The organism is Pseudomonas lopnurensis (assembly GCF_015070855.1).
GTDB lineage: Bacteria > Pseudomonadota > Gammaproteobacteria > Pseudomonadales > Pseudomonadaceae > Stutzerimonas > Stutzerimonas lopnurensis.
In genome coordinates, this window is the sequence record NZ_JADDIX010000007.1 from 39,593 (window position 1) to 95,690 (window position 56,098).

The following is a 56,098-nucleotide window of genomic DNA, read 5'->3' on the forward strand; positions in this document are numbered from 1 at the left end:
CGCTCAGCACCAACCTACCCAAGCCCCCTGCAACACCTAACGGAGGCAGCGTGGGTTGGGTCAGGGCGCACAGCCTGAGGAGCGTAGGTTGGGTTAAGGAGCGAAGCGACGAAGCCCAACACGTTCGTGCCGATCCCCGTTGGGCTTCACTGCGCTCAGCACCAACCTACCCAAGCCCCCTGCAACACCTAACGGAGGCATAGCTGTAAGTCTCCAGGGCGTAGGGTGGGCATCAGCCCACCAACAGGGCCGGGCTTGCCCACAGGGTTTCGCGGGGGTCAGCCGCTCTTGTGGGAGGTCCGCCCCCCGGGGCGATGCTCCTGGGCTTCAGGCTTCCAGCGCCTAGGCGGTTTCGACGCCCTCGCCCGCGCTCATGACCAGCGGCCGGATCTTCTGCAGCTGGGTCTCCAGCGAGTAGGTCAGGCTCGATGCCATGGAAAAGAAGGTGAGGAAGGCCTTGAGGTTGGAGTCGCCGTGGCAGGTGTCATGGATGCGCTGCCAGAACGCCTGGTTGACCAGTTGCAACTGCTGGAAGGAACGCACCAGGCCGCGGAGTTCCCAGTCGGCATGCCGGCCTTCGCGCAGGTTGAAATACTGCCGGGCCAGGTACAGCGAGACCGCGCGCAGGACGAATTCGTGGTTGCTGGCGAAGGGCAGGTGCTGTTGCGCCATGGGCTTCAGCCGGGCCAGGATGGGACAGGCGCTGGTGGCCATGATCACCCCCAGCAGTGCGCGCAGCCCTTCGTCCAGCCCGACCAGCTTGGTGTATTCGCGTTCGGGCGTGCGCACCCAGACCAGCGCCTTCTGGATCGCCGGCAGTCCCTGGAAATCCTCGATGACCCGATGCAGGTCCACCGCGGCCGGACAGTGACTGAATTCGTCCTTGCTCAAGGGGCAGTTGGTGCAGCGCTGGTGCTCGAGCCGGGTCCATTTCGGCGCCTGCGCGGCCACCTCTCGATCGTATCCGCGGTCCAGCTCGATCCGGTAGCTGAAGTCATGTTCATCGTCCAGGGTGATGCGATATTCAATAGCCATTAACGCTCCATCATGACTTCAGATCCGATGTCGGTACTTAACTACGCGCCACCCCGCATGGCATTGATCCAGCTCATAAGGCTTCGCCGTGCGCCTTCTCATCGACTGCAGCGCCGACCTCGTACGACATCGGGGTCAGTTCGTTCATTGTGCTCGCATCTGCCCGGCGGCGGCCGGAGTGCCGCCTATTCCTCCAATTCCGCCCAGCGCTCCAACAGCCCGTCCAGCTCCTGCTGCAAGGCCTCCAGGCGTGCCAGGGTCGCGCCGGTGAGCTCGGCCGGCTGCTGGTAGAACGCCGGCTGCGAGATTTCCGCCTGCAGCGCCTCGATGCGCTTTTCCGCCTCATCGATCCTGCCCGGCAGCGCTTCCAGTTCACGCTGCAGCTTGTAGCTGAGCTTCTTCTTCGCCGGCGCGGCCTCGACTGCTGCCGGCGCCACGGGCGCCGCCTGCGCGCTGGCCTTGGCCCCCTTGGCCTCGGCCACGGTTTCGGCCACGCCCAGCAACCGCGGCGAACCGCCCTGACGCAGCCAGTCCTGATAACCGCCGACGTACTCGCGCACCACGCCGTTGCCCTGGAACACCAGCGTGCTGGTGACCACGTTGTCGAGGAAGGCCCGGTCGTGGCTCACCATCAGCACCGTGCCCTGGAAGCCGAGCAGCACTTCCTCCAGCAGCTCCAGCGTCTCCACATCGAGATCGTTGGTCGGTTCGTCGAGCACCAGCAGGTTGGCCGGCTTGCTGAACAGCTTGGCGAGCAAGAGCCGTGCCCGCTCGCCCCCGGATAGCGCCTTGACCGGTGTGCGCGCCCGTTGCGGGCTGAACAGGAAGTCGCCGAGATAGCTCAGCACGTGGCGGTTCTGGCCATCGATGGTGATGAATTCGCGACCCTCGGCGAGGTTGTCGACCACGGTCTTCTCCAGCTCCAGCTGGTGACGCAATTGGTCGAAATACGCCACTTCGAGTTTGGTCCCGGCCTCGATGACGCCGCTGCTGGGCTGCAGCTCGCCCAGCAGCAGCTTGAGCAGCGTGGTCTTGCCGGTACCGTTGGCGCCCAGCAGGCCGATACGATCGCCACGCTGGATCACCATGGAGAAGTCGCGGATCAGCGGCTCGCCACCGGGATGGGCGAAGCTCACGTGCTCGGCGACGATGACCTGCTTGCCGGACTTCTCCGCCACCTCCACCTGGAAGCTGGCCTTGCCCTGCCGCTCACGGCGCTCGCTGCGCTCGGCGCGCAGCGCCTTCAGCGCGCGCACGCGGCCTTCGTTGCGGGTACGCCGGGCCTTGATGCCCTGGCGGATCCACACTTCTTCCTGGGCCAGCTTCTTGTCGAACAGCGCGTTGGCGGTTTCTTCCGCGGCCAGTTGCTGCTCCTTGTGCACCAGGAAGCTCGCGTAGTCGCCGTTCCAGTCGATCAGATGGCCGCGATCCAGTTCGAGAATGCGCGTCGCCAGGTTCTGCAGGAAGGCCCGGTCGTGGGTGATGAACAGCACGGCGCCGTTGAAGCCGGTCAGCGCCTCTTCCAGCCAGGCGATGGCGCCGATGTCCAGATGGTTGGTGGGCTCGTCGAGCAGCAGCAGATCGGGCTCGGACACCAGCGCCTGGGCCAGCAGCACGCGCCGGCGCCAGCCGCCGGACAGTTCGGCCAGGGTGCGATCGGCGGGAAGCTGCAGGCGGCTCAGGGTGCTGTCCACCAGTTGCTGCAGGCGCCAGCCGTCCTTCGCTTCGAGGGCCTGCTGCACGTGCATCAGCTTGTCCAGATCGGCTTCGTCCTGGATGTTCTGGCTCAGGTGGTGGTACTCGGCGAGCAGCTCGCCAACCCCGGCCAGCCCCTCGGCCACCACGTCGAACACGGTGCGATCGTCGGCACGCGGCAGTTCCTGCGGCAGCTCGCCGATCTTCAGCCCCGGCGCGCGCCAGATCTCGCCGTCATCGGCGGCCCGGTCGCCCTTGACCAGCCGCAGCATGCTGGACTTGCCGGTGCCGTTGCGGCCGATGATGCAGACCCGCTCGCCCCGCGCGATCTGCCAGGACACTCCATCCAGCAACGGCGTGGTGCCGTAGGCGAGGGACACATCGGTGAACTTGAGCAGGGTCATGGCTACCTCCGGAAAACAGGGCGCGCATTCTAGCAGAAGACGCCCGGCAACCCGGCCGCCATCGACGCTCACCGAGCACGTGCGATGACGCTCGGCCATGCTCGCACCAGAGCGGACCTCGGGCACCCGCGCCATAACCGGCACCGCAAGGCTATGCTCTTCCGGCAAGACGGCGCCCCCAAGGTTCGGTGAGAGAGGCGTCGCGGGCTCCAGGCGAATGCCCGTGACCGCTCGACGCTCATTGAAACAATTGAGCGGGCCGGGATGACAGGGGCGCGTTGCAGGCTACGCCGATCGGCACTAGGTTCTTTACGGCAGTCGCCGACACACGAACCGAACCGGCCGAAGCTGGCGTGATCAGCCCCTGGCGCCCGCTTCGCAAAGAGATGGTCCCGGGGCAGGCGCAGCAAAGGACGGGAGTGCCATGCTCGGCGCCGACAGCAACCCGCGTCTACCCCTGGGAAGCCCGACGATGCACAGACTCATTGGTTTCATGCTCCTGAACGCCTTGCCCGCCATCGCCTTCGCCCAACCGTCGACCTCCGCGAGCGATGCCCAGGCCATCACCGCCCTGGTGGATCGTTACCAGCAGGCACGCACGGCGCAGGACGCCACGGCCATTCGCGCACTGCTCACCGATGACGTCGACCAGCTGGTGTCCTCCGGCGAATGGCGCCATGGCATCGAAGGCGCTCTCGGCGGCATGCAGCGCAGTTCCACGCAAAACCCGGGCGAGCGCACCCTCACCGTGGAAACCGTCCGGCTGATCGACACCGACAGCGCCATTGCCGACGCTCGCTACGAATTGCCCAACGCCGACGGCACGCTGCGCCGTATGTGGAGCACTTTCGTGGTGGTGCGCGAGGATGGCCAGTGGAAGATCACGGCGATTCGCAACATGCAGCCCAGCGGCTATCGATAGCCTGTTCACAGCGGCGCCGGTTGACCGTGCATGCGCCGATCACGGCCCGCGCCGCATCGAGGCGGCTGTCAGCGCTGTTTCTTCCTGGGATAGTCGACGATCACCGCCGTTGGCTCGCGCGAACCGACTTCCCTTGCCAGCAAGGCTGGGTCATCCGGCCGCCATCGGAACGCTCTCCGGCTCGGGCAGTCATTAGAACATCGCTTTTGTAGCGTGCGTCCCACGCAGCGAATGCTGCGCGAAGAAGGATGTGCACAGCGCACCCGGAACGCCCCTGCCCCCACCGAGGATGACTATCCATGAATCGACTTTTCGACAAGACGGCCCCACAGAACGTCCATGGCTGGGAGCGCGCCGCCTCGCTGGCGGGTGGCCTGGTAATGATCGGCAAGGGGTTGCGCCGTGGCGGTCTGTTCGGCCTGGCGGAACTGGCGATGGGCGGCATGGCGCTCGCGCGCGGCATCAGCGGGCGCTGCGAGGCCAAGCGCATGCTGACCGAGATGGAGACCAAGCCGGCGCCGCCGAGCCAGCGCTACAGCCATATGCCGCTGGATTCGGAGGTGCACAGCCCGGACTTCGCCGACGCCGGCGTAGAGCTGCCCGACACCACGCCGATGGGCCATGAAACCCACCCGACACCGCGCGGCAGCCTGAAGCCTGAAGCCTGAAGCCTGAAGCCTGAAGCCTGAAGCTTGGAGCTTGGAGCTTGGAGCTTGAAGCTCAAAAGCATCGCCCCGGGGTCGGGCCTCCCACGAAAAGCAGCGAGCCCTGCCGGAACCCGTAGGAGGCGCGCCCTCGCGGCGATGCAGGCCGAAAGGCCTGCCCAATCAACCCTGCCCCATCAGCCGCCCCTGGTTCTGCTGCGCCATCTCCTTGAGAAAGTCCCAGGTGGTGCGCATGCGCGCCAGGTCCTTGAACTCGATGGGCATCAGCATCCAGAAGGTGCGGGTGAAGCTGACTTCGTCGGGCAACAGCAATTGCAGGCGCGGGTCGGCATCGGCCGAGAAGGCCGGAAGAATCGCGATGCCTGCCCCCATCGCCACCGCCTCCTGCTGGGCCAGCAGACTGGTGCTGCGCAGGCCGATGGCGCGCGCATCGGCGATGCCGTCGAGAAACAGCAGCTCCTTGCTGAACAGCAGGTCGTCGACGTAACTGACGAAGCGATGCGCGGCGAGGTCTTCGCGATTGCGGATCGGCGCGTGCTCGGCCAGGTAGGCCGGCGCCGCATACAGGCGCAACACGTAGTCGGTGAGCCGGGTGATGATGAACGGCCCGCGTTCCGGACGTTCCAGGGTGATGACGATATCCGCCTCGTGGCGCGACAGGCGCACCGCGCGCGGCAGCGCCAGCAGGTCGATGTTCAGGTGCGGGTAGCGCCGGCTGAGCCCGGTGAGCTGACCGGCCAGCATCACCGTGCCGTAGCCTTCGGTGGCGCCGATGCGCACTTGCCCGGACAGGCTGTCGCCCATGCTCGGCAGGGAATGCTCGATCGCCACGCTGGCGCTTTCCATTGCCTCCACTCGCGGCAGCAGGTTGCGCCCGGCCTCGGTGAGCTTGTAGCCGCCCGGCTCGCGCAGGAACAGCTGCATGCCCATGCTCTTTTCCAGCGCCTGCAGCCGCCGCGACACCGTGGTGTGGTCGACCGCCAGACGGCGCGCCGCGGTGGTCAGGCGCCCCGCCCTTGCCACCTCGAGGAAGTAACGCAGATTGTCCCAGTCCATGGTTCGGTCCTTTGGCTGTGCGTTTTTGCAGATCGCTTCTGCCGTCGACCGCATTGTAATGTGATTTTTTGCATTGCTACGATCAATCCACACCGTCCGCGAGCCAATAACAACAAGTGACCCGGAGAGCGACATGACCACTTCCCCTTCCATCCCCACTGTCAAGCTGCTGATCGGCGGCGAATTCGTCGAATCCACCACCGAACAATGGCGCGACATCGTCAACCCGGCAACCCAGGAAGTCCTGGCGCGGGTGCCGTTCGCCACCGCCGATGAAATCGACCGCGCCGTGGCCAATGCCAAGGACGCCTTCAGGACCTGGCGCAAGACGCCGATCGGTGCCCGCTCACGCGTCTTCCTCAAGTACCAGCAGTTGATCCGCGAGAACATGAAGGAGCTGGCGGCGATCCTCACCGCCGAGCAGGGCAAGACCCTGGCCGACGCCGAAGGCGACGTGTTCCGCGGCCTGGAGGTGGTCGAGCATGCCGCCGGCATCGGCAACCTGCAGCTCGGCGAGCTGGCCAACAACGTCGCCAGCGGCGTCGATACCTATACCCTGCTGCAGCCGCTGGGCGTCTGTGCCGGCATCACCCCGTTCAACTTCCCGGCGATGATCCCGCTGTGGATGTTCCCGATGGCCATCGCCACCGGCAACACCTTCGTGCTCAAGCCGTCCGAGCAGGACCCGATGGTCACCATGCGCCTGGCCGAACTGGCGCTGGAAGCCGGCGTGCCGCCGGGCGTGCTCAACGTGGTGCACGGCGGCGCCGATGCGGTGAACGCCATCTGCGACCATCCGGACATCAAGGCGGTGTCCTTCGTCGGCTCGACCCGGGTCGGCACCCACGTCTACAACCGCGCCTCCCAGGCCGGCAAGCGTGTGCAGTGCATGATGGGCGCGAAGAACCACGCCATCGTGCTGCCCGATGCGCACAAGGAGCAGACCCTCAACAACCTCGCCGGCGCCGCTTTCGGCGCGGCCGGCCAGCGCTGCATGGCGCTGTCGGTGGTGATCCTGGTGGGCGAGGCGCAGGCCTGGATTCCGGACCTGGTGGCCAAGGCCCAGACGCTCAAGGTCAACGCCGGCGTCGAGGCCGGCACCGATGTCGGCCCGCTGGTCTCCTGCGCCGCGCTGGACCGCGTCAGCGGCCTGATCGAACGCGGCGTGCAGGAAGGCGCCAGGCTGGAGCTGGACGGTCGCAATCCGAGCGTCGCCGGCTACGAGAACGGCAACTTCGTCGGCCCGACCCTGTTCTCCGGCGTCACCCCCGAGATGAGCATCTACCGCGAGGAAATCTTCGGCCCGGTGCTCTGCATCATGACGGCCGCGACCCTGGACGACGCCATCGCCCTGATCAATGCCAACCCCAACGGCAACGGCACCGCCCTCTTCACCCGCTCCGGCGCGGCGGCGCGGCATTTCCAGGAAGAAATCGACGTCGGCCAGGTGGGCATCAACGTGCCGATCCCGGTGCCGGTGCCGATGTTCTCCTTCACCGGCTCGCGCGCCTCCAAGCTCGGCGACCTCGGCCCCTACGGCAAGCAGGTGGTGCAGTTCTATACCCAGACCAAGACCATCACCGAACGCTGGTTCGACGAGAACGAAGTGGGCGGCCCGGTCAACACCACCATCAATCTGAAATGACGATCAGGCCGGCCCTGAAAGGACCGGCCTGCCTGATGCAGACGACCTGCAAGCTGGATTGCAGGGGCAAATGTAGGAGCGGGCCGTGCCCGCGATTCGCGCGCATGGCGCGCTCCTACGATGCTCCACGCTTATCTGACTGGCATTATCGGACTGCCTGCTTTGCGAGGAAACCCAATGCAATTCGAAACCCTGCTCGTCGACATCCAGGAGCGCGTCGCACTGATCACCCTCAACCGCCCGCAGGCGTTGAATGCGCTCAATGCCCAGCTGATCAGCGAGCTGAACCAGGCGCTGGGCCAGCTCGAGGCCGATCCGCGGATCGGCTGCGTGGTCCTGACCGGTTCGGCCAAGGCCTTCGCCGCCGGTGCCGACATCAAGGAAATGGCCGAGCTGAGCTACCCGCAGATCTACCTCGACGACTTCTTCGCCGAAGCCGATCGCATCGCCGCGCGCCGCAAGCCACTGATCGCCGCGGTGGCCGGCTATGCACTGGGCGGCGGCTGCGAACTGGCGCTGCTGTGCGACATGATCTTCGCCGCCGACAACGCCCGCTTCGGCCAGCCGGAGGTCAACCTCGGCGTGCTGCCGGGCATCGGCGGCACCCAGCGCCTGACCCGCGCCGTAGGCAAGGCCAAGGCCATGGACCTGTGCCTGACCGGCCGCCAGATGGATGCCGAGGAAGCCGAGCGCGCCGGCCTGGTGGCGCGCATCTTCCCGCAGGAGAGCCTGCTGGAGGAAACCCTCAAGGCCGCCCGGACGATCGCCGAGAAATCCCTGCCGGCGACCATGATGATCAAGGAAAGCGTCAACCGCGCCTTCGAAACCACGCTGGCCGAAGGCATCCGCTTCGAACGCCGGGTGTTCCACGCCGTGTTCGCCACCGCCGACCAGAAGGAAGGCATGGCGGCGTTCAGCGAGAAGCGCAAGCCTGAGTTCACCAATCGCTAGCCGCGTCTGGCCATAACAACAAGAGGAAAACGCCATGCATATCGGTTTTATCGGCCTCGGCAACATGGGTGCACCCATGGCCCACAACCTGCTCAAGGCAGGCCACCCGCTCAGCGTCTTCGACCTCAACGCCACGGCTGTCGATGGCCTGGTCGCAGCCGGCGCGCTGCCGGTCGACTCGCCCACCGCCATTGCCCAGGGCAACGCCGAACTGATCATCACCATGCTGCCGGCCGCCGCTCATGTGAAGAGCGTGTATCTAGGCGAGAACGGTTTGGTCGCCAGCAGCCGCGCAGGTGTGATGCTGATCGACTGCTCCACCATCGACCCGCACAGCGCCCGCGAAGTCGCCACGGCCGCCGCCGCGCACGGCAACCCGATGCTCGATGCGCCGGTTTCCGGCGGCACCGGCGGCGCCGCGGCCGGCACGCTGACCTTCATGGTCGGCGGCAGCGCAGCCGACTTCGACCGTGCGCAGCCGATCCTCGCCGCCATGGGCAAGAACATCATCCACTGCGGCGACGCCGGCAACGGCCAGGTGGCGAAGGTCGCCAACAACATGCTGCTGGGCATCTCCATGATCGGCGTCGCCGAAGCCATGGCCCTGGGCGTCGCGCTGGGCATGGACGCCAAGACGCTGGCCGGCGTGATCAACACCTCCAGCGGCCGCTGCTGGAGTTCGGACACCTACAACCCCTTCCCCGGCGTGCTGGACAACGCACCCGCCTCGCGCGGCTATTCGGGCGGTTTCGGCAGCGACCTGATGCTCAAGGACCTGGGCCTGGCCACCGAGGCGGCGAAACAGGTGCGCCAGCCGGTGATCCTCGGCGCCCTCGCCCAGCAGCTTTACCAGGCCTTCAGTGCCCAGGGTAACGGCGGCCTGGATTTCTCCGCGATCATCAATCAGTACCGCAAGGACACCTGACCATGACTGCAACCGAACGCCCCGTGCTGGCGGCCGTGCGCAACCACGTCGGCCACCTCACGCTCAATCGCCCGGCCGGGCTCAATGCCGTCACCCTGGAAATGGTCCGCCTGCTGCAGCAGCAACTGAGTGCCTGGGCGGCCGACCCGCAGATCCACGCCGTGGTGCTGCGCGCCAATGGCGAGAAGGCCTTCTGCGCCGGCGGTGACATCCGTTCGCTGTACGACAGCTTCAAGCGCGGCGACAGCGAGCACGAAAGCTTCTTCGAGGAGGAATACGCCCTCGACCAGTACATCCACGCCTACCCCAAGCCATTGCTGGCGCTGATGGACGGCTTCGTCCTCGGCGGCGGCATGGGCCTGGTCCAGGGCGCGTCGCTGCGGGTAGTGACCGAACGCGTGCGCATGGGCATGCCGGAGGTCGGCATCGGCTATTTCCCGGATGTCGGCGGCAGTTATTTCCTCTCGCGCCTGCCGGGCGAACTGGGCACCTGGATGGGCGTGACGGGCCAGCAGATCCGCGCGGCCGATGCGCTCTTCACCGGCCTGGCCGACTGGTGCGTCGCCCATGACCAGATCGCCGAACTGGACCGCTGCCTCGACCATATGAGCTGGACGATCCACCCACAGGAGGCGTTGCGCACGCTGGTGGCGACCCTGGGCACCAACAAACTGCCCGGCTCGGAGCTCAAGGCGTTGCACCAGGCCATCGACGCGCATTTCGCCAAGCCCGACGTACCGGCCATCCGCGCCTCGCTGGCGGCCGAGACCCGCGCCGAGTTCGTCGACTGGGCCGAGGAAACCCTCAAGGTACTGGACAGCCGCTCGCCGCTGGCGATGTGCGTGACCCTGGAGATGCTGCGCCGCGGGCGCGAGTTGCCGCTGGCCGAGTGTTTCGCGCTGGAGCTGCACCTGGACCGGCAGTGGTTCGCCAGGGGCGACATCATGGAAGGCGTGCGCGCGCTGATCATCGACAAGGACAAGTCGCCACGCTGGGACCCGCCGACGCTGGCGGAAGTCAGCTCGGAACGCGTGCAGGCGTTCTTCGCCGGCTTCAAGGCGGCTGCCGGCAAAGCCCGACGCAGTGCCACGGCCTGAATCCCGTTTGCAGCAGAACAACAAGAAGAGACCGCGCAATGCATGACCTCGAACTCAGCGAAGAACAACGCATGATCCGCGACATGGCGCGCGACTTCGCCCGCCGCGAGATCGCGCCCCACGCCCAGGCTTGGGAAAAGGCCGGCTGGATCGACGACGCCCTGGTGGCGCAGATGGGCGAGCTCGGCCTGCTCGGCATGGTCGTTCCGGAACGCTGGGGCGGCAGCTATATCGACTACGTCGCCTACGCCCTCGCGGTGGAGGAGATCTCCGCCGGCGACGGCGCCACCGGCGCGCTGATGAGCATCCACAACTCGGTCGGCTGCGGCCCGGTGCTGAACTACGGCTCGCAGGCGCAGCAGGACGAATGGCTGGCGGAACTGGCCAGCGGCCGCGCCATCGGCTGCTTCGCCCTCACCGAACCACAGGCCGGCTCCGAGGCGCACAATCTGCGCACCCGCGCCGAACTCGTGGACGGCCACTGGGTGCTCAACGGCAGCAAGCAGTTCTGCAGCAATGCCCGGCGCGCGAAGCTGGCCATCGTCTTCGCGGTGACCGATCCGGAGCTGGGCAAGAAGGGCCTTTCCGCCTTCCTGGTGCCGACCGATACCCCCGGTTTCGCGGTGGAGCGCAGCGAGCACAAGATGGGCATCCGCGCCTCGGATACCTGCGCGGTCACGCTCAGCGATTGCCGCGTGCCGCACGCCAACCTCCTCGGCGAGCGCGGCAAGGGGTTGGCCATCGCGCTATCCAACCTGGAAGGTGGGCGTATCGGCATCGGCGCCCAGGCGCTGGGCATCGCCCGCGCGGCGTTCGAGGCGGCGCTGCTGTATGCCCGCGAGCGCGTGCAGTTCGGCAAGCCGATCGCCGAACACCAGAGCATCGCCAACATGCTCGCCGACATGCAGACCCAGCTCAACGCCGCGCGGCTGCTGATCCTGCATGCCGCGCGCCTGAAGAGCGCCGGCCTGCCCTGCCTCTCGGAAGCCTCCCAGGCCAAGCTGTTCGCCTCGGAGATGGCCGAGAAGGTCTGCTCGCAGGCGGTGCAGATCCACGGTGGCTACGGCTACCTGGAGGACTACCCGGTGGAGCGCTACTACCGCGACGCGCGGATCACGCAGATCTACGAAGGCTCCAGCGAGATCCAGCGGCTGCTCATCGCGCGCGAGCTGGCGAATTATTCCTTGTAGCCGGGAGCGGGCGGGCCGGACTGCCGGAAAGCTTGAAGCTTGAAGCTTGAAGCTTGAAGCTTGAAGCTTGAAGCTTGAAAAGCATCGCCCCGAGGGCGGGCCTCCCACAAAAGCGGACGGTGCACACCGAACCAGTGGGAGGCGCGCCCTCGCGGCGATTGCAGGCCGCAGGGCTGCCAAAAGCCTGAAGCCTGAAGCCTGAAAAGGCTGCACCACAAATAAGAAGGCTATGTCCTTGTTAGCTGTTACCAGGCGGTCCGGGGAAAGCTCGACGCCTTGTAGGGTGGGCCGGCTGGCGATCCGCTTCAGCACGTAGGTTGGGTTGAGGAGCGTAGCGACGAAGCCCAACACGCCCCTGGAGCCGGGAGCCAGCCAGCCCAACGGACGGTCTCCACAGCGGCATGGCCTGATGCTACGCCTGTTGGGCTTCGCTGCGCTCAACCCAACCTACGCACTACCCCGTGGAGCGCTGCTACCGCAATGCGCGGATCACCCAGATCTACGAAGGCTCCAGCGAGATCCAGCGGCTGCTCATCGCGCGCGAATTGGCGAACTATCCACTTTAGGGGTATCGGTGCCATGAGCGGGAGACGCCGCCTGGTCAGCGGTCAGCCGTAGTGCTGTCTTGTTGGTAGCAGGCGGGGCGCATCCTCGCGGCCACGTTGGTGGGCTAAAGCCCACCCTACATGCTCTGAGATGGGCTTTCTATCGCAGGGCTCCCGGGTCTCGGTGGGCTGAAGCCCACCAATCAACCTCAGTCTCGTCGGTTATTCGACGGAACCGGATGACCGCAGCCAATAAAAAGGGGAGCCATCGAGGCTCCCCTTCAGGGCGTGTTGCTTTGTTCTTTTTCTGCTGACGGGCTTGTTGTTCTTGTTCGCAACCCGGCCGGGCTTGAGGCCCGCAAGCCGTCCCATACGGGACTCGAAGAACAAACGGATTATTTTGGTCGCTGATGTTGCCACTGCCCTTGCGGGCTCAACCGGTTCTGGCGCTGCCTTTAGGCAGTTTTGTCGTTCTCGGTCCGGTCGACAGGAGACCTGTCGGGCAATCTTCTCCAAAAGAATCAGTTTGCTACGCCTCCACGCGATTATTTTTATTATGTCGGAGTCGTTACGTGTTGTTTTTGTTATGAGTTCAGCTTTCTTGTTTTTGTTGTGCGCATGACAAAGCAGGCGGCGTGCCAACTTTTCAAAATCCTTAAATATCAATAGGTTATGATTTTCAGCCAGCGCCAGCGCAGCAAGAAGAGGCCGCGCCACGTTACCGCGCGCCCCAGCTGCCGTTACAGGGTTCACATGAGGTAACACCTGCGGGGATCACGGTGCTGTTACCCGCTCAGCTGCAGCGAGGAGGGATGGTGGTAATGGGCAGGAACGCGGCGCAATGGACGAAGGCAGGATTTCGGACGGCGAGAACGCGAAGCGGCTTGGCATGCCTCAAGCTGCCAAGCCGCCGGTTGCGTGGTTACCAAACCATTCACTGCGTCGAGGCGATTTGCTCGATCGCCGGTAGGTCAGGCATCCACTGTTTGCGCAGGATTTTCCTTCCGTCGAGCGATGAGGTCGCAGGCCGCAATAGCGAGCAGGGGTACGACACCAACCTCAAGGGCCACGATCCACGACCCGATGAGTCCTATGAACAACATTCCAACGACAACAAACGCAGCGACACAGTGAGCAAGAAAGCGGCACAGTTCGAGCGCTACTACATCTTCGGCATAATTATTCATGACGTTTGACTCCCCGTTTTTGTTGTAATAAGCAGCCACTGCTTTCATGTTAGTCAGCTCGCGTGAACACGCAATGCAAGCCGACGTGCGGCTCGTCTAGATCGCCTGTTACAGCGCCCCTCACAGGGGCACGACATCGATTTCACTTGCCTTACCGCACACGGCCAAAGGCGATTGCTACATAGGTGGAGCATATTCTGGAATGCTCGTTCGAGCCCATGTCCAAATGGATACGAATATCCGGCATGAAGAACAAACCGCCCGCACGACGGGTTCTTGCCGCTGCCGTATCAGAATAAGCTGACCGCTCGTTTAATAATTCTTTTTATACGATCAAGTGCGGCGATTGGCTTTCAGGTCGTAGGTTGGGTGGGGGCGCCCAGTGGGCTGTCTTGGAAGTTCGTTTGTCCATGCATTGCCGCGATCCCGGCCACCATTGCCGATGATTGCCAGCAAGGACTCGGCGTCCCCCGGGCTCCTACACAGGCAGTTCGCCCGCCCCAGCCTGCGCATGCTGCGCCGAGCCCTCCGGTTCATTGCAGGGAATTCAATCCCAGCCGACGTCCGGTTGGGCGCGCAAGGTTCGTCGTGCCTTGCCGGGGGTTCGCGAGAAGCGCGGCGCAGGCGCCACCTGCAACAGGCCGTCGAGCTCCTGGTAGACGCCGCGCTGGCGCAGATGCGGATGCGCCGCCGCCTCCTCCAGCGGCACCACCGGGGCGAAACAGGCATCGCTGCCTTCCAGCAAGGCACACCACTCGGCCTGGGTGCGGCTGGCGAAGAGCTGCGCCAGCACCCTGCCCTGCTCTTGCCACCCGGCCGAATCGGCACAGCCGCGCCAGAGTATTTCCGGTGCATCGATGCGTTCGAGCAGCTCGCGCCAGAACTGCGGTTCGAGCGGGCCGATGGCGATCTCGCGGCCATCGGCACAGCGATAGCAGCGGTAATTGGGCGCGGCGCCGCCCAGCAGGTTGCGCTCGCGCTGCAGGTCGATACGGCCGTCAGGCAGCAGGCCGGCGAAGAAGCTCATCAGCGACGATACGCCATCGACGATCGCCGCATCGATCACCTGGCCGCAGCCGGAGCGTTCGCGCTCCCACAGCGCCGCGAGAATGCCGACGGTCAGGTATAGCGAGCCGCCACCGAAATCCCCGACCAGGTTCAGCGGCGGCACCGCCGGCCCGCTCTCGCCGCGTATCGCCGCCAGCGCGCCGGTCAGCGCGATGTAGTTGATGTCGTGCCCGGCCGCCTTCGCCAGCGGCCCGCTCTGGCCCCAGCCGGTCATGCGCCCGTAGACCAGCCGGGGGTTGCGCGCCAGCAGTTCGTCCGGCCCCAGCCCCAGCCGTTCCATGACCCCGGGGCGGAAGCCTTCGATCAGCACATCGGCATCCTGCGCCAGCTCCAGGCAGCGCGCGCGACCGGCCGCGCTGCGGATGTCCAGCGTCAGCGTCTTGCGTCCGCGATCGACCACCGGGTTCGGCCAGCCGGTGCCGCCTTCGCGCTCGATACGCAGCACCTCGGCGCCCATGTCCGCCAGCAGCATCGCGCAATGCGGCCCCGGCCCAATTCCGGCGAATTCCAGCACCCGCAGGCCCAGCAGGGGACCCTGCCGGGATTCACAACGCTCCGTCATCGATTTCCCCCCAGGCCTGCTCGCAGCCGTAATGCTGTTCAGTTATCTGCCAGTTGAGCACATGAGCCCCTCTCCCCTTGCGGGAGAGGGGAGATGCAATGTCTGACGCTTTATTCGAACGGCATTACTCGCAGCCAGGCCTTACTGGTTAACTGCGTTCGCCTGGCTCTCGACCAGGTGGTTGCGGTAGCGCTCGCGCAGCACCTTCTTGTCGATCTTGCCGGTGGCGGTCAGCGGCACCGCGTCGAAGATCACCGCATCGGGCATCCACCACTTGACGATGTTCGGCTCCAGGTGGGCGAGGATCTTCTCCACGCTGACCTCGGCATCGCCGTGCGGCTCGATCACCAGCACCGGGCGCTCTTCCCATTTCGGATGGAACACACCGACCACCGCCGCCACTTTCACTCCCGGACAGGCGGCGGCGACGTTCTCGATGTCGATGGAGCTGACCCACTCGCCGCCGGATTTGATCACGTCCTTGCTGCGGTCGGTGATGCGCATGAAACCGTCGGCATCCAGGGTGGCGATGTCGCCGGTGTCGAACCAGCCGTCCTCGTCCAGCGCACTGGCTTCGCTGCGGTAGTAGCGCTCGACCGTCCAGGGCCCGCGCACCTTGAGGCGGCCGGAACTCATGCCATCGCACGGCAGCTCGCGACCCTGCTCGTCGACCACCTTCAGCTCGATGCCGAATTGCAGGCGCCCCTGGCGCGTCCAGATGGTGTCGTTGGTGGCTTGCTGGCCGCGCTCGGCGAGCTTCGGCGTCGGCGTCGCCACCACGCCCAGCGGGCTGGTCTCGGTCATGCCCCAGAGCTGGCAGACCGCGACGCCGTATTGGGTCTGGAAGGTCTCGGCCATCGCGCGCGGCACGGCGGAACCGCCGATCACCAGCCGCTGCAGGGTGCCGGAATCCTCGCCACTGCGCTCCAGATGGGCGAGGTACAGGGTCCAGATGGTCGGCACGCCGCCGGAAAGCGTCACGCCCTCGGTCTGGATGAGTTGCTGCAGGCTCGGCCCGTCCATCTTGTCGCACGGCAGGACGAACTTGCAGCCGTTGATCGCCGCGGCGAACGGCAGGCCCCAGGCGGTGCCGTGGTAGAGCGACGAGCACGGCATGATGCAGTCGAAGGCGGACAGCCCGAAGGCGCTGGAAAGCCCCGCCGCCATGGCGTGCAGCACCACCGAACGGTGGCTGTAGAGCACGCCTTTCGGATCGCCCGTGGTGCCGGAGGTATAACAGAGCACGGCGCCAGCGTTCTCGTCGAATTGCGGCCAGTCCAGCGGCTGCTCGGCGGCGATCAGGCCTTCATAGCCCTGCACGTCGGCGAGCGAGGAAGTCGGCTGAACGGCGAGTTCGATGAAATGACGGATATTGCCCAGCCGCGGCCGCAGCCTTGCGACGCAGTCGGCGAAGCTGCTGTCGAACAGCAGCACCTGGCTGCCGGCATGGTTGAGGGTGTAGACGATCTGCTCGTCGGACAGCCGCGGGTTGGCGGTGTGCAGCACGGCGCCGATGCCCGGTACGGCGAAGAACAGTTCGTAGTGGCGATGGGTATTCCAGGCCAGCGACGACACGCAGTCGCCGGGACCGATGCCGAGCTTTCGCAGCATCGAGGCGGCCTGCGCCGCGCGCGTGGCGAGGCCCGAATAGTCGTAGCGCCACATCGGCTCGTCGACGAGCCGCGAGACGATTTCGCGGTCGCCATGGGCGCGCACCGCATGTACGAGAATGCTGCTGATCAACAGGGGGGCATTCTGCATCAGACCTGGTTGCATGTTTCCTACCTCGTCTTGTTTTTATTTTCGAAGCGCCGGTCGAGGAAACGCGTTCTACCGGCATCGTTTCACTGGTTACGGTTGTCGCTCCCCTCGCTACGGCACGCATGCGGTGGGGTCAGTCCGGCTAATACGAGCCGGTTAAGCGTTTGTTGCCGTGAAATGTCGGCCTGTGTCGGGGCGATGCGGATGAACCGCCGATCGCCAGCAAGCTGGCTCCTGCAAAAGCGCCCTGTGCCATAGCCACCGAGTGGCTAAAAAGCTTTATCGGATCGGCATCAGTCAGTGCGGCCCTCCGAGATTGCGCGCGATCACCAGGCGCTGGATGTCGCTGGTGCCTTCGTAGATCTGGCAGACCCGCACGTCGCGGTAGATGCGCTCCACCGGGAAATCGGCCAGATAACCATAGCCGCCGAGGGTCTGGATCGCCGCCGAGCAGACCTGCTCGGCCATCTCCGAAGCGAACAGCTTGGCCATCGAGGCCTCCACCAGCGCCGGCCGGCCGGCTTCGCGCAGGGCGGCGGCGTGGTGCACCATCTGCCGCGCCACGGCGATCCGGGTCGCCATGTCGGCCAGGCGGAAGGCCACCGCCTGGTGCTCGATGATCGGCTTGCCGAAGGTTTCGCGTTCGTTGGCATAGTCGCGCGCCGCCTCGAACGCGGCACGGGCCATGCCGACCGCCTGCGCGGCGATGCCGATGCGCCCGCCCTCGAGGTTGGCCAGGGCGATCCGGTAGCCCTCGCCCTCCTCGCCGAGGCGGTTGGCGAGCGGTACGCGCAGGCCTTCGAAGGCGATCTGGCAGGTATCGGAGGCATGCTGGCCGAGCTTGTCCTCGACCCGCACCACCTGGTAGCCGGGGCTGTCGGTGGGCACGATGAAGGCGCTGATGCCGCGCTTGCCGGCATCCGGATCGGTCACCGCGAAGACGATCACCGTGCCGGCGTGCTTGCCGGAGGTGATGAACTGCTTGGCACCGTCGAGGATGTAATGGTCGCCCTCGCGCCGGGCGCGGGTGCGCAGGCTGCTGGCATCCGAGCCGGCCTGCGGCTCGGTCAGGGCGAAGGCGCCGATCTGCTCGCCGCGCGCCAGCGGGGTGAGGAAGTCGCGCTTCTGCTGGTCGTTGCCGAAGCGCAGGATCGGCACGCAGCCCACCGAGTTGTGCACGCTCATGATGGTCGAGCAGGCGCCATCGCCCGCGGCGATCTCCTCCAGCGCCATGGCATAGGCCAGGTAGCCGGTGTCGCTGCCGCCCCACTGCTCCGGCACCAGCATGCCGAAGAAGCCGAGCGCGGCCATCTCGCCGATCGCCTCGGCCGGATAGCGGTGCTCGCGGTCCCACCGCTCGGCGAAGGGCTTGAGCCGCTCGCGGGCGAACTGCCGCGCCATCTCGGCGATCGCGCGTTGATCTTCATTGGGCAGCATGGGCGCCTCCTCAGAGCAGTTCGACGGCCATGGCGGTGGCTTCCCCGCCGCCGATGCAGATGGCCGCCACCCCGCGTCGCAGCCCGCGGGCACGCAACGCCGAGAGCAGGGTCACCAGGATGCGCGCACCGGAAGCGCCGATCGGATGGCCCAGCGCACAGGCGCCGCCGTTGACGTTGACCCTGGCATGGTCCAGCCCGAGCTCACGCATGCTGGCCATGGCGACCACGGCGAAAGCCTCGTTGATCTCGAACAGGTCGACCTCGCCGATGCCCCAGCCGGTGCGCTCCAGCAGTTTGCGGATCGCGCCGATGGGGGCGGTCGGGAACAGGTTCGGCGCGTCGGCGAAGGCCGCATGGCCACGGATCAGCGCCTGCGGCTGCAGGCCCCAGCGCTCGGCTTCGGAGCGGCGCATCAGCAGCAGCGCCGCGGCGCCATCGGAAATCGAGCTGGAGTTGGCGGCGGTGACGCTGCCGCCCTCGCGGAACGCCGGCTTGAGGCTGGGGATTTTCTCCGGCAGCGCCTTGGGCGGCTGTTCATCGTCACGGATCAGACGCTGCTGTTTGCCCTGGGGGGTTTGCAGCACGACGATTTCCTCGGCGAAGGCACCGCTGGCGATGGCCGATCGGGCACGATGCAGGGATTCCAGCGCGTAGGCGTCCTGCTCTTCGCGGCTGAAACCGTGGCTCTGGGCGCAATCCTCGGCGAAGGTGCCCATCAGCCGACCCTTGTCGAAGGCATCCTCGAGGCCGTCGAGGAACATGTGATCCAGCACGCGGCCATGGCCCATGCGGTAACCGGCCCGCGCCCTGTCCAGCAGATAGGGTGCATTGGACATGCTTTCCATGCCGCCGGCGACGACGATGTCGGCGCTGCCGGCGCGCAGCAGGTCGTGGGCGAGGATCGCCGCCTGCATGCCGGAGCCGCACATCTTGTTCAGCGTGGTGCAGGTGGTGGCCCGGGTCAGCCCCGCGCCCAGCGCCGCCTGGCGTGCAGGCGCCTGGCCGAGGCCGGCGGGCAGCACGCAGCCCATCAGCACCTCCTGGACGTTTTCCGGCGGCAAACCACTGCGCTCGACCGCTGCGCGGATCGCGGCGGCGCCCAGTTCGGGCGCGCTCAGGCCTTTGAGATCGCCCTGGAATCCGCCCATGGGCGTGCGGGCGCTGCTGACGATTACGATGGGATCATCTTTCATCTTCGCTTCCTTCACTTGGCGGCCATGCGCAAGGCGCCGTCGAGGCGGATCACCTCGCCGTTGAGCATGCCGTTCTCGAAAATGTGGCGGACCATCGCGGCATATTCGGCCGGGTGCCCCAGGCGTGGCGGGAACGGCACGTCGGCGGCGAGCGAAGCGCGGATCTCCTCGGTCATGCCGGCCATCATCGGGGTCTCGAACACGCCGGGCGCGATGGTCATCACCCGAATGCCGAAGCGCGCCAGTTCGCGCGCGGCGGGCAGCGTCATGCTGACCACGCCGCCCTTGGAGGCGGCATAGGCGGCCTGGCCGATCTGCCCGTCGAAAGCGGCGATCGAAGCGGTATTGACGATCACGCCACGTTCGCCGTTCTCGCCCGGGGTGTTCTCGGCCATGGCCTCGGCGGCCAGGCGCAGCATGTTGAAGCTGCCGATCAGGTTGATGCCGACGATGCGGCTGAAGCTGTCCAGCCCGTGCGGCCCGTGGCGACCGAGAATCTTCTCGCCACCGGCGACGCCGGCGCAGTTGACCAGCCCGTGCAGGGCGCCGAAGCGCTCGCGGGCCACCGTCACGGCACGGCGCGCAGCTTCTTCATCGCGGATATCGGCCTGCACGCCGAAGGCATTGGCGCCGAGCGCTTCGGCCCGGGCGATGGCGGCGGCTTCGTCGAGATCGACGAGCAACACCTTGCCACCCGCCTCCACCAGCGCTTCGGCGGCCGCGGCTCCAAGCCCGGAGGCGCCGCCGGTGATGAGGAACACGTTGTCGCGAATCTGCATGGCTCTCTCCCGTGCTTGTTGTTATTCGGTGCGAAGCCGGGACCATCTTTAGACAGCGACACGGGTGCGGCAATGGTCGATCTATTCAACCTGCCTGACCGTTTTGGCCAATGGCAAAAGGCAATTACATCGATGTGGAGACGTACGCGCGGCCCCATGCCGGTGGGCTGAAGCCCACCCTACGAGTGTTCGGCGAAAGAACGCGTAGGGTGGGCTTCAGCCCACCAATGTGCTGTCGAGAAATCAGCCGCGCGCCGGCGCGAGAATCAGGTTGCGGTAGTGGCCCGGGTTGATCCCGGTCCACTTGCGGAATGCCTTGTAGAACGAGCTGACATCGGCGAAGCCCAGTCGCTCGGCGATCTCGCCGTAGCTGACCGAGGCATCGGCCAGCCATTCGGTGGCCATTTCCTGGCGCAACGCATCCTTGATGGTCTGGTACGGCTGCGCCGCCTCCGCCAGCCGACGGCGCAGGGTCGAGGCGGACATGCAGAGTTCCTGCGCCAGCGTCTCGCTGTCCGGCCAGCGCTCGGCCGGCAGGCTGCGCAGGTGCTGCTTGATGCGGCTGGCCAGGCTGCTGGTATCGCGATAGCGCACCAGGATGTTGGCCGGCGCCTCGGCGAGAAAGCTGCGCAGCTCGCTCTCGCTGCGGCGGATCGGCAGGTCGAGCACCTCGGCGGCGAAGATGATCCGTGTCGAGGGCCGGGCGAAGCGCAGGTTGTCGGAGAACATCACGCGGTAGTCGTCGGTGTACGCCGGTTCGGCGCAGCGCAGCTCGACGGCGAGCAGCGGAATGCGCCGCCCGACCAGCCAGCAGGCCAGGCCGTGCAGCAGCATCCAGAAGGTGAAGTAGCAGAAGGCGCGGCCGGGTTCGGCGGTACGCTCGCGCAGCACCACCTCGGCCAGGCTCTGGCTGCGGATCAGCTTGCCGCGAAAATTCTCCAGCGCCAGGCCGAGGAAGCTCAGCGCCTGCACCAGCGCCTTTTCCAGCGTCGGCTGCTGGATGCAGCTGCGGCTGAGGAAGACGAAGCTGCCCGAGCGCAGGCGGTGCGGGTCCATGCCGAAGAATTCGTCGTCGAAGCGCCGGGCCAGGCGCAGCCAGAGCCGGGTGTAGTCGCCGACATCCATGCGGCCGTCCGGATCCTGCAGGCAGGTGGCGTCGAGGCCGATTTCGTCCAGCAACTGCGCGGCCGACAGATCGGGCCGGACGAAGCCCAGCAGCGCCTCTTCCACCAGTCGCACGGAGATGCTGTCCTTGGCGGTGCTGGCGGCCGTAGCGGTAGTTTCATGCCTGCCCGGCGGGGATGAAGATTCGATATCCATGCGGCAGACTCTCGCCTCACATCCAGCCGAGGGTCAAGCCCATCACCAGCAGGTAGCGCGCCGTCTTGGCCAACGCAACGATGAGCACGAAACTCCACAGCGGCTCGCGCATGACGCCGGCGACCAGCGTCAGCGGATCGCCGATGATCGGCACCCAACTGAGCAGCAGCGTCCAGCGCCCGTAGCGGTGATAGCGCTGTTGCGCCTTCGCCAGTTGCCGCTCGTTGACCGGAAACCAGCGCTTGTGGCGAAAATGCTCGACGTAGCGGCCGAGCAGCCAGTTCGCCAGCGACCCCAGCACATTGCCCGCGCTGGCCACCGCGACCAGCGCCCATACCACGTAGCGCTCGGACAGCAGCAGGCCGGCCAGCACCGCCTCGGACTGCATGGGTAACAACGTGGCAGCACCGAAGGCTGCCAGGAAAAGGCCGAGATAACCGGAAAGCTCGAACATCCACCGCCTCTTGATCGCCATCCGGCTTTGGCGAGGCAGTATGCTCGAAACGATCGCTGTGCGCCCGCACTCCCCAACGCTACGGGCGCTTGCGCCGCTACATCTCGTGTATGCGATTGACCTGCTGGGCCAGGCGCATGGTCTCGTGCTCTTCCAGATGCAGCAGGTCCTCGGCCAGGTCACGGGCGCCATCGATTTCGGCGCGACGCGCCAGGGAGCGATAGAGATCGATGACCTGGTTGTGGATGGTGAAGATATCCAGCGAGATCTCCTCGACGCTCATGGTGTCGTACGCCTTGCAGGCCTGGCCGCGCAGTACGGGGTTGCGCACCAGATAGTCGTAGATCCAGGTGTGCAGCGCCTTGGGGTCGGCATGCTTCTCGACCTTGTCGATGGTTTCGGCCAACGCGCGCTCGTGATCGGCGAGGTACACCAGCAGCCATTTGGCGCGTGTTTCCTCATGCTTGTCGGAACAGCGGGCCATGCACCTGGCAAGCAGGTTGTGGGTATCGCGCGTCCAGTCGACCAGGTCTTCGAATCGCTCGATCTTCATCGCCAAGTCTCCCTCATGTCACAGTGAAAAGGCAGCGCGTTGCCTGCCGCCGGCGACCCGAGCCTGAATGCTCGTTACACGATTTTCCATGACCGTGGTCAGGAAAGACTAGCTCAGCGAATCACCCTGCAAGTCATTACCGACGGCAACCTTGCTACAGATCATTACCGATGATGACCGAACAGGGTTTCGGCTTGGAAACATACCCCTACCGGTATACGATCAGCGCTCGAGACTGCCGACCAGCCAACCGATGCCAACCCCTGGAGTACCTCGATGAAGCCTTTACTGATCATTGCCTCGCTCAGCCTGCTGGCGTTCGCCGCCCAGGCGGTCGAGCTCGAGATTTCCCCACAGGACGCCTACACCCGAGCCCAGCAGGAAGATGCGCCGGTGCTCTTCGTCGACGTACGCGACCCGGTGGAAATCATGTTCGTCGGCTTCACCGACGTGGTGGACGTCAACGTCCCCTACTTGCTGGTCGACCGCAACACCTGGAACGAGGAACGCGGAGCTTTCCAGACCAGCCGCAATCCGGATTTCATCGCGCAGATCCAGGCCGAACTGGACAAGCGCGGGCTGGGCCCCGACACCGAGATCATCACCCTGTGCCGCTCGGGCAGCGAACGCGGCAAACCGAGCGCGGACTTCCTGCGCGAGAACGGCTTCCCCAACGCCCGCTACGTGGTCCATGGCTTCCAGGGCTCGGCCATCGGCGAAGGGCCGCAGGCCGGTTTCCGCCTGCACAACGGTTGGCAGAACTCCGGCCTGCCGTGGAGCCCGAAAATGAATCCGGAAAAGATCTACCGCACCGATCGCCGGTGAAACCGTATGCTGCGCCTGGTGCGATCGGCGCACCGCAACGGTCGATGAAGTACGGAGGATCGAATGACACGATATTTTCTGGTTCTACTGCTCGGGCTCGCCACCGCGGGCAGCAGCCTGGCGGACACGCAGAGCCTGAAGATCGCCCTGGTCGGCATCCAGCATGAGCGCGGAACGGTGCGGGTCGGCCTCTACCGGCAACCGGACACCTTCCGCAAGGAAGCCAAGGCCCTTGCGGTGCAGCAGGCGGCGGCTACAGTCGGTACGGTCGAGGTGGCGTTCAGCGGGCTGGAGCCGGGCGAATACGCCGTCATGGCCTATCACGACGAGAACGCCAACGGTCAGTTGGACCGGCGCTTCGGCATGTTCCCCATCGAAGGCTACGGCCTGTCGAACAATCCCGAAGTGATGGGCCCGCCGGCATTCAAGGACAGCGCATTCAACGTGGGCGGCGGTACCACCGCGATCAGCATCGACGTTCGCTACTGAAGGCGGTTGCGCAGCACGCCGCCGCCATTTCCGGGCGGACCTGCTGCGCCGGCCAAGCCCGTCGGTACGTCCTCGCCCCCGGTCATGGCGCTCGCCAGCGGCTTCTGCGATAGTTGCCCGAACCCGCCGTTCGCCCACAAGGCGTGCGGCTACCGTGACGCCTTGCGAGTCTCGCTGCATTTACCCTTCCGCAGCCAGCCGCGTCCTTCGCGCCATCCGCGCGTCCCCGGTGGCCTCATCCCGCCATCGCTGTTGCCGGTCGCTGTCCCGCAGTGCCCGGCGTTCGCCGACGCAAATCAAAAAAGACCGATCCGAACAAGGACGCCCCATGAAACTGACCCGCTGCCTCACCGCGCTGGCCGCCGCTGCCGCCCTGTCTGCCGCTTTTACCGCCTCCGCCCGCGAATATTCGGTATCCACCGTGCTCTCCGACGCCTTCCCCTGGGGCCAGGCCGCCCAGAAGTGGGCCGACCTGGTCAACGAGCGCTCCAAGGGCGAGATCACCCTGCGCGTCTACCCCAACGCGCAACTGGTCGCGGGTGACCAGACCAAGGAATTCTCCGCCATGCGCTCCGGGCTGATCGACATGGCCGTCGGCTCGACCATCAACTGGTCGCCGCAGGTGCCGGAGCTCAATCTGTTCTCCCTGCCCTTCCTGATGAGCGACAACCGGGACCTGGATGCCATCACCCAGGGCGAGGCCGGCCAGATGGCCTTCGCCGCCATCGAGAAACGCGGCATCGTCCCGCTGGCCTGGGCCGAGAACGGCTTCCGGGAAATTTCCAACTCCGCCAAGCCGGTAACCACGCCGGCGGATCTCGCGGGCCTGAAGATTCGCGTGGTCGGCTCGCCGCTGTTCCAGGACACCTTCAGCGCGCTGGGCGCCAACCCGACGCAGATGAGCTGGGCCGACGCCAAGCCGGCGCTGACCACCGGCGCGGTGGATGGCCAGGAAAATCCGATTTCGGTATTCGACGTGGCGCGCGTCGATCAGGTCGGGCAGAAGTACCTGACCCTCTGGCACTACATGGCCGACCCGCTGATCTTCGCCGTCAACCAGCGGGTCTGGAAGCAGCTGCCCGAAGCCGACCGCGAGCTGCTGCGCCAGGCGGCCATCGATGCCGGACAATGGGAGATCGAGCTGTCGCGCAGCGGCGAGGCCCAGCGCCTGGCCGACATCCGCGAGCGCGGCGTCGAGGTCGTCGAGCTGACGGCCGAGCAACATCAGGCCTTCGTCGAGGCGACCCGCAGCGTGCATGAGAAGTGGACGCCGAAGATCGGCACCGAGCTGGTGGAAGCCGCTCGCACCGCCATCGCCGAGTAAACCGTTCTACCCCGGCGGCGCTCGCCGTCGGGATTCGAGGAAACCCATGAACAATCGACAGGACGCGCGCCTCGAGCGCGTGCTGGCCACCCTGGCGCTGGTGATCATTGCCTTGATCAGCCTGGCCAACGTGGTGGTGCGCTATTTCACCAATGCTTCCTTCGCCTTCACCGAAGAGCTCTCGGTGTTTTTGCTGGTCATCCTGACCTTCGCCGGCGCTTCGGTGGCGATGCGCAGCAACCGTCACATCCGCATCGGCTTCATCGAGCGGCTGTTTCCGCGCCTGCGTGTGCCGCTGATTCTTCTGCAATGGCTCGCCGGCGTCGCGGTGCTGGGCCTGGTGGTCTGGTTCGGCGGCCAGTTCGCCCTGGAGGAATACCAGTGGGATTCGGAGTCCCCCGGGCTCGGCCTGCCGAACTGGTGGTACGTGGTCTGGCTGCCGCTGCTGGCGCTCTGCATCCTGGTGCGGCTGACGCAGATGACCCTCGACCGCCTGCGCGGGAGGCTCGCCGATGAGCCCTGATCTGTGGATGCTCGCCAGCTTCCTGCTGTTGCTGCTGATCGGCGTGCCGGTGGCCTTTTCCCTGGCGCTGTCCGGGGCCATCGGCATCCTCGCCGGGCTCTCGCCGGACATGCTCGCCACCCTCGGCACCAACACCTACAACGGCGTCGCCAAGTACCCGCTGATCGCCATTCCGCTGTTCATCCTCACCGGCCTGGTGTTCGAGAAGTCCGGCGTGGCGCTGCGCCTGGTGCGCTTCGCCCAGGCCCTGATCGGCCCACGCCACGGTGGCCTGGCGATGGTCGCCATCCTGGTCTGCCTGATCATGGGCGGGATGAGCGGCTCGGGCCCGGCGGATGCCGCGGCGGTGGCCATGGTGATGCTGCCGAGCATGACCCGCGCCGGCTATCCGAAGCCCTTCTCGGCGACGCTGATCGCCGCCTCGGCGTCCACCGCCATTCTGATTCCGCCTTCGATCGCGCTGATCCTCTATTCCATCGTGGTCCCGGGGGTGGATCTGCGCGCGCTGTTCGCCGCCGGGCTTTTTCCCGGCATCATCGCCGGGCTGGTGCTGCTGGTGCCGGCCTGGCTGCTGGCCCGGCGCTACGGCTGGGAAAACCCGGAAGGTGCCGAGCGGCCCCCGCTGGGCGAGAGCTTCCGCCAGGCGCTGCCCGCGCTGTTCGCGCCGGTGCTGATCCTCGGCGGCCTGCGCAGCGGCCTGTTCACCCCGACCGAAGCCGCCGTGGCCGGCGTGACCTACGGCGTGCTGATCGGCCTGTTCGTCACCCGCGAACTGGACTGGCGCAACCTCTGGCGGCTCTGTGGCGAGGCGGCGGTGATTTCCGGCGTGGTCATGCTGATCATCGCCCTGGCGGGCATTTTCGCCTGGGCCGGGACCATGCTCGGCACCTTTCGCCATCTGGCCGAATGGCTCATCTCGCTGTCGGACAACGGCACGGTGCTGCTGATCCTGGTGATGATCGCGGTGTTGCTGGCCGGCATGCTGCTGGATGCGATCTCCATCTACCTGATCCTGATGCCGATCCTGATTCCGGTGATGCAGCACTTCGGCTGGAACCCGGTGTGGTTCGGCATTCTCCTGGCGATGAACATCGCCATCGGCCAGTTCACCCCGCCGGTCGCGATCAACCTGATGGTCACCGCGGAAGTCGCGAAGATCCGCCTGGAACAGACGGTGGGCTGGGCGCTGCTGTTCGTCCTGGTCATGGGCAGCGCCCTGCTGCTGGTGGCGATCTTTCCCGAGATCGCGCTGTGGCTGCCGAGGGTGCTCGGTTACGCGGTGTAACCGCTGGCCAGAGGCTGGTGCGAACGCGCTGTCGGGCGCACCAGCAACACCTTCGCCAGAGCGCTAGCCGAACACCGTCACCGTCTGCCGGCTCAGCGCCACCAGTTCGCCGGCAGGCGTCCACAGTGCCGCGGCACAGTGTCCATAACCGTCGCGGGCATGCTCGATCAGCGCGCGATACATGCACCAGTCATGGCTGTCCACGGCCGGCAACGGCTGGATGAACTCGACGGTCCAGGTCAGCGAACTGCCTGGGGCGAAGCCCAGCAGATGCGAGAGCACCGCCGGCGGCCAGGCATCGACCAGCGCCAGCAGGTGCGCCTCGGTCATCGGCTCGCGCGGCACGTCGCCGCGCTGGCGCACCCAGCCGCCCATCTCGCGGGAGGTATTGCCCGAGAAAGGCAACCCGCCAATGCCCCAGCGCATCGCCAGGTAGCGGGTGAATTCCGGCGTGGCGCCCGGTACGTAGGGCAGTTCCTGACAGGCCTCGACCGGCGGCATCGCCGGCGCCGCTTCGGCCGCGACGGCGATGGCCGAAGCGCGGGGGGCGCCGAAGCTGCCCTGGACGATGGTGACCACCTGCCCGTCCTGCACCGCGCGGCCGAGCATCTGGCTCACCGCCTTGCCCTCGCGCAGCACTTGGGCCTCGAAGCTCGCCGGGGTGTCGAGCGCCAGCGGCCCGACGAAGGTGATCGCCAGCGAGCGCAGCGGCCGGCCCTCCGGCACCTTGGCGCGCATGCTCTCGTAGACCAGCGCGGCGACCAGGCCGCCGAAGCCGGCCCGGCCCTGGCCCCAGCTGGCCGGGACGACGATGTCACGCGGGTTGTCACGCACGGCCTGGAGCAACTCGGAAAGGGTCATGGCCACCTCCTGTCGATTGTTATGCCGAGCGATGTTAAAGGCATGCCGGCGGGCAGGCGAGTGCGACATGCGCAAGGTGCTGGATGAAATGCCGGATCATCCAGGCTGGAAATGGCTGGCCACGCTCATGAACGCTCGCCAGGCTGCGCGAAACGCCAGGGCAGTGCCCGCCGCAGCCGGCGCAAGGCCCGCGCAAGCTCGTCTGCCGCCGCCGGCTGCTGCGCATAGCGCTGCTGCTCGTAGAGCCGCACGAATTCGACGATCGCCGCCGCCTGGCCGGGCAGCATGCTCGCCGCACGCGCGGCGAAGCTGCGCGCGCCCTCGCCCGCCTGCCGCCACACGCCATGCCGGGCCAGCAGCCGCTCGAAGCGCTGGAACAGCCGCTGCTGCACGTCGCTCTCGCGCCGCCAGGGCTTGAACAGCAGCAAGGCGAGCACACCGACCAGCAGCGCCACGGCCGCCACCAGGCCAAGCCCGAGCGCCTGGCCGTCGAGCCTGCCGAACCAGCGTTGCAGCACCTGCAGCTGCTGCTCGCCCCGATAGTTGAGCACCCAGCGCTGCCAGCCGTAATTGAGGCTGTCCCAGCGCAGCCGCCATTCGTTCAGCCAGCCGATGTCGCGATAGCGCAGCAGCGACATCGGCTCCTCGGCCAGGAAGCTCTGCTCGCTTGCCAGGGCCTGCTCCAGGCCCTGCTCGACGCGCTCGGGGGCGACCTGGAAGGTCGGGTCGACACTGACCCAGCCGCGCCCGGCCACCCAGTATTCGACCCAGGCGTGGGCATCGAACTGGCGCACCGACAGGTAGTTGCCCGCCGGATTCACCTCGCCACCCTGGTAGCCGGCCACCACGCGCGCCGGAATGCCGGCGGCGCGCAGAACGAAGGTCATCGCGCCGGCATAGTGCGCGCAGAAGCCGCTGCGGGTGTCGAACAGGAAATCGTCGACGATATGCGTGCCCACCGGCGGCGGCGTGAGGGTGTAGCGATAGGGCTGGCGATTGAAGTGCACCAGCAGCGCATCCACCACCGCCTGCGGCGTCCGCGCGCTACGCCGCAGCTGCGCGGCCCAGGCGCGGCTGCGCGGGTTGCCCTGCTCCGGCAACTGCAGGGCGCGCTCCAGGCTCCGCGGCGCACTGCCGGCCTCGCGTCGCGCCTGCGGCCAGGAGGTCGCCCGGTAGAGCAACGGCTGGTTCACCGGTTGGCGCCGCTGCAGGTGGAAATCGGCCATCATCTGCGCCTGCCCCGGCTCCAGGCGCGGCACGTCCAGTGCGAACAGCCAGGGCTGGCCGCTGGGCTGCATGACGATGCTGTAGCCGAGTGGCTCGCCGGCCGGCTCCCACTCCGGCTCCTGCGGCACCTGCGAGGCGAAGGACTGCGACCAGCGCCGGCCATCGAAACGCTCGAAGGTCACCGCGCGCCAGTAGAGCTGGTCGCGCGGCGGGATTTCGCCATCGAAGCTGGCACGGAACGCCAGCGCCGCGGACTGCCCCAGGCGGGCGATGTCCCCCGGCGCCATATGATCGGCCAGGCCGGTCACGCCACGCTCGCTCGGCTGCGGCAGCGACCACAGCGGCGCCAGCCGCGGGAAGAACAGGAACAGCACCAGCATCAGCGGCACGGCCTGCAGCAACAACGCACCGGCCAGGCGCACGGTCGGCCACGGCCGCGTCACCAGGCTGCTCTGCTGCAGGCCGATCATGGCGGCAAGCAGGGCCGTGACCGGCAGCAGGCTGTACAGACCGGCCAGCAGGCCGTCTTCGAACAGGTAGCTGGTCACCACGGCGAAGAAGCCGAGGAAGATCAGCACCAGCGCATCCCGGCGGCTGCGCATCTCCACCAGTTTCAGGATGAATGCCGCGATCAGCAGTACCACGCCGGCTTCCAGCCCGACCAGGCTGCCGCGCGAGAGGTAGACGCCGAAGCCGGCACCGATCATCAGCGCCGCCTTCAGCCAGCTGTTGGGGTAGCGTGCGCGCATGCGGAAGATCTGCACCCGCCAGGCGGCGCAGCCCAGCCAGAGGCCGATGATCCACAGCGGCAGGTGCGCGAGGTGCGGCAGGATCACCAGCACCTGCGCCACCAGCAGCCAGATCAGGCTGTTGCGCGGGATGCCCGGCTTCGCGCTCATCGCGCGCCCTCCAGGTTCAGGTCATGCAGGGCCAGCGCGCGCAGGCAGGCGTCAAGATGCGCCTGGCCGCTGTCCGGGCCGATCATTGCGGCGGGCAGGCGCAGCGCGAAAGGCTGTTGGCGGTCGCTCAGTTGCACCACCCAATGGCAGAGCAACGACAGACGTTGCTCCGTATCGCCTGGCACAGCGTCGAAATCCAGCACAGGATCGCTGCCGAGCAGGCTGGCGAACTGCTTGACCAGCAGCCCCTGGCCGCGGGAATAGGCTTTCCAGTGCAGGCGCCGGCGCGAATCGCCCGGCTGCCAGGGTTCGAGCCCCTGGTAATCGTCGACGCCTCCGGCACGCGCCAGCAGTCCCTCCTCCTCGCTGTCCGGCGCGCCGCCCTGCTGCGGCCGCTCGCCGGCCAGCGGGCGCGGGTAGACCAGCGCCGCCAGTTCCAGATCGATCCAGCTCCAGGCCACCAGCAGCCCCAGCGGGAAACGACTCTCCACCCGCACCCGGCCGGGCCGCAGCCAGCCGCGGCGCTGGGTCGGCAGGCTCAACTCGATTTCCACCGTGCCACCTGGCGGCACATCCAGCAGGCGCAGGCCGCTCGCCGGCCAACCCAGCGCGACCGCCTGATAGGCGCGGCCGCGGCTTTCCAGGCGCACACGCAGACGCGCCTGCTCGCCGACGAAGGCCGCGCTGGCGCCGCCGGCCTGCAGCACCAGCCCGGCGAGGTTGCGCCAGGTATGCAGGATGGTGACCAGATAGACCGAACCGAGCAGGAAGGTCAGCCCATAGGCCAGGCTGTTCTGATAGTTGATCGCGGTGAGCAGCATCAGCAGCAGCGCCACGAAAAAGGCCAGGCCGACGGCGGTGGGCATGATGAAGATGCGCCGCTGATCGAGGCGCACGCTGGAGGCCGGCGGAATCCGCCGCAGCAGCCAGCGCTCGCGAAAGCGCGGCAGCAGCCTCATGAACGTCGCTCGCGCGTATGGGAAATCGCCGCCATCAGAGCGCCGGCACCTCGCGCAGCAGCCATTGCACCAGGGCACCGCCGCCGTGACCGGTGGCATCGGCGCGCTCGCGCAGGCGGTGGCCGACCACCGTCGGCAGCACGGCCTGGACGTCCTCGGGGATCACGTAATCGCGCCCGTCGAGAAACGCCCAGGCGCGCGCCGCCGCCAGCAGCGCGAGGCTGCCGCGTGGCGACAGGCCCCAGGCGAACTGCGGCTGGGTACGCGTGGCTTCGGCCAGCCGCAGCACGTAGTCGACCAGCGCGTCGCTGACCCGCACGCGGGCGACCGCATCCTGGATCGCCAGCAGCTCGGCCTGTTCGAGCAGCGGCTGCAGCCGGGTCAGCAGGTCGCGCCGGGCCTCGCCGAGCAACAGGGCCTTTTCCGCCGCCCGGGCCGGATAACCCAGCGAGACGCGCATCAGGAAGCGGTCCAGCTGCGATTCCGGCAGGGCGAAGGTGCCGCCGGAGCTCACCGGATTCTGCGTGGCGATGACGAAGAACGGCTCGGGCAGCGGCCGGGTGGCGCCCTCGATGGTGACCTGCCCTTCCTCCATCGCCTCGAGCAGCGCGCTCTGGCTCTTCGGGGTGGCGCGGTTGATCTCGTCGGCCAGGATCAGTTCGGCGAAGATCGGCCCCGGGTGAAAGACGAACTGCCCGCTGTCCCTGTCGAACACCGAGGTCCCGAGGATGTCGCCGGGCAACAGGTCGGAGGTGAACTGGATGCGCTGGAATTCCAGCCCCAGCACCTTGGCCAGGGCGTGGCTCAGGGTGGTCTTGCCCATCCCCGGCATATCCTCGACCAGCAGGTGGCCACGGGCCAACAGACAGGCCAGGGCCAGCCGCACCTGGGCATCCTTGCCGAGCAATACTTCATTGACCGCTCGCAGACAGGCATCCAATCGGGTGCGCATGCAACTCTCCTCTGTTTGTCCGCCCCGATGCTACTGGCCATCGGCAGCCAGGCAAAGCACGGGAAACGCCTGGTGACGAGTTTGTGACCCGGGCCTTGATCCAGCGCTATGCCCGGCTGCGCGCGACCGCTTAGGCTTGACGTCTGCCGAGTCGTCAGGAGGATCCGATGTCCACACCCGTTCCACACGCCTGGCATGCGCAACCCACCGAGCAGACCCTGCAGCATCTGGACGCCTCGCCCAATGGCTTGAATGCCGAGGAAGCGCAGCGGCGCCTGCGCGCCTTCGGCCCCAATCGCCTGCCGCGACGGCGTGGCAACGGCCCGTTGAAACGCTTCGTGCTGCAGTTTCACAACCTGCTGATCTACGTGCTGATCCTGGCGGGTCTGGTCACCCTCGCCCTGGGCGAATGGCTCGACAGTGCCGTGATCTTCGCCGTGGTGGTGATCAACGCCATCGTCGGGTTCATCCAGGAGGGCAAGGCGGAGCAGGCCATGCGGGCCATCCAGAAGATGCTGACGCTCGACAGCAAGGTACGCCGCGCCGGGCAAACCACCAGCGTGCCCGCCGAGCAACTGGTGCCAGGCGACATGGTGTTGCTGGAAGCCGGCGACCGGGTGCCCGCCGACCTGCGCCTGCTGGAATGCCGCGATCTGCGCATCGAAGAGGCGGCGCTGACCGGCGAATCGCTGCCCAGCGACAAGCAGGTGGAGCCGGTGGCCAGCGATGCCAGCCTCGGCGACCGGCGCAGCATGGCCTACTCCGGCACCCTGGTCAGCGCCGGCAGCGGCTATGGCGTGGTCGTGGCCACCGCGGGCCAGACCGAACTGGGGCGAATCAGCCACATGCTCGGTGAAGTCGTCAGCCTGCAGACGCCGCTGCTCGCCGACATGGCGCGCTTCGCCAAGGTGCTGACCTTCGTCATCCTCGCCCTGGCTCTGGGCACCTATGCCTTCGGCGTCACCCTGCGCGGCTATTCGAGCGACGAGATGCTGCTGGCGGCGGTCGGCCTGGCCGTCGCGGCCATTCCCGAAGGGCTGCCTGCCGTCCTGACCATCACCCTTGCCCTGGGCGTGCAGCGCATGGCGCGGCGCCAGGCGATCATCCGCCGCCTGCCGGCGGTGGAGAGCCTCGGTGCGGTGACGGTGATCTGCTCCGACAAGACCGGCACCCTGACCCGCAACGAAATGACCGTCCAGCAGGTGTTCACCACCACCCGGCACTACTGGGTCGAGGGCGTCGGCTATGCGCCGCAGGGCCGGGTCCGCGGCGATGACGGTCGGCTCTGCGAACCCCGGGAGGCGGACGACCTTCGCTCACTGGCTCGCGCCGGCCTGCTCTGCAACAGCGCCAGCCTGCTGAGCGACGGCCAGCACTGGCGCATCACCGGCGACCCGACCGAAGCCGCCCTGCTCACCCTGGCCGGCAAGCTCGGCCTGCAGGCCGACCACGAGCATGCGCATGTCCCGCGCGTCGACAGCATCCCGTTCAGTTCCGAACGCCGCTGCATGGCCAGCCTGCACCATGACCATGCCGGCCATGGATTCATCTACCTGGTCGGCGCGCCGGAGCGGCTGCTGGAAGTGTGCAACCGGCAGTTGGCCGCTGGCTGCGCCGAGCCGCTGGACCCGGCCCACTGGCACGGGGTTCTGGCCGAGGGCGCCAGCCAGGGCCTGCGCATGCTCGGACTGGCGATGCGTCCCCTCGGCACGCCACAACACGAGCTGAATTACCAGGACCTCGAAGGCGACTTCGTGCTGCTGGGCCTGGTCGGCATGCTCGATCCGCCGCGCGAGGAAGCCATCGAGGCCATTGCCGAATGCCACCGCGCCGGCATCGCGGTGAAGATGATCACCGGCGACCACGCCGCCACCGCCGCGGCCATCGCGACCCGGCTCGGTCTCGGAAGCCAGGCGCCGCTCACCGGCGCCGAACTGGATCATCTCAGCGATGAGCAGCTCGATGCACGCCTGAGCGACACCACCGTGTTCGCCCGTACCAGCCCGGCGCACAAGCTGCGCCTGGTGCAGCGCCTGCAGGCCTGCGGCGCGCGCGTGGCCATGACCGGCGACGGCGTCAACGATGCGCCGGCGCTCAAGCGCGCCGACATCGGCGTGGCCATGGGCATCAAGGGCACCGAGGTGGCCAAGGAAGCGGCACAGATGGTCCTGGCCGACGACAACTTCGCCACCATCGCCCATGCCGTGGAAGAAGGCCGCACGGTCTATGACAACCTGAAGAAATCGATCCTCTTCATCCTGCCCACCAACGGCGGGGAAGCCCTGGTCCTGCTGGTGGCCATCGCCCTGGGGCTGACCCTGCCGATCACGCCGTTGCAGATCCTCTGGGTGAACATGATCACCGCGGTCACCCTGGCGCTGGCCCTCGCCTTCGAGCCGGGCGAGGCCGACCTGATGCGGCGGCCGCCCCGCGATCCGCGCGCACCGCTGCTCAGCCTGCAGTTGCTGTGGCGGGTGCTGCTGGTCGCCGTATTGATGACCGCCGCCTGCATGGGCGTCTTCCTCCATGCACAGCAACTGGGCTGGAGCCTGGACGCCAGCCGCACGCTGGCGGTGAACGCCCTGGTGGCCTGCGAGATCGCCTATCTGTTCAGTAGCCGGCAGATCAATGCGCCGGCGCGCTTCGGCCTGCGCGACAACCCGATGGTCTGGGGCATGGTCGCATTGCTGGCGCTGCTGCAGCTGGCTTTCACCCAGTGGCCGCCCCTGCAGCGGCTGTTCGCGACCGAAACGCTGGACCTCTCGGCCTGGGGCATCTGCCTACTGGCCGCTGGCGTATTGCTGGCCGTGGTCGAGCTGGAAAAATGGCTGCGCCGACGGGCCGGCTGGCTGCTCTGAGAGCTTGAAGCTTGAAGCCCGAAAAGCATCGCCCCGAAGGCGGGCAATCCACAGGGATGTGGTGAATGCCGCAAACACGGCGGGAACGGGCGCGGCCTCCAACAAAAGCAGGCGGTGCACCCGAACCCTGTGGGAGGCGCGCCCTCGTGCAGGCCGCTGGCCTGCCAGAGGCCAAAAAACCGCGACGTCTAGCGCCCGGCCCGCGACTCGCGCAGATAGAAGCGCGCCTTCTGCGCCTTCTGCGTGCAGCCCCGGAACGCCTCGAACTGCTGCTGGGTCTTGGCGCCGGTGAGCAGGGCCAACGCCTTGGAATAACTCACGGTGCCGGCGAAGCCTTCGGCTTCCGCCAGGCTCTGCTCCTTCCACGCCGCATCCAGTTCCGCGGCACAGCTGTCACGGTAAGCGGTCTTGCCGGCGCAACCGGCCAGCAGCAGGGCCAGCAAGGGCAAGGATAGCCAGGTCTTCATCGCATCATCCCTCAGTTCGCTGTTGTGCAATCACTATCGCTTCTCGCGCGGCGGTGCTGCAGATACTCGACTACCGCCTGCTGTTCGCCGGCGAACTCGATGCGCGCCGCCTTGCTTTCGCGCTGGTAGGCGTACATCGGATCGTAGTACTCGCTCAGCAGCCCTTCGATCCAGCCCCGGTGCAGATCCACCGCGCCACTACGCGCCTGCTCGGCCAGGGCCTGATCCATGATCAACGCCAGCCGCTGGTAGCATTCGCCACCCAGGCGCTTGTTGATATTGACCAGACTTTGCTGCAGACGCTCAGCGAAAGCTGCGAAACCGCTCTCACCCTGCTCGGCGATGAATTCGGCGCAGAGGTCGATCACGTAGTCCTTGAGAATCCGCTCGACCCGGCCCTCCAGGCTGTCTTCGAGCCAGACCAGGGGGAATTGCTGCATGCCGTGGAACAGCGACAGCGGAATCGAGCAGCGCCCGACCAGCCGTGCTTCGTCCTCGATGACGAACTGCTCGGTACCGGCGGCGCGCATCTTCAGCAGGCGGATCGCCAGGGCATTCTCGAAGTCGATCTGCGCCGGCTGCGGCGTGGCGCGCTTGCCGAAGCTGGACCCGCGGTGGTTGGCCAACCCTTCCAGGTCCAGGCTGTTGCCGAGCCGCGCCAGCACCTCGGTCTTGCCGGTGCCCGTCATGCCGCCGACCAGAACGAAATCGCACTGCTGCACCGCCTGCTCCAGCGTTTCCAGCAGGAAATGGCGCATCGCCTTGTAGCCGCCGATGACTCGCGGATACTCGATGCCCGCCTCGTCCTTCAGCCACTGCTGGACGATCTGCGAGCGCAGCCCGCCGCGGAAGCAATACAGGTAGCCATCGGGATGGGCCCGGGCGAAATCGGCCCAGGCCTGCATCCGCTCGGCCTTGACCTTGCCGGAAACCAGCTGATGACCCAGGTCGAGCGCGGCTTTCTGGCCATGCTGCTTGTAGCAGGTGCCGACCTTCTGCCGCTCGCTGTCGTTCATCAGCGGCAGATTGACCACGCCGGGAAACGCCCCCTTGGAAAATTCCACTGGTGCGCGCGCATCCATCATCGGTACGTCGTCGAGAAACAGCGCGCGAAAATCATCGGTATCGCCGCGCATCAACGCACCTCGACCGCATGGGCGCGCGCTTCGACCAACTGGCCGATGGGCTCGAGCTGCAGGCCGAGCCCGGCGCAGACGGCGAGAAACTCCGCCTCGCCTTCCGCCGCCACGGCCACCAGCAGGCCGCCACTGGTCTGCGGATCGCACAACAGCTGTTTGTGGGCATCATCGAGCGTGGCGATGCGCTCGCCATAGCTGTCGAAGTTGCGCTGGGTGCCGCCCGGGACGCAGCCCTGCTCGAGGTAATACTCGACCCCCGGCAGGCGCGGCACACGCGCGTAGTCGATCTCGGCGGTCAGGCCGCTGCCGTCGGCCATTTCCACCAGGTGGCCGAGCAGGCCGAAGCCGGTGACGTCGGTCATGGCGCGAACCCCGGCGAGCTGGCCGAAGCGGCTGCCGGCGGTGTTCAGCGTACACATCCAGTCGCGTGCCAGCCCCACGTCTTCGGCGCGCAAGATGGCCTTCTTCTCGGCTGTGGTGAGGATGCCGATGCCCAGCGGCTTGGTCAGGTACAGCCTGCAGCCGACGGTGGCGGTGTCGTTGCGCTTCATCTGGCGCTTGTTCACCAGGCCGGTCACGGCGAGGCCGAAGATCGGCTCCGGTGCATCGATCGAATGGCCGCCGGCGAGCGGGATGCCGGCGGCATCGCACACCGCGCGCCCGCCGGCGATGACCTCGCGGGCCACTTCCGCCGGCAGCACGTTGACCGGCCAGCCGAGGATGGCGATGGCCATCAGCGGGTCGCCGCCCATGGCGTAGATGTCGCTGATCGCATTGGTCGCCGCGATGCGGCCGAAATCGAAGGGGTCATCGACGATGGGCATGAAGAAGTCGGTGGTCGAGACCACGCCGCGCTCCTCGTCGATGCCGTACACCGCCGCGTCGTCGCGCGAGGCGTTGCCGACCCACAGGCGCGGGTCGAGATTCTGCGCGCCGCTGCCGGCAAGAATCACGTCCAGCACCCTGGGCGAGATCTTGCAGCCGCAGCCGGCGCCGTGACTGTACTGGGTGAGGCGGATCGGTTCGCTCATCGGGGCTCTCTCGTGGCGCGTGCAAACGGGCCGCGATTGTAGCAAAGGCGGCACCGCATACGCCGAATGCGGCATCCATCGGGCAGGCTCCAGGGCGGGCGACGGCAAGCCGCGGCATTACGACAGGCGCATCAGCCCCTTGCAGCCGGCTCGAGCAAGCGTGAAGCTAACGCGAGTGCCACAGGGAGAACCGCATGAGCAAGAAAGTTGCACTGGTACTGGGATCTGGCGGTGCGCGGGGGTACGCGCATATCGGGGTCATCGAGGAACTGGAAGCACGCGGCTATGAGATCGGTTGCATCGCCGGGTGTTCCATGGGCGCGGTGGTCGGCGGCATCTACGCGGCGGGCAAGCTCGAGGAATACCGCAGCTGGATCGAGAACCTCGACTACCTGGACCTGCTGCGTCTGGTCGACCCCAGCTTCAGCCTCGGCGCCATCCGCGGCGAAAAGGTCTTCGGGCGCATCCGCGACATGGTCGGCAAGATCGCCATCGAAGACCTGCCGATTCCCTTCACCGCAGTCGCCACCGACCTCACCAATCAGCAGGAAATCTGGTTCCAGGAAGGCAGCCTGGAGCTGGCCATGCGCGCCTCCGCGGCGATTCCGAGCCTGTTCACGCCGGTGATGCAGGGCAACCGCATGCTGGTCGACGGCGGCCTGCTCAACCCATTGCCGATCGTGCCGGTGGTGTCCTCGCATTGCGACCTGATCATCGCCGTCAACCTCAATGCCAACAACCACAGGCAGTATCCGCTGCCGGAAATCGAGCGCCCCGGGCGCTTCGACGCGATGATGAGTTCGATCAGCTCGCACATCCCGTTCTGGCGCAAGGATGACAGCGAACTGGCCGATCAGATCGGCGACATCCGCGCCGACGAACTGATGCGCGGCGACCAGCCGCCCACGACGCCCACCAGCCAGAGCGCGCCGAAATCGGCGGAAGGCTCGACGGTGATCGATGTCACCGGCCCGGCCTCGTTGCTGGAGCTGATCAACCAGAGCTTCGACGTCATGCAGTCATCGCTGGCCCAGTACAAGATCGCCGGCTACCCGCCGAACGTGCTGGTCAACATCCCCAAGCGGGCCTGCCGCTTCTACGAGTTCTACAAGGCGCCGGAGCTGATCGCACTCGGCCGGATCGTCGCCCATGACGCCCTGGTGCGCTACGAAGAGGAGCTGTAGGGTGGATCGCGCTTCATCGATCCACCGAGCCGCGTCACGGTGGATGTAAAAAGCGACATCCACCCTACCCACTTCAGCGCCGCCCCACGGATCTGCCCGCCGCGCGCCCGACTACCCCTACGGCTTGGCGCTTTCGTGCACCTGGGGCGCAGGCACCGCGTCCTTGTGGGCCGCTTCCGGCACTTCCTTGATCAGCCAGTCGCCCAGCAGGCTATAGGCCACGGCAAGCAGCGTCGGGCCGAGGAACAGGCCCATGAAACCGAAGGCGAGGATGCCGCCGAACACGCCCAGCAGCACCACCACCAGCGGCAGATTGCCGCCACGGCTGATCAGGTACGGCTTGAGCACGTTGTCCACGCCGCTGATGATGAACATGCCCCAGATGCCGAGGAAGATCGCCATGCCGTAGTCGCCCTGCCAGGCCAGCCAGGCGACTGCCGGCCCCCAGATCAGCGGTGGCACCATGAGGAAACTGAAGGCGAAGGTCAGCAGGCCGAGCATCAGCGCACCGGGAATACCGGCGATGAGGAAGCCGATATAGGCCAGCAATGCCTGCGCCGCGGCCGTGCCGATCACGCCGTTGACCACCCGCTGCACCGTTCCGGCGACCAGTTCCAGGTAGTGATCGGCGCGATTGCCGATCAGACGATGCAGCAGGCTGTGCACGAACGCCGCCAGTTGCGGGCCGTCGCGATAGAAGAAGAACACCAGCACCAGGCTCAGCGCCAGTTCGAGCATGCCGCCGCCGATCCGCGCGCTGCGCACCAGCATCCAGTTGGCGACCTGACCGATGTAGGGGCGGATGCTGGCGATCAGCGCGGTACCCTGCTCGTCCACGGTTTGCCAGAACGCCACCAGGCGCTCGCCGACCAGCGGCACTTCGCCAAACCACTGCGGTGGCGCTGGCAGCCCGTCGACCTGCAGGTTGTGCAGCAGCGCATTGGCCTCGCGGATGTAGTCGGCGATGTTGAACCCCAGCCAGACCAGCGGAATCGCCACCAGCACCATCCAGCCGAAGGTCAGCACCCCGGCCGCCAGTGTCGCATTGCCGTTCAAGCGGCGCGTCAGCAGGCGCATCACCGGCCAACTGGCGAACGCCAGCACAGCCGCCCAGAACAGCGCCGAGGCGAACGGCGCCAGCACCCAGAGACAGGCACCCAGCAGAACCAGAAGCAGTATCTGCACCAGCAGGCGATCATTGTTGAGCATGCACAGGCACTCTACCGAGAAAAGCCGGCGCGCCTTTCGAAGGCGTGCCAGCCGAAGCGGCTATTGCAACCGCCCCGAAGGATCAGCGCAAGTGCCGGATGAGCAAACCCGGCTCTTGCGAGTCATCCACTTCCAGCCGCGCGGCGCGAATCCGCTCGCCGACCAGCGCCTCGCGCCAGGCGACCGCGGCACGTCCGGCGAGGCTGACGCGCATGGTGCTGTCCAGCCTGAGGACATTGGCCAGCAGCTGTCCCCAATCGGCCGTCGGCTCGTCCGCCAGGCGCGGCAGGCGCAACTCGCCGGTGCTGCGCAACTGGCGCAACAGCGTGGCCGCGGTCGGCAGGACCTCGTCCAGCGGCTGGTCCGGCTGCAACTGTTCGACATGCAGATACGGCCGGCCATTGCCGCGGGTTACCCCGTAAAGCGCCACCAGGCTGTCGGCGGCGTCGGGCAGGCGCGCCAGCAAGTAGGCCTGCTGACCCTCCGGGCCATAGAGCATGGCCTTGCCGAAGATCGAATTGGCCCACAGGCTGCTGGAGCCGCACTCGCGGCCTTCGCACCAGAACAGCAATTCCGCGTTCTGCCGCAGCAGCTCGCCACGGGCCTGGGTAAAGGCTTCGATCCCGCTGTGCACGGCGGGCAGCTGGTAGGTGATCGCGGTCAGGTTGCCGGACGCCACGACCTGCGCCGCCATGCGCAGGTTGCCGCTGATACGACGAATCGAATCCTGCGGATACAGGCGCTCCTGCACCTGCGCTTGCCGATAATCGATGATCTGCGCCTGGGCGAAACGCGGCAGCACCTCGAGATCGGCACTGCCGGGCACATCCGCCGCCCATGCGGCACTGCCGGCGAGCGCCAGCCCGGCTATCCATGCTCCTCGCATAAGACTCCTCAACGGGTCACCATCGACTGGGCGGTTTTCACCTGCTCGTCGCCACCGCCTGATCTCGAAACGAACGGCCGGTAATCCGGACCAGGCTCTTCCAGGGCATTGGAAATCCTGTGTCCATTGGGCGGCGCGGCACTGTACGGTTCGATCATTGCGGTGTCTCGGCTGGGACGATGCCTCCCAGCCTCGCCAGTTGGCAAAAGCAAGTCAAGCAAGGCTTTGCGACAGAGTCTTGCAGCGCCCCGGAGGTATTCAGCCGTGCAGGAACGGGTGGAACACCGCCGCGACCGCCTGCGCCCCCGCCTCGTCGTCCAGATGCAGGTGATGCCCGCCGGGCAGCCGATGTACCGCGAAGGGCAGGCTTTCGACGAACGCCTGCCTTTGCGGCTGGGTCATCAGGCCCTGCTCGGCCAGCACCAGGCTGGCGGGACAGGCGATCCGGGCGACGAACGCCTGGGCATGGGCGTACGTCAGGCGCAGCGGCGAAGGCAGCATCAGCCGCGCATCGGTGCGCCAGGTGTACCCGCCCGGCACCGGCATCAGCCCGCGCTGCGCAAGCCGTTCGGCCGCCTCCTGGCTGACCGCGCCCACGCCTTTCATGCGGGCCTTCACCGCCTGCTCGAAGGTGGCGTAGACCGGCTTGCGCTTGTCGTCCACGGCCAGCAGTGCCGCGAGCGCTTCGCCCAGCTTCTGCGGCGCGCTGTCCGCCTCGCCGGTATAGGGAATCACGCCGTCGATCAGCGCCAGCCGCTCGACCCGCTCGGGCATGGCGCCGGCGAGCAGCACCGAGACGATCGCCCCCATGGAGTGCCCCAGCAGGGAGAAGCGCTGCCAGCCGAACTGTTCGGCGACCTGCAGCACGTCGTGCACGTAGTCCCAGATGTTGTAGCCCGCGCCTGCCGGGCGGTGCTCGGAATGGCCATGCCCGGGCAGGTCCAGGGCGACGATGCGCAACCCCGGAAGGCGCGGCGCCAGCCGGCTGAAGGTGGCGGCATTGTCCAGCCAGCCATGCAGGGCGATGACCGGCCTGCCGTCCTCCGGCCCGTAGAGATGGGCGGCCACCTCGATGTGCGGCAGGCTCAGGCGGACTTCCTCGAACGGCACGTTCATGCGGCCCCCTGTGCGATTTCGCGATGGCGCCAGCGGCCGAACAGCCGTCTGAGCAGGTCGGCGGTATCCTGCGGGCGCTCCAGTGGGAACATGTGCCCGCCCGGCAGGCTGTGCGCTTCACCCCGCGACATCAGCCGCAGCAGATAACCGTGGTGCGGCAACACCACGCGGCTGTCGCGGCCGCGCACCATGGCCAGCGGAATCTTCAGCGCCGGCGGCCAGCCGGGCGTCACGTGTGGCACGCTGCGATAGATGCGGATCTCGGTCTGCGGATCGAAGCGCAGGCGCATGCCCTGCCCGGTCGGCTCGAGGCCATGTTCGATATAGGCTTCCAGGCAGTCGGGGTCGAAGCCGCGAAACAGCGACTTGCCGGCGAAGTAGACCCGCGCCTCCTCGGCGCTGGCGAACTGCTCGCGCCGGCCCAGCGTGCGCCCGGCCGGCGTCAGCCGGTCGATGAAACCCAGGCGCTTGGCGGCCCAGATGACCGTCTGGTCGAACCAGGTCGGAAGCGGCGAGTCGAGCATCACCACGCCGTGGTAGAACTCCGGGCGCAGCAGCGCGGCGCGGTAATGCAGCATGCCGCCGAACGAGTGGCCGACACCCCAGACCGGCTCGTCCAGGCGCGCGAGCTGCTCGAACAGTTCGTCCAGCAGGTTGTTCCAGTTGTCGTCCACCGGAAAGCGCGGATCGTGCCCGTGCCGATCCATGTGCGTGACCCGGTATTCGGGCGCGAGGGCAGCGAACAGCTTGCGATAGGTCGCAGCCGGGAAGCCGTTGGCGTGGGCGAAGAAGATGCGTTGCGGCATGGGGTCATTGTACGAGACGAACGGACCGACATTGTCTGGCAGCCCTCGGCAGGCGGCAATCACGTGGCCCGGCCGAAGGGAGGGCATTCAGGCCAATCAGCAGGCCGCAATGGCGGCCTGCGCCGCCATTGCCTATTGCATCAGCCCGCGGGGCCGCTCCTGTCCAGCGGCACGACCGCGACGGTGAGGCGCGAAATGCAGCTCGGCTTGCCATCCTCGCCGCTGAGGCGGATATCCCAGACGTGCGTCGAACGGCCCAGGTGCACCGGCCGGCAGACCCCGGTCACACGCCCGCTGCGCAAACCGCGCAGGTGATTGGCGTTCACCTCCAGGCCCACGCAATAGAACTTCGTGGTATCGATGCAGTGGTAGCTGGCCATGGAGCCGAGGGTTTCGGCCAGCACCACCGAGGCGCCGCCATGCAACAACCCATAGGGCTGATGAGTGCGCGCATCGACCGGCATGCTCGCCGTGATGGACTCACCGTCGAAGGATTCGAAGCGGATATCCAGCAGTTCGCTGATGGTGTTCCTGCGGGTGCTGTGAAGCTCTTCCAGGTCGGGCTGGCGATACCAGATACTCAAGGCGCGTACTCCATGCGGGTGTTGTTGTTATTGGACATCAGGGTCTGTCTTGGACGTTCGTTTATCCACGTCTTGCCGCGACTCGGGAGAAGCGCAAGAGCCTTTCGAGCGTAGGAGTCTGGGGGACGCCTGGTCCTTGCTGGCGATCCCGACCACCATTGGCGATGATCGCCAGCAAGCCGACTCCTACAACATAATGCCCGGTGAGTTAACAAACTAACCAGACAGGCCCACTAACCAGACAGGCCCGCGACCTGAACGGTACGGGCGAGGCCTGCCTACCCTAGCGAACGTGACGCACCGACACCAGTCGCATCAGCCCCCCGGCAATCGCTTCGCCCTCGAGTTCGGCCAAGGACGCCGTCGCCATCGCCAATGGCTCGCCGTGATGGCCGTTGACCAGCCAGCCGCCGAGGTTGCCGACCAATGGCTGGTGCGTGACCAGCAGCAGGTCACGCTCGCCGCGCTGATCGAGATGGCGCAGCGCCTCGCCGAGATCGGACTCCGGCGTCAGCCACGGCACGGTTTCGCAGGGGCCAGCGTAGCCCAGCGTCCGCCGCACCTCGTCGGCGGTCTGCTGCGCACGCTGGAACGGGCTCACCAGAATCGCCTGCAGCGCACGGCCCCGCAGATGCGCGGCATTATCCCGCACGTCGCGCCGGCCGCGTTCGGTCAGATTGCGTTCGGCATCGGTGCGGGCGCGCGGCTCGGCCTCGCCATGGCGCAGCAACCAGAGCCTCATGGCGTCTGCCCTTCCTTCGGTTCCGTCGGCGGCTGCGGCGGCACCGCCGTCGCCAGGTCGACATCGGCCGGGCGCGGCACCGGCCAGTCGGACAACGGCCAGGGTTTGCGCTCGGTATTGAAGGTGGCGAACCGGCCGATCTGCGCGATGTACTGGCTGAGGCTGTCGCCGAAGCCCTGCAGGCTGGCGTCCGCCCGCCCCTTGAGCAGGCGCAGGATCAGTTGCAGCACCACCACGACCAGCAGCACCAGTTCGGCGACTTGCCAGACGAAGAAGAAGATCAGCATCCAGACGGCCCGCAGGATCAACGACTCGCGTTCCGTACTGCGATTGGATTGATTCATGGAAGTCTCCAGTAGAAGTGCGCTTCAGAAGCCGTCGGTGGATATGAAATCCACGTCGGTCTTGGGCTCGCCGCGCATCAGCAGTTCGATGACCTGATCGAGCGTACGTCCCTCGAACAGGACGGCATGCAGGCCGGCGACCAGCGGCATGTAGACCTGCAGTTCCTCGGCCTTGCGCTTGAGCACCTTGATGGTATTGACGCCCTCCGCCACCTCGCCGAGCCGGGAAACCGCCTCGTCCAGGCTCAGCCCCTCGCCGAGGGCATGGCCCACCTGGAAGTTGCGGCTCTTGGGCGACGTGCAGGTCACGATCAGGTCGCCGACCCCGGCCAGGCCGAGAAAGGTCATGGGATTGGCGCCGAGCTTCACCGCGAAGCGGGTCATTTCCGCCAGCGCGCGGGTGATCAGCATGCTGCGGGTGTTCTCGCCCATGCCCAGGGCCGCGGCCATGCCGGCCATGATCGCGTAGACATTCTTCAGCGCGCCGCCCAGTTCGACGCCGAAGCGGTCGGCACTGGCATAGACGCGGAAAGTCCGGCCGTGCAATACCTCCTGCACGTGACGGCACAGTGCCTCGTCGTGGCTGGCGACGACGGTCGCGGTCAGGGCGTGCTCAGCGACTTCGCGAGCCAGGTTGGGACCGGACAGTACGCCGATACGTGCCTGCGGCGCGATCTCTTCGAGAATCTGGCTCATCAGCATGAAGCCTTCGGCCTCGATGCCCTTGGTGGTACTGATCAGCAGCTTGCCGGCCAATTGCGCGGAGAACGGCTGCAGCGCCTGGCGCAGCGCGCTGGACGGCAGCGCGACGAAGATCAGCGCGCAGTCGTTCAGCGTCTGCTGCAGATCGGTGGTGGCCTGCACCTGCGGCAGGATGTCGATTCCTTTCAGATAGCGCGGGTTCTGGCGCTGGACACGGATGCTTTCGGCCTGCTCCGCATCGCGCATCCAGAGCAGGACATGATGGCCGTTCTCGGCCAGCAGGTTGGCTATCGCGGTACCGAAACTACCGCCTCCGAGCACTGCAATGGGTTGCTGTCGTGTCATGTGGTTTCCGTCATTGGCCATCCGAAATGGCAGTGCCGAGCATTATACGTAGCGTATCGGGGGGGGCCAGCGCAAAGCCCGAACCTGCGAAAATCATCCGGTTACAGTTACTTCGGCTGCCGATGCACAACCGCGCACCGGCAATCGATGAGGGTTTGCAACCCTTAGTGCAACGTTTGTCTATACAGGACATGCTGTCGCAAGGTCCTCGTTGGACGGCCAGGAGTGTTAAAGTAGCCGCCCGTTTCTGTCTTTGCGTCGTTCAGCCGCAGCTACGGGTTGAATGGCGTCGCTGTTGCCAGGCTGTGACTTTAGCCACAACGCGGCAGTCTATGACTAGTCTTGATGATCAGGCCTCGAATTCTCGGCCCGGTATGTAAGCAGCAAAGCCCTCCACAAGGGGCCCATTGAGGAATACGCATGACCAAACAACACGCCTTTACTCGGGAAGACCTGCTTCGTTGCAGCCGCGGCGAACTCTTCGGTCCCGGTAATGCGCAACTGCCCGCACCGAACATGCTGATGGTCGACCGCATCGTTCACATCAGCGAAGTGGGCGGCAAGTATGGCAAGGGCGAGCTGGTCGCCGAGCTGGACATCAACCCCGATCTCTGGTTCTTTGCCTGCCATTTCGAAGGCGATCCGGTCATGCCCGGCTGCCTGGGCCTCGATGCCATGTGGCAGCTGGTTGGCTTCTACCTGGGCTGGCAGGGCAACCCCGGCCGCGGCCGCGCCCTCGGTTCGGGCGAGGTGAAATTCTTCGGCCAGGTCCTGCCGACCGCCAAGAAGGTCACCTACAACATCCACATCAAGCGCACCATCAACCGCTCGCTGATCCTCGGCATCGCCGACGGCACCGTCAGTGTTGATGGCCGCGAGATCTACAGTGCCGAAGCCTTGCGCGTCGGCCTGTTCTCCTCTACCGACAGCTTTTGAAGGACATCCGCATGCGTCGCGTCGTGATCACCGGCCTGGGTATCGTTTCCTGCCTGGGCAATGACAAAGAGACCGTCTCCGGCAACCTGCGCGCCGGCCGCCCCGGTATCCGCTTCAACCAGGCCTATGCGGACATGGGTCTGCGCAGCCAGGTTTCCGGCTCCGTCAATCTGAACCTCGAAGAACTCATCGACCGCAAGGTCCTGCGCTTCATGGGCGACGCCGCGGCCTACGCCTACCTGGCCATGGAGCAGGCGGTCAAGGATGCCGGCTTCAGCGCCGACGACATCTCCAATCCGCGCATCGGCCTGATCGCCGGTTCGGGCGGCGCTTCCACCATCAACCAGATGGAAGCCATCGACATCCTGCGCGACAAGGGCGTCAAGCGCATCGGCCCATACCGCGTACCGCGCACCATGAGCAGCACCGTATCCGCCTGCCTGGCCACCCCGTTCCGCATCAAGGGCATCAACTACTCCATCGCTTCGGCCTGCGCCACCAGTGCTCACTGCATCGGCCACGCCATGGAGCAGATCCAGATGGGCAAGCAGGACGTGGTCTTCGCCGGTGGCGGCGAAGAAGAGCACTGGAGCCAGAGCTGCCTGTTCGACGCCATGGGGGCCCTCTCCAGCCAGTACAACGAGACGCCGGAGCAGGCTTCGCGCGCCTATGATGCCAAGCGTGACGGCTTCGTCATCGCCGGCGGCGGCGGCATGGTGGTAGTCGAAGAGCTGGAGCATGCGCTCAAGCGCGGCGCCAAGATTTACGCGGAAATCGTCGGCTACGGCGCGACGTCCGACGGCTACGACATGGTCGCACCCAGCGGTGAAGGCGCGCTGCGCTGCATGCAGCAGGCGATGTCCACCGTCGAAGGCCCGATCGACTACCTCAACACCCACGGCACCTCCACGCCGGTGGGCGACGTCGCCGAGATCAAGGCGGTGCGCAACATGTTCGGCGACAAGGTACCGACCATCAGCTCGACCAAGAGCCTGTCCGGTCACTCCCTGGGCGCCGCGGGCGTTCACGAGGCGATCTACTCGATGCTGATGATGGAAGGCAACTTCATCGCCGGCTCGGCCAACATCGCCGAGCTGGACCCGGAAGTCGCCGACATGCCGATCCTGCGCGAAACCCGCGAGAACGCGCAGATCGACACCGTGATGAGCAACAGCTTCGGCTTCGGCGGCACCAACGCCACCCTGGTGCTCAAGCGCTGGAAGGGCTGAGCCCGGTCAATGGCTTGATGCCAATCACGAAAACGGCGCCCCGACAGGCGCCGTTTTTCGTTTCGGCCAATCGATGCAGGGTTGGCGCAGAGAGACCCGTAGGGTGGGCTTCAGCCCACCATGATGGGACGATGACGATGTTCCTGGTGGGCTGAAGCCACCACGGCTAGGCAATGGTGGCGTTCTCGGTGGGCTGAAGCCCACCCTACAAGGCTACAAGGCTCCGAGCCTTCTGAACTGATTCGGGCATAGCCATGAGCCTCAGGCAGCCTCGCTGTCGGCGGCGCTGACGCGGAAACGCCCCACCAGTTGCTGCAGCTTGCCAGCCGTGTGGCGCACGCGCTCGGCGCTGTCCTGCAGTACGCCAAGGGTCTGGCCCATTTCGCTGGAGGCCTGGTCGACGCCGCGTATGGTCTGGCCGTAGTGCAGGCTGCGCTCGTTCAGGTGCTTGATGATGTCGAACATGCGCTCGACGGTCTGGTGCAGGTGCACGTTTTCCGACGAGGCCTCTTCGGTCAAGCGCAGGCTGCTGTCGACGTTTTGCACGCCGCCTTCCATGAAGGACACCGCCTGGCGGGTCTCGGCCTGCAGGCTCTCCACCTTGTGCCGGATGTCCTCGGCCGCCTTGGCGGTGCGCTGGGCCAGCGAGCGCACCTCGCCGGCCACCACGGCGAAACCGCGACCGTGATCGCCGGCACGGGCGGCCTCGATCGCGGCATTCAACGCCAGCAGGTTGGTCTGCGTGGTGATGTCGCTGATCAGCCCGACGATCTCATCGATTTCGCCCATGCGGCTATCGAGCAGTTGCACGCTCTGGGCGGAGCGCTGAACCACGTCGCGGATGGATTCGGTGCCTTCGCGCACGGTGGCAAAGCGTTCGCGGGCGCGGCTCATCACTTCGTCCATGGCGGCCTTCATTTCCTCGGCCGTCATGGAGGCCTGCTGGATTTCGCCCAGCTGCTCCTCAACCAGCAGCAACAGCTGGTGGATCGATTCGGCGACTTCGCTGGTGGTCTGCCCCGCCTCGCCGCTGCGTGCGAGCATCACTTCGTTGTCCTGGCGAACATGCCTGGATACCTGGATGACCTGCCCGACCACGCCGTCCAGGCTGTCGATGAAACTGTTGATCCAGCGTCCCATGTCGCCACTCTCGTCGCGCTGCATGGTGCTGCTGTCGACGCGCTGGCGCAGGTTGCCTTCGCCTTCGGCCAGGGTCCGGATCACCTCGGTCATTTCATGCATGCGCGCCGCCAGCCGTCGCGGGCCGAACGAGGCGAAGGCCCAGGCACCGAGCACCAGCAGCAGGCCGTTGAGCACGTAGAGCATGGTCTGCGACAGGCCACTGAACGCCTGCAGCAAGCCGCCGATGACGAACAGCGTGGTCACGGTGGTCAGATAGGTCTTCATCAGGCCGACGCTCAGCGAGCGGCGACGATAGACTTCCTCCAGGTCGGCCTCGCACATCATGCCCCAGCGGTCCGGCGAGCCCTGCAGCTGGAAGGTGACCCCCTTGCCGATTACCGGGATGTGCCGGTAGTCGGAATAGCCGGGATAGGTGACGAACAGGTTCGAGCCCTTGGCGATGGTTTCGCGCACGCCCGGGTGCAACTGCCCGGTGGCCGGATCGGTGAAGCGCAGCTCCAGCTCGGTGTGCTGCTGCACGCTGACCGTGCCCCACTTGGTATGCACGCCGCTCTTGAGGTTCTCGCCGTGGCTGAAGGTGGAATCCTCGAAGCGCGAGCGCGACAAGGCCGTGCCGGGCTGGATGTGGCTGTCGAAGCGCGATTCGACCATGAACAGGTAGTTGTCGCCCGATTCGGGATAGACGTGCCCGGCCTCGCGCTGGATCAAGTCGCCGAGCACATCGTTGGGCACCCGCGCGCAGATGCAGCCGAGCGTTTTCCCGCCCACCTGCACGGGCTGGTAGAACATCAGCGTCACCGCATCGTGGAAGCGCGAGGTGGTCGCGCCCAGGCGCTGGGTCAGCGGATCGCGATAAGGGCCATGCAGGAACGGCTTGCTCAGGCCCTGCGCCACGGCCTTGCCGTCGAGGTCCTGTTGTCCGACATGGACGGCGCAGGTGGAAGCCAGCACCCGGCCCTGTGGATCGATGACGAACAGCTCGGACAGGTCCGGTAGTTGCGCGCGCTTCTTCTCCAGCGTGTCGGCATCGACATGGGCGAAGGCTTCGCCCAGGTTGCCGGCCAGGTCGGCCAGATGCTCCCAGTGGGCGCCCACCCAGTTCTGCAGTATCCGCACGCGGGATTGGGCAACACCTTCGAAGACCTGCTCGACGACTGGATACACGCCGCGATTCAACCAGCACGACCAGCGCATCGCCAGCTTGCCGGTCCCTCCGAACCACGGCAGCCAGCTACGTTCGCGGGCGGAGAGGTGCATCTGCTTGCTTTGAAGATGGGTCACGGACCGGTTCCTTACTGCCGACAAACATACTGGCGAAGTGCAATTAACAGACCAGCATGGTCGGGTACCGATAAATCCCGCAGCTCGCCTATTCGAACCCACCCCCGCATCTTTGTGGTGCAAACACGGCACCGTCAGAAGGGGTCGGGCATTGTCGGCAATCGAATCATTGTGCAAGCGGCCCGCGAATGGGGATCGGCAGCGGACGCACCAGCACGGCGTTGCAGACCCACGCGCCTGCTTACAGGCAAAAATTCGTACCGGCTACCGGTTCGTCTTCGAATAATAACGCACCACGAAAGCACAAGAACAACGAGGTGGACAGCAAAAACGCACCAAGAACGAACACGGTCAACTGGCGGGGCGTAGCGCACCAATCAGGGAATCAAGTGAATAACCCAGGGACGCTGCCAGTGCATCGGCACGCTGACGCAGCCCCACCTCATCCAGCTCCTGGTCGAGATCAGCTGGCACCAGCAGCACCACGTTGCCCTCCTTGACCGGGCATTCCCAGTAATGGCGGTGATACAGCCCGCGCAGGAGCGCAGCACCCAGCGGCTTGTTGTCGGAGGTGCCCCACTGGTTGATGATCAGCCAGCCGCCCGGATTGAGCTTTTCCTGGCAACGCTTGAGGAAAGCCCAGGCCAGATGCGCGGCATCCGGCCCGGCATCGTTGTAGAGATCGACGAAGATCAGGTCGGCATTCTCGGCGGTATCCAGCAGCTCGGTGGCATCGCCGATGCGGATATACAGCCGCGCGTCGTTCTGCAGCCCCAGGTAGCGCATCGCCAGCTCCGGCACGGCGGGACGCAGCTCGATGACTTCGACATCCTCCAGCGGCAGGAACCGCAGGCAGGCCTGGGTCAGGTTGCCCGCCCCCAGGCCGAGAAACAGCGCCGTCTCCGGCGCGGGATGACAGAGACCGCCAAGCAGCATGGCGCGGGTGTAATCGTACTCCAGCCAGCTGGGATCGGCGGTGAATACGCAGCTCTGCTCGACAGCCGCGCCGAATTCGAGGAAGCGATAGTCCCCGACCTGCAGCACGCGAATGAGCCCGAACGCGTCGCGCACCTCGGCCAGCAACTGCTCCTCTTTATCCATGACGCTCTCCGAAAATCCCGGCCCGTACCGCGTGCCGGTGATGGCGCATCTTAACAGGCCGATAGGTCATGGCTATCAACGGCGCCAGGGCGCTTCAGGTAAAATCGCCGCACTTACCGGAAATGGAACGACCATGAAGCACACCTGGAGTCCCGAGAGCTGGAGGGCCAAGCCGATCCAGCAGCAACCCGAGTACCCCGATGCCGGGCATCTGGAACGCGTCGAGAAGACCCTCGCCGGCCTGCCGCCACTGGTTTTCGCCGGGGAGGCCCGCGAGTTGCGCCGACAGTTCGCCGCGGTAGCCCAGGGCCGGGCCTTCCTGCTCCAGGGCGGCGACTGCGCCGAGAGTTTCGCCGAGTTCTCCGCCACCAAGATCCGCGACACCTTCAAGGTGCTGCTGCAGATGGCCATCGTCATGACCTTCGCCGCTGGCTGTCCGGTGGTGAAGGTCGGGCGCATGGCCGGCCAGTTCGCCAAGCCGCGCTCGGCCGGCAACGAGACCATCGACGGCGTCAGCCTGCCCGCCTACCGCGGCGATATCGTCAACGGCATCGACTTCAATGCCAAGAGCCGTGTGCCGGACCCGGAGCGCCTGCTGCAGGCCTATCACCAATCCACGGCCAGCCTCAACCTGCTGCGCGCCTTCGCCCAGGGCGGTTTCGCCGACCTGCACCAGGTGCACCAGTGGAACCTGGATTTCATCGCCAACTCGCTGCTGGCCGAGAAATACCATCAGCTCGGCGCCCGTATCGACGAGACGCTGAAGTTCATGCGCGCCTGCGGCCTGGACGATGCCCCCCAGCTGCGCGAGACCAGCTTCTTCACCGCTCACGAAGCCCTGCTGCTCAACTACGAGCAGGCCTTCGTCCGCCAGGACAGCCTCACTGGCGACTGGTACGACTGCTCGGCACACATGCTCTGGATCGGCGACCGTACCCGCCAACTGGACGGCGCGCACGTGGAATTCCTGCGCGGGGTGGGCAACCCCATCGGGGTCAAGGTCGGCCCGAGCATGGACAGCGAGGAGCTGATCCGCCTGATCGACACCCTCAACCCGGAGAACGACCCCGGCCGCCTCAACCTGATCGTGCGCATGGGTGCCGACAAGGTCGAAGCCGGCCTGCCACGCCTGATCCGCGCAGTGCAGAACGAAGGGCGCCAGGTGCTGTGGAGCTCGGACCCGATGCACGGCAACACCATGAAGGCCTCCAGCGGTTACAAGACGCGGGATTTCGAGCGGGTGCTGGCCGAGGTGCGGCAGTTCTTCGACGTGCACCGGGCCGAGGGCAGTTATCCCGGTGGCATCCATATCGAGATGACCGGACAGAACGTCACCGAGTGCATCGGCGGCTCACGCCCGATCACCGAGGCCGGCCTCAGCGACCGCTACCACACCCATTGCGATCCACGGCTCAATGCCGACCAGTCGCTGGAGATGGCCTTCATGATCGCCGAGACGCTGAAGCAACTGCGACCGCATTGAAGCAGAGCATGCAGGAGGCGCCTGCGCATCTTCGTCGCAGCGCTGTCGGCAGCAAACAGGGTGCAGCCCCGAGAAAGCCGCATGTGCGCACCGCGCCCGCAGGAGCCCCGGGGGGGGATGCCGAGTCCTTGTTGGCGATCATCGGCGTTGCGGCGGCTCGCCCGCAAGCGGGCTCCTACCGATGGGGCAAAAGGATAATCCGCGTTCATACCCGGCAGACGCGTGGGCAAGGCTTCGCCGTTGCCCACCCTACGGACTGGCGAAATCTCTAAATTTATCCGATAAAAACAAAGCGTTATTTTATGTTTGATGAGAGCCGGCTTGCTCGCGATCCAGCGCGGACTCGTCGTCCCTGGGCTCCCACGGCCGAATGCGCGGCGGCTCGTACCCGCCCATGGCGCCAGGAAAGCACAGCGCAGTTAGGCCAACCGTCAGCTCCCGCCATGCCGCCACGCCGGACGACGGAAGGCCGGCACGGCAAGGGGCCACGCGGTCTAACGCTCGATTGCTTCATCGCGGCAGGTTCGACCTTCATAGGTCACTAATAATTAGCAACATCGTTAACTCGCCAGCTAACTAATGGCTGATAGAATTCGCGCCGCATTTGACCCGGATTCCCCTACGCCCTCTCGCAGCCGGGCCATCGTTTAGAGGAAACACCCCGCATGACCGATTCACCACAGAACAAGGGAGCCGCCATAGCCGCCTCCATCGGCCTGTTTCTCGGGCCACTGCTCTTGCTGCTATGCATCCTGACCGACCCGCCGGCAGGCTTGTCCGAAACCGCCTGGCTGACGGTCGGCATGGCGGCGCTGATGGCCGTCTGGTGGTCGACCGAGGCGATTCCGATCCCGGCCACCTCTTTGCTGCCGATCCTGCTGATCCCCATCCTGGGCATCGACACCCTGGCCAGGGCCACCGCCCCGTACGCCAACCCTACGATCTTCCTCTTTCTCGGCGGCTTCCTGCTCGGCCTGGCGATGCAGCGCTGGAACCTGCACAAGCGCATTGCCCTGGCGACCCTGCTGGCAATGGGCAATGCGCCGAGTCGCCAGATCGCCGGCTTCATGATCGCCACCGCGTTCATCAGCATGTGGGTGAGCAACACCGCCACCAGCATCATGATGCTGCCGATCGGCTTGTCGGTGATCAGCCTGCTGGTGGCCGACAGCGACGCGCGTGAAGGCGAGCGCTTCGCCGTCGCACTGCTGCTCGGCATTGCCTACGCCGCCAGTGTCGGCGGCATCGCCACGTTGATCGGTACCCCGCCCAATGCGCTGTTGGCTGCCTTCCTGCGCGAAAACTACGACGTGCACATCGGCTTCGGCCAGTGGATGTTGCTGGGCCTGCCGGTGAGCATCGGCATGCTGCTGTTCATCTGGTGGTGGCTGGTTCGTGGTGGCTTCAGGCTGGCCGGTGGCGACAGCCGCGCGATGCTGGAAAAGGAGATGGCCGAACTCGGCCCGATGTCCAAGGCGGAGAAGATGGTCGCCGTGGTCTTCACCCTGGCGGCGCTGGCATGGATCTTCCAGCCGTTGCTGGCCGAACACGTCGACGGCGTGAACGACACCAGTATCGCCATGGCGGCCGCGCTGTTGCTGTTCCTGATTCCGGTTGACCGGCGCCAGCGCATCTTCCTGCTGGACTGGGATACGGCCAACAAAGCGCCTTGGGGCGTACTGCTGCTGTTCGGCGGCGGCCTGTCACTGGCCGGCGTGATCGGCGCTTCCGGCCTGGCCCAGTGGATCGCGCAGAGCCTGGGCGGCTTCGGCGTGTTGCCGCTGATCCTGATGATCGGCCTGGTTGCGCTGGTGATCACCTTCCTCACCGAGATCACATCCAACACCGCGACCGCAGCCGCCTTCCTGCCGCTGCTCGGCGCCCTGGCCGTGGCTCAGGGCCTGCCGCCGGAAATGCTCGCGATTCCCGCCGCCATCGCCGCCAGTTGCGCGTTCATGATGCCGGTTGCGACACCACCGAACGCCATCGTCTTCGGTACCGGGCAGATGCGCATCCAGTCGATGATCAAGGCGGGGTTCGCCATCAACCTGTTCGGCGTAGTGCTGGTCACGCTGCTGTGTTACGGCCTGGTCGGCTGGATCTGGACGAACTGAACAGGCCTCTGCAGGAGCTTGCAGGCGATCATCACGGCGATTCGCCAGGGTCGCCAGCAAGCTGGCCTACAGCAACAGCAAAAACAAAGGCTCTGTCCCAATTGCGTGTTGCTCGAAGTGTCGAGGTGTTCTGAGCGTCCGTAGGAGCGGGCCGTGCCCGCGNAGCTTTGCGCGCTGGAATATTCGCGGGCATGGACTCGGCGTCCCCGCCCTCTCCTACAGGGGGTACGTCCATCCGCAACAGCCAACTCGGACAGAGCCAAAACAAGAGGCTCTGTCCCAATTGCGTGTTGCTCGAAGTGTAGAGGTGTTCTGAACGTCCGTAGGAGCGGGCCGTGCCCGCGAAGCTTTGCGCGCTGGAATATTCGCGGGCATGGACTCGGCGTCCCCGCCCTCTCCTACAGGGATATGTCCATCCGCAACAGCCAACTCGGACAGAGCCAAAACAAAAAGCCCGGCGCGAAGCCGGGCTTTTCATGTCACCGCCGGGCTATCAGGCCTTGACGCGGGATTTGTACTCGCCGGTGCGGGTATCGATCTCGATCGAATCACCGATTTCGCAGAAGGCGGAAACCTGCAGCTCGGCACCGTTCTTCAGGCGGGCGGTCTTCATGACCTTGCCGGAAGTGTCGCCGCGTACGGACGGCTCGGTGTAGACGATTTCGCGAACGATGGTGGTCGGCAGTTCGACCGAGATCACCTTGTCGTTGTAGAAGACGGCTTCGCAGACGTCGGTCATGCCGTCTTCGATGAAGGTCATCACGCCTTCGAGGTCGTCCTTCTCGATTTCGTACTGGTTGAACTCTTCGTCCATGAAGACGTAGAGCGGGTCGGCGAAGTAGGAGTAGGTCACTTCCTTGCGCTCGAGAATTACCGGCTCCAGCTTGTCGTCGGCCTTGTATACGGTCTCGGTGGCGGAACCGTTGAGCAGGTTCTTCAGCTTCATCTTGACCACGGCACTGTTACGGCCGGACTTGTTGAACTCGGCTTTCTGGATGACCCAGGGTGCGCCGTTGATGATGGCCACCTGGCCGGCACGGAACTCTTGTGCGGTTTTCATACGAATATCCGAAATGGAATTAGAGACAAAAAAACAGGCCGCGTATCATAGCCAATCTGTGTAAAAAAACACCAGCTTTCCGGCCAGATCGCCGTTGGCGACCTGCTTGTGCGTCCACGCCTGTGCGTGCTCCAGCAGTGCGGGATATTCGCGCAGCAGAGCGCTCCAGGTTTCACCGGCCCCCTCCCCGGCATTCCAGGCGCGCCAGAAATCGCGCAGCGCGGCATTGGCTGCAGGGGGCAGGTCATGGGTGTAAAGGTCGAGAAAAGCGCCGAGCTTGTCCCAGTGGGCATCATCTTCCTGCGGGTAGATATGCCACACGAGCGGCCGGCCGGCCCACTGGGCGCGGATGAAGGATTCCTCGCCGCGCACGGCGTTGAAATCGCAGCTCCATAGCAGCAGGTCGTACTCGTCCTGGGTTAGGAACGGCACGACTACTACTTGCAGATTGCCGCGCTGATGGCAGTCACCCGCCTGCAGCATCGACACGCCCAGCCAGGCGGCGACATCGCCGAGCACCCTGCCCTCCGGCACCAGCAGCTGGTTGG

At 66.1% G+C, this 56,098-nt stretch carries 51 protein-coding genes and 1 pseudogene (1 of these 52 only partly in view); 19 read left to right on the forward strand and 33 right to left on the reverse strand.

Annotation, left to right across the window (positions count from 1 at the left end; translation table 11 throughout):
* Positions 1-342: 342 nt before the first annotated feature.
* Positions 343-1,035, reverse strand: coding sequence for a DUF6901 family protein (locus tag IN820_RS00595; protein WP_193679110.1), 693 nt, complete (start codon positions 1,033-1,035; stop codon positions 343-345).
* A 185-nt stretch (positions 1,036-1,220) separates the two neighbouring features.
* Positions 1,221-3,134 carry an ATP-binding cassette domain-containing protein gene (locus IN820_RS00600; protein ID WP_193679111.1) on the reverse strand — a complete coding sequence of 638 codons (1,914 nt, stop codon included), beginning with the start codon at positions 3,132-3,134 and terminating at the stop codon, positions 1,221-1,223.
* A gap of 472 nt (positions 3,135-3,606) precedes the next feature.
* On the opposite strand from IN820_RS00600, the gene IN820_RS00605 reads away from it, so the two are divergent.
* On the forward strand, positions 3,607-4,056 hold the full coding sequence (locus IN820_RS00605) for a YybH family protein (protein ID WP_193679112.1): 450 nt from the start codon (positions 3,607-3,609) through the stop codon (positions 4,054-4,056).
* A 299-nt stretch (positions 4,057-4,355) separates the two neighbouring features.
* Positions 4,356-4,724: a YgaP family membrane protein gene (locus IN820_RS00610; protein WP_193679113.1), complete on the forward strand. Its 369-nt coding sequence runs from the start codon at positions 4,356-4,358 to the stop codon at positions 4,722-4,724.
* A 159-nt stretch (positions 4,725-4,883) separates the two neighbouring features.
* Here IN820_RS00610 and IN820_RS00615 read toward each other — a convergent pair whose 3' ends face one another.
* The gene (locus tag IN820_RS00615) at positions 4,884-5,777 is read right to left on the reverse strand and encodes a LysR family transcriptional regulator (RefSeq protein ID WP_193679114.1); all 894 of its coding nucleotides are present in this window, start codon (positions 5,775-5,777) and stop codon (positions 4,884-4,886) included.
* A 133-nt stretch (positions 5,778-5,910) separates the two neighbouring features.
* Between IN820_RS00615 and IN820_RS00620 the strand changes: the two genes are divergently transcribed.
* From IN820_RS00620 to IN820_RS00645, 6 genes and pseudogenes are all read left to right on the forward strand, one after another.
* Entirely contained in the window at positions 5,911-7,422 is a 1,512-nt protein-coding gene (locus IN820_RS00620) for a CoA-acylating methylmalonate-semialdehyde dehydrogenase (RefSeq protein ID WP_193679115.1), read from the forward strand.
* Positions 7,423-7,599: 177 nt separating this feature from the next.
* A complete protein-coding gene (locus tag IN820_RS00625) occupies positions 7,600-8,373 on the forward strand; it encodes an enoyl-CoA hydratase (protein ID WP_193679116.1) in 774 nt (257 codons plus the stop codon).
* A 34-nt stretch (positions 8,374-8,407) separates the two neighbouring features.
* Complete coding sequence (gene mmsB, locus IN820_RS00630; RefSeq protein ID WP_193679117.1) at positions 8,408-9,298, forward strand: 3-hydroxyisobutyrate dehydrogenase; 891 nt, start codon at positions 8,408-8,410, stop codon at positions 9,296-9,298.
* Positions 9,299-9,300: 2 nt separating this feature from the next.
* Positions 9,301-10,395 (forward strand): enoyl-CoA hydratase/isomerase family protein, encoded by a 1,095-nt coding sequence (locus IN820_RS00635; protein WP_193679118.1) that lies wholly within the window; start codon positions 9,301-9,303, stop codon positions 10,393-10,395.
* A gap of 38 nt (positions 10,396-10,433) precedes the next feature.
* A complete protein-coding gene (locus tag IN820_RS00640) occupies positions 10,434-11,585 on the forward strand; it encodes an acyl-CoA dehydrogenase family protein (protein ID WP_193679119.1) in 1,152 nt (383 codons plus the stop codon).
* A gap of 455 nt (positions 11,586-12,040) precedes the next feature.
* A pseudogene (locus tag IN820_RS00645) lies at positions 12,041-12,151 on the forward strand (acyl-CoA dehydrogenase family protein); the annotation flags it as partial.
* A gap of 201 nt (positions 12,152-12,352) precedes the next feature.
* On the opposite strand, the gene IN820_RS00650 reads toward IN820_RS00645, so the two are convergent.
* From IN820_RS00650 to IN820_RS00695, 10 genes are all read right to left on the reverse strand, one after another.
* Positions 12,353-12,883, reverse strand: a complete 531-nt coding sequence (locus IN820_RS00650) for a hypothetical protein (RefSeq protein ID WP_193679120.1) — start codon at positions 12,881-12,883, stop codon at positions 12,353-12,355.
* 218 nt (positions 12,884-13,101) lie between these two features.
* Positions 13,102-13,365, reverse strand: coding sequence for a hypothetical protein (locus IN820_RS00655; protein ID WP_193679121.1), 264 nt, complete (start codon positions 13,363-13,365; stop codon positions 13,102-13,104).
* A gap of 499 nt (positions 13,366-13,864) precedes the next feature.
* The gene (locus tag IN820_RS00660; RefSeq protein WP_193679122.1) at positions 13,865-14,947 is read right to left on the reverse strand and encodes a CaiB/BaiF CoA transferase family protein; all 1,083 of its coding nucleotides are present in this window, start codon (positions 14,945-14,947) and stop codon (positions 13,865-13,867) included.
* 141 nt (positions 14,948-15,088) lie between these two features.
* Positions 15,089-16,708, reverse strand: a complete 1,620-nt coding sequence (locus IN820_RS00665; RefSeq protein WP_193679235.1) for a long-chain fatty acid--CoA ligase — start codon at positions 16,706-16,708, stop codon at positions 15,089-15,091.
* Positions 16,709-17,005: 297 nt separating this feature from the next.
* Positions 17,006-18,145: an acyl-CoA dehydrogenase gene (locus tag IN820_RS00670; protein WP_193679123.1), complete on the reverse strand. Its 1,140-nt coding sequence runs from the start codon at positions 18,143-18,145 to the stop codon at positions 17,006-17,008.
* A gap of 10 nt (positions 18,146-18,155) precedes the next feature.
* On the reverse strand, positions 18,156-19,340 hold the full coding sequence (locus IN820_RS00675) for an acetyl-CoA C-acyltransferase (protein ID WP_102893666.1): 1,185 nt from the start codon (positions 19,338-19,340) through the stop codon (positions 18,156-18,158).
* Between the two features lie 11 nt (positions 19,341-19,351).
* Complete coding sequence (locus IN820_RS00680; RefSeq protein WP_193679124.1) at positions 19,352-20,119, reverse strand: SDR family NAD(P)-dependent oxidoreductase; 768 nt, start codon at positions 20,117-20,119, stop codon at positions 19,352-19,354.
* A gap of 243 nt (positions 20,120-20,362) precedes the next feature.
* Positions 20,363-21,439 (reverse strand): AraC family transcriptional regulator, encoded by a 1,077-nt coding sequence (locus IN820_RS00685; protein WP_193679125.1) that lies wholly within the window; start codon positions 21,437-21,439, stop codon positions 20,363-20,365.
* A 16-nt stretch (positions 21,440-21,455) separates the two neighbouring features.
* A complete protein-coding gene (locus tag IN820_RS00690) occupies positions 21,456-21,893 on the reverse strand; it encodes a YqaA family protein (RefSeq protein ID WP_193679126.1) in 438 nt (145 codons plus the stop codon).
* Positions 21,894-21,990: 97 nt separating this feature from the next.
* Complete coding sequence (locus tag IN820_RS00695; protein WP_193679127.1) at positions 21,991-22,446, reverse strand: ATPase; 456 nt, start codon at positions 22,444-22,446, stop codon at positions 21,991-21,993.
* Positions 22,447-22,722: 276 nt separating this feature from the next.
* Between IN820_RS00695 and IN820_RS00700 the strand changes: the two genes are divergently transcribed.
* From IN820_RS00700 to IN820_RS00720, 5 genes are all read left to right on the forward strand, one after another.
* Positions 22,723-23,271 carry a rhodanese-like domain-containing protein gene (locus IN820_RS00700; RefSeq protein WP_193679128.1) on the forward strand — a complete coding sequence of 183 codons (549 nt, stop codon included), beginning with the start codon at positions 22,723-22,725 and terminating at the stop codon, positions 23,269-23,271.
* A 63-nt stretch (positions 23,272-23,334) separates the two neighbouring features.
* Positions 23,335-23,760, forward strand: a complete 426-nt coding sequence (locus IN820_RS00705) for a DUF2141 domain-containing protein (protein ID WP_193679129.1) — start codon at positions 23,335-23,337, stop codon at positions 23,758-23,760.
* A 328-nt stretch (positions 23,761-24,088) separates the two neighbouring features.
* Positions 24,089-25,084, forward strand: coding sequence for a DctP family TRAP transporter solute-binding subunit (locus IN820_RS00710; protein WP_102893663.1), 996 nt, complete (start codon positions 24,089-24,091; stop codon positions 25,082-25,084).
* A 46-nt stretch (positions 25,085-25,130) separates the two neighbouring features.
* Complete coding sequence (locus IN820_RS00715; RefSeq protein WP_102893662.1) at positions 25,131-25,607, forward strand: TRAP transporter small permease; 477 nt, start codon at positions 25,131-25,133, stop codon at positions 25,605-25,607.
* Positions 25,597-26,892, forward strand: coding sequence for a TRAP transporter large permease (locus tag IN820_RS00720; RefSeq protein WP_102893661.1), 1,296 nt, complete (start codon positions 25,597-25,599; stop codon positions 26,890-26,892). Before IN820_RS00715 ends, IN820_RS00720 begins: the two co-directional genes overlap by 11 nt.
* A 63-nt stretch (positions 26,893-26,955) precedes the next feature.
* On the opposite strand, the gene IN820_RS00725 is transcribed toward IN820_RS00720, so the two are convergent.
* The 4 genes from IN820_RS00725 to IN820_RS00740 all read right to left on the reverse strand — a co-directional run bounded on the left by IN820_RS00725 (position 26,956) and on the right by IN820_RS00740 (position 31,790).
* Positions 26,956-27,753: an acyl-CoA thioesterase gene (locus IN820_RS00725; protein WP_193679130.1), complete on the reverse strand. Its 798-nt coding sequence runs from the start codon at positions 27,751-27,753 to the stop codon at positions 26,956-26,958.
* 125 nt (positions 27,754-27,878) lie between these two features.
* The gene (locus tag IN820_RS00730; protein WP_193679131.1) at positions 27,879-29,879 is read right to left on the reverse strand and encodes a transglutaminase TgpA family protein; all 2,001 of its coding nucleotides are present in this window, start codon (positions 29,877-29,879) and stop codon (positions 27,879-27,881) included.
* Positions 29,876-30,838: a DUF58 domain-containing protein gene (locus tag IN820_RS00735; protein WP_193679132.1), complete on the reverse strand. Its 963-nt coding sequence runs from the start codon at positions 30,836-30,838 to the stop codon at positions 29,876-29,878. Before IN820_RS00735 ends, IN820_RS00730 begins: the two co-directional genes overlap by 4 nt.
* Positions 30,839-30,872: 34 nt before the next feature.
* A complete protein-coding gene (locus IN820_RS00740; protein ID WP_193679133.1) occupies positions 30,873-31,790 on the reverse strand; it encodes an AAA family ATPase in 918 nt (305 codons plus the stop codon).
* A gap of 167 nt (positions 31,791-31,957) precedes the next feature.
* On the opposite strand from IN820_RS00740, the gene IN820_RS00745 reads away from it, so the two are divergent.
* Positions 31,958-34,648: a cation-transporting P-type ATPase gene (locus IN820_RS00745; protein ID WP_193679134.1), complete on the forward strand. Its 2,691-nt coding sequence runs from the start codon at positions 31,958-31,960 to the stop codon at positions 34,646-34,648.
* 188 nt (positions 34,649-34,836) lie between these two features.
* Here the strand turns inward: IN820_RS00745 and IN820_RS00750 are convergent, their stop codons facing one another.
* Genes IN820_RS00750 through selD form a run of 3 tightly spaced genes read right to left on the reverse strand, consistent with a single transcriptional unit; the run spans position 34,837 to position 37,285 of the window.
* Positions 34,837-35,115 (reverse strand): hypothetical protein, encoded by a 279-nt coding sequence (locus tag IN820_RS00750; RefSeq protein ID WP_193679135.1) that lies wholly within the window; start codon positions 35,113-35,115, stop codon positions 34,837-34,839.
* Between the two features lie 11 nt (positions 35,116-35,126).
* Positions 35,127-36,251, reverse strand: coding sequence for a tRNA 2-selenouridine(34) synthase MnmH (gene mnmH, locus IN820_RS00755; protein ID WP_193679136.1), 1,125 nt, complete (start codon positions 36,249-36,251; stop codon positions 35,127-35,129).
* Positions 36,251-37,285: a selenide, water dikinase SelD gene (gene selD / locus IN820_RS00760; RefSeq protein ID WP_193679137.1), complete on the reverse strand. Its 1,035-nt coding sequence runs from the start codon at positions 37,283-37,285 to the stop codon at positions 36,251-36,253. Before selD ends, mnmH begins: the two co-directional genes overlap by 1 nt.
* Before the next feature lie 194 nt (positions 37,286-37,479).
* On the opposite strand from selD, the gene IN820_RS00765 reads away from it, so the two are divergent.
* The gene (locus IN820_RS00765) at positions 37,480-38,469 is read left to right on the forward strand and encodes a patatin-like phospholipase family protein (RefSeq protein ID WP_193679138.1); all 990 of its coding nucleotides are present in this window, start codon (positions 37,480-37,482) and stop codon (positions 38,467-38,469) included.
* Positions 38,470-38,586: 117 nt separating this feature from the next.
* On the opposite strand, the gene IN820_RS00770 is transcribed toward IN820_RS00765, so the two are convergent.
* From IN820_RS00770 to IN820_RS00810, 9 genes are all read right to left on the reverse strand, one after another.
* Positions 38,587-39,678 (reverse strand): AI-2E family transporter, encoded by a 1,092-nt coding sequence (locus tag IN820_RS00770; RefSeq protein ID WP_193679139.1) that lies wholly within the window; start codon positions 39,676-39,678, stop codon positions 38,587-38,589.
* 82 nt (positions 39,679-39,760) lie between these two features.
* Complete coding sequence (locus tag IN820_RS00775) at positions 39,761-40,564, reverse strand: DUF4892 domain-containing protein (RefSeq protein WP_193679140.1); 804 nt, start codon at positions 40,562-40,564, stop codon at positions 39,761-39,763.
* An 8-nt stretch (positions 40,565-40,572) separates the two neighbouring features.
* Positions 40,573-40,722 (reverse strand): thioredoxin domain-containing protein, encoded by a 150-nt coding sequence (locus IN820_RS00780; protein WP_193679141.1) that lies wholly within the window; start codon positions 40,720-40,722, stop codon positions 40,573-40,575.
* 100 nt (positions 40,723-40,822) lie between these two features.
* Positions 40,823-41,680, reverse strand: a complete 858-nt coding sequence (locus IN820_RS00785) for an alpha/beta hydrolase (protein WP_193679142.1) — start codon at positions 41,678-41,680, stop codon at positions 40,823-40,825.
* The gene (locus tag IN820_RS00790) at positions 41,677-42,486 is read right to left on the reverse strand and encodes an alpha/beta fold hydrolase (protein WP_193679143.1); all 810 of its coding nucleotides are present in this window, start codon (positions 42,484-42,486) and stop codon (positions 41,677-41,679) included. Before IN820_RS00790 ends, IN820_RS00785 begins: the two co-directional genes overlap by 4 nt.
* A gap of 140 nt (positions 42,487-42,626) precedes the next feature.
* Positions 42,627-43,070 carry a hotdog fold thioesterase gene (locus IN820_RS00795; RefSeq protein WP_193679144.1) on the reverse strand — a complete coding sequence of 148 codons (444 nt, stop codon included), beginning with the start codon at positions 43,068-43,070 and terminating at the stop codon, positions 42,627-42,629.
* A gap of 283 nt (positions 43,071-43,353) precedes the next feature.
* The gene (sixA, locus tag IN820_RS00800) at positions 43,354-43,812 is read right to left on the reverse strand and encodes a phosphohistidine phosphatase SixA (RefSeq protein ID WP_193679145.1); all 459 of its coding nucleotides are present in this window, start codon (positions 43,810-43,812) and stop codon (positions 43,354-43,356) included.
* Positions 43,809-44,156 carry a DUF4389 domain-containing protein gene (locus IN820_RS00805; protein WP_193679146.1) on the reverse strand — a complete coding sequence of 116 codons (348 nt, stop codon included), beginning with the start codon at positions 44,154-44,156 and terminating at the stop codon, positions 43,809-43,811. Before IN820_RS00805 ends, sixA begins: the two co-directional genes overlap by 4 nt.
* Positions 44,157-44,180: 24 nt before the next feature.
* The gene (locus IN820_RS00810) at positions 44,181-45,203 is read right to left on the reverse strand and encodes an NAD(P)H-dependent glycerol-3-phosphate dehydrogenase (protein ID WP_193679147.1); all 1,023 of its coding nucleotides are present in this window, start codon (positions 45,201-45,203) and stop codon (positions 44,181-44,183) included.
* Positions 45,204-45,623: 420 nt separating this feature from the next.
* On the opposite strand from IN820_RS00810, the gene fabA reads away from it, so the two are divergent.
* Entirely contained in the window at positions 45,624-46,139 is a 516-nt protein-coding gene (gene fabA / locus IN820_RS00815) for a 3-hydroxyacyl-[acyl-carrier-protein] dehydratase FabA (protein WP_193679148.1), read from the forward strand.
* A gap of 11 nt (positions 46,140-46,150) precedes the next feature.
* Positions 46,151-47,368 (forward strand): beta-ketoacyl-ACP synthase I, encoded by a 1,218-nt coding sequence (fabB, locus tag IN820_RS00820; RefSeq protein ID WP_193679149.1) that lies wholly within the window; start codon positions 46,151-46,153, stop codon positions 47,366-47,368.
* Between the two features lie 261 nt (positions 47,369-47,629).
* On the opposite strand, the gene IN820_RS00825 is transcribed toward fabB, so the two are convergent.
* Positions 47,630-49,792 carry a methyl-accepting chemotaxis protein gene (locus IN820_RS00825; RefSeq protein ID WP_193679150.1) on the reverse strand — a complete coding sequence of 721 codons (2,163 nt, stop codon included), beginning with the start codon at positions 49,790-49,792 and terminating at the stop codon, positions 47,630-47,632.
* A gap of 351 nt (positions 49,793-50,143) precedes the next feature.
* A complete protein-coding gene (locus tag IN820_RS00830; protein ID WP_193679151.1) occupies positions 50,144-50,893 on the reverse strand; it encodes a spermidine synthase in 750 nt (249 codons plus the stop codon).
* Positions 50,894-51,026: 133 nt separating this feature from the next.
* On the opposite strand from IN820_RS00830, the gene IN820_RS00835 reads away from it, so the two are divergent.
* A complete protein-coding gene (locus IN820_RS00835; RefSeq protein WP_193679152.1) occupies positions 51,027-52,376 on the forward strand; it encodes a class II 3-deoxy-7-phosphoheptulonate synthase in 1,350 nt (449 codons plus the stop codon).
* A gap of 665 nt (positions 52,377-53,041) precedes the next feature.
* Positions 53,042-54,490, forward strand: a complete 1,449-nt coding sequence (locus IN820_RS00840) for an SLC13 family permease (protein WP_193679153.1) — start codon at positions 53,042-53,044, stop codon at positions 54,488-54,490.
* A gap of 493 nt (positions 54,491-54,983) precedes the next feature.
* Here the strand turns inward: IN820_RS00840 and efp are convergent, their stop codons facing one another.
* Both efp and earP read right to left on the reverse strand, forming a co-directional pair.
* The gene (efp, locus tag IN820_RS00845; RefSeq protein ID WP_003296422.1) at positions 54,984-55,550 is read right to left on the reverse strand and encodes an elongation factor P; all 567 of its coding nucleotides are present in this window, start codon (positions 55,548-55,550) and stop codon (positions 54,984-54,986) included.
* Between the two features lie 45 nt (positions 55,551-55,595).
* Positions 55,596-56,098 carry the 3' end of an elongation factor P maturation arginine rhamnosyltransferase EarP gene (earP, locus tag IN820_RS00850; RefSeq protein WP_193679154.1) on the reverse strand. 637 nt of this gene lie beyond the right edge of the window, so the window shows 503 of its 1,140 coding nt (coding positions 638-1,140); its start codon lies off the right edge, out of view; the stop codon is at positions 55,596-55,598.

Excerpts from the sequence above, each read along its gene's own strand:
- IN820_RS00595 (WP_193679110.1), bottom strand. The coding sequence starts at position 1,035 with ATGGCTATTGAATATCGCATCACCCTGGACGATGAACATGACTTCAGC.
- IN820_RS00600 (WP_193679111.1), bottom strand. The coding sequence starts at position 3,134 with ATGACCCTGCTCAAGTTCACCGATGTGTCCCTCGCCTACGGCACCACG.
- IN820_RS00605 (WP_193679112.1), top strand. The coding sequence starts at position 3,607 with ATGCACAGACTCATTGGTTTCATGCTCCTGAACGCCTTGCCCGCCATC.
- IN820_RS00610 (WP_193679113.1), top strand. The coding sequence starts at position 4,356 with ATGAATCGACTTTTCGACAAGACGGCCCCACAGAACGTCCATGGCTGG.
- IN820_RS00615 (WP_193679114.1), bottom strand. The coding sequence starts at position 5,777 with ATGGACTGGGACAATCTGCGTTACTTCCTCGAGGTGGCAAGGGCGGGG.
- IN820_RS00620 (WP_193679115.1), top strand. The coding sequence starts at position 5,911 with ATGACCACTTCCCCTTCCATCCCCACTGTCAAGCTGCTGATCGGCGGC.
- IN820_RS00625 (WP_193679116.1), top strand. The coding sequence starts at position 7,600 with ATGCAATTCGAAACCCTGCTCGTCGACATCCAGGAGCGCGTCGCACTG.
- mmsB (WP_193679117.1), top strand. The coding sequence starts at position 8,408 with ATGCATATCGGTTTTATCGGCCTCGGCAACATGGGTGCACCCATGGCC.
- IN820_RS00635 (WP_193679118.1), top strand. The coding sequence starts at position 9,301 with ATGACTGCAACCGAACGCCCCGTGCTGGCGGCCGTGCGCAACCACGTC.
- IN820_RS00640 (WP_193679119.1), top strand. The coding sequence starts at position 10,434 with ATGCATGACCTCGAACTCAGCGAAGAACAACGCATGATCCGCGACATG.
- IN820_RS00655 (WP_193679121.1), bottom strand. The coding sequence starts at position 13,365 with ATGAAAGCAGTGGCTGCTTATTACAACAAAAACGGGGAGTCAAACGTC.
- IN820_RS00660 (WP_193679122.1), bottom strand. The coding sequence starts at position 14,947 with ATGACGGAGCGTTGTGAATCCCGGCAGGGTCCCCTGCTGGGCCTGCGG.
- IN820_RS00665 (WP_193679235.1), bottom strand. The coding sequence starts at position 16,708 with ATGCAGAATGCCCCCCTGTTGATCAGCAGCATTCTCGTACATGCGGTG.
- IN820_RS00670 (WP_193679123.1), bottom strand. The coding sequence starts at position 18,145 with ATGCTGCCCAATGAAGATCAACGCGCGATCGCCGAGATGGCGCGGCAG.
- IN820_RS00675 (WP_102893666.1), bottom strand. The coding sequence starts at position 19,340 with ATGAAAGATGATCCCATCGTAATCGTCAGCAGCGCCCGCACGCCCATG.
- IN820_RS00680 (WP_193679124.1), bottom strand. The coding sequence starts at position 20,119 with ATGCAGATTCGCGACAACGTGTTCCTCATCACCGGCGGCGCCTCCGGG.
- IN820_RS00685 (WP_193679125.1), bottom strand. The coding sequence starts at position 21,439 with ATGGATATCGAATCTTCATCCCCGCCGGGCAGGCATGAAACTACCGCT.
- IN820_RS00690 (WP_193679126.1), bottom strand. The coding sequence starts at position 21,893 with ATGTTCGAGCTTTCCGGTTATCTCGGCCTTTTCCTGGCAGCCTTCGGT.
- IN820_RS00695 (WP_193679127.1), bottom strand. The coding sequence starts at position 22,446 with ATGAAGATCGAGCGATTCGAAGACCTGGTCGACTGGACGCGCGATACC.
- IN820_RS00700 (WP_193679128.1), top strand. The coding sequence starts at position 22,723 with ATGAAGCCTTTACTGATCATTGCCTCGCTCAGCCTGCTGGCGTTCGCC.
- IN820_RS00705 (WP_193679129.1), top strand. The coding sequence starts at position 23,335 with ATGACACGATATTTTCTGGTTCTACTGCTCGGGCTCGCCACCGCGGGC.
- IN820_RS00710 (WP_102893663.1), top strand. The coding sequence starts at position 24,089 with ATGAAACTGACCCGCTGCCTCACCGCGCTGGCCGCCGCTGCCGCCCTG.
- IN820_RS00715 (WP_102893662.1), top strand. The coding sequence starts at position 25,131 with ATGAACAATCGACAGGACGCGCGCCTCGAGCGCGTGCTGGCCACCCTG.
- IN820_RS00720 (WP_102893661.1), top strand. The coding sequence starts at position 25,597 with ATGAGCCCTGATCTGTGGATGCTCGCCAGCTTCCTGCTGTTGCTGCTG.
- IN820_RS00725 (WP_193679130.1), bottom strand. The coding sequence starts at position 27,753 with ATGACCCTTTCCGAGTTGCTCCAGGCCGTGCGTGACAACCCGCGTGAC.
- IN820_RS00730 (WP_193679131.1), bottom strand. The coding sequence starts at position 29,879 with ATGAGCGCGAAGCCGGGCATCCCGCGCAACAGCCTGATCTGGCTGCTG.
- IN820_RS00735 (WP_193679132.1), bottom strand. The coding sequence starts at position 30,838 with ATGAGGCTGCTGCCGCGCTTTCGCGAGCGCTGGCTGCTGCGGCGGATT.
- IN820_RS00740 (WP_193679133.1), bottom strand. The coding sequence starts at position 31,790 with ATGCGCACCCGATTGGATGCCTGTCTGCGAGCGGTCAATGAAGTATTG.
- IN820_RS00745 (WP_193679134.1), top strand. The coding sequence starts at position 31,958 with ATGTCCACACCCGTTCCACACGCCTGGCATGCGCAACCCACCGAGCAG.
- IN820_RS00750 (WP_193679135.1), bottom strand. The coding sequence starts at position 35,115 with ATGAAGACCTGGCTATCCTTGCCCTTGCTGGCCCTGCTGCTGGCCGGT.
- mnmH (WP_193679136.1), bottom strand. The coding sequence starts at position 36,251 with ATGCGCGGCGATACCGATGATTTTCGCGCGCTGTTTCTCGACGACGTA.
- selD (WP_193679137.1), bottom strand. The coding sequence starts at position 37,285 with ATGAGCGAACCGATCCGCCTCACCCAGTACAGTCACGGCGCCGGCTGC.
- IN820_RS00765 (WP_193679138.1), top strand. The coding sequence starts at position 37,480 with ATGAGCAAGAAAGTTGCACTGGTACTGGGATCTGGCGGTGCGCGGGGG.
- IN820_RS00770 (WP_193679139.1), bottom strand. The coding sequence starts at position 39,678 with ATGCTCAACAATGATCGCCTGCTGGTGCAGATACTGCTTCTGGTTCTG.
- IN820_RS00775 (WP_193679140.1), bottom strand. The coding sequence starts at position 40,564 with ATGCGAGGAGCATGGATAGCCGGGCTGGCGCTCGCCGGCAGTGCCGCA.
- IN820_RS00780 (WP_193679141.1), bottom strand. The coding sequence starts at position 40,722 with ATGATCGAACCGTACAGTGCCGCGCCGCCCAATGGACACAGGATTTCC.
- IN820_RS00785 (WP_193679142.1), bottom strand. The coding sequence starts at position 41,680 with ATGAACGTGCCGTTCGAGGAAGTCCGCCTGAGCCTGCCGCACATCGAG.
- IN820_RS00790 (WP_193679143.1), bottom strand. The coding sequence starts at position 42,486 with ATGCCGCAACGCATCTTCTTCGCCCACGCCAACGGCTTCCCGGCTGCG.
- sixA (WP_193679145.1), bottom strand. The coding sequence starts at position 43,812 with ATGAGGCTCTGGTTGCTGCGCCATGGCGAGGCCGAGCCGCGCGCCCGC.
- IN820_RS00805 (WP_193679146.1), bottom strand. The coding sequence starts at position 44,156 with ATGAATCAATCCAATCGCAGTACGGAACGCGAGTCGTTGATCCTGCGG.
- IN820_RS00810 (WP_193679147.1), bottom strand. The coding sequence starts at position 45,203 with ATGACACGACAGCAACCCATTGCAGTGCTCGGAGGCGGTAGTTTCGGT.
- fabA (WP_193679148.1), top strand. The coding sequence starts at position 45,624 with ATGACCAAACAACACGCCTTTACTCGGGAAGACCTGCTTCGTTGCAGC.
- fabB (WP_193679149.1), top strand. The coding sequence starts at position 46,151 with ATGCGTCGCGTCGTGATCACCGGCCTGGGTATCGTTTCCTGCCTGGGC.
- IN820_RS00830 (WP_193679151.1), bottom strand. The coding sequence starts at position 50,893 with ATGGATAAAGAGGAGCAGTTGCTGGCCGAGGTGCGCGACGCGTTCGGG.
- IN820_RS00835 (WP_193679152.1), top strand. The coding sequence starts at position 51,027 with ATGAAGCACACCTGGAGTCCCGAGAGCTGGAGGGCCAAGCCGATCCAG.
- IN820_RS00840 (WP_193679153.1), top strand. The coding sequence starts at position 53,042 with ATGACCGATTCACCACAGAACAAGGGAGCCGCCATAGCCGCCTCCATC.
- efp (WP_003296422.1), bottom strand. The coding sequence starts at position 55,550 with ATGAAAACCGCACAAGAGTTCCGTGCCGGCCAGGTGGCCATCATCAAC.